Origin of the sequence: Nocardioides coralli, assembly GCF_019880385.1 — a bacterium.
Taxonomy (GTDB): Bacteria; Actinomycetota; Actinomycetes; order Propionibacteriales; family Nocardioidaceae; genus Nocardioides; species Nocardioides coralli.
This window is the reverse complement of sequence record NZ_CP082273.1, coordinates 110,046-166,188: the sequence shown is the minus strand read 5'-3', so window position 1 is coordinate 166,188 and position 56,143 is coordinate 110,046. Positions and strand designations below refer to the sequence as shown.

Annotated in this window: 56 protein-coding genes and 3 tRNA genes (2 of these 59 only partly in view); 28 read left to right on the top strand and 31 right to left on the bottom strand. The window is 73.6% G+C overall.

The annotated features are described in order from the left end of the window. The 3 genes from K6T13_RS00850 to K6T13_RS00840 form a co-directional block, all read right to left on the bottom strand. On the bottom strand, positions 1-2,361 hold the 5' portion of the coding sequence (locus K6T13_RS00850) for a UvrD-helicase domain-containing protein (RefSeq protein WP_222895987.1). The gene continues 945 nt to the left of window position 1, outside the view; only the first 2,361 of its 3,306 coding nucleotides appear in the window; the start codon lies at positions 2,359-2,361; the stop codon falls past the left edge of the window. Further along, on the bottom strand, positions 2,358-5,657 hold the full coding sequence (gene recC, locus K6T13_RS00845) for an exodeoxyribonuclease V subunit gamma (RefSeq protein WP_222895985.1): 3,300 nt from the start codon (positions 5,655-5,657) through the stop codon (positions 2,358-2,360). The genes K6T13_RS00850 and recC overlap by 4 nt, the downstream gene beginning before the upstream one ends. A 78-nt stretch (positions 5,658-5,735) precedes the next feature. Then, positions 5,736-5,879, bottom strand: coding sequence for a GPGG-motif small membrane protein (locus K6T13_RS00840; protein WP_222895982.1), 144 nt, complete (start codon positions 5,877-5,879; stop codon positions 5,736-5,738). Positions 5,880-6,047: 168 nt separating this feature from the next. Here K6T13_RS00840 and K6T13_RS00835 point away from each other — a divergent pair, with 168 nt between their 5' ends. Continuing rightward, a complete protein-coding gene (locus tag K6T13_RS00835; protein ID WP_222895980.1) occupies positions 6,048-7,886 on the top strand; it encodes a phosphoenolpyruvate carboxykinase (GTP) in 1,839 nt (612 codons plus the stop codon). Positions 7,887-8,003: 117 nt separating this feature from the next. Here K6T13_RS00835 and K6T13_RS00830 read toward each other — a convergent pair whose 3' ends face one another. Genes K6T13_RS00830 through K6T13_RS00815 form a run of 4 tightly spaced genes read right to left on the bottom strand, consistent with a single transcriptional unit; the run spans position 8,004 to position 12,217 of the window. Continuing rightward, entirely contained in the window at positions 8,004-9,215 is a 1,212-nt protein-coding gene (locus K6T13_RS00830) for an MFS transporter (RefSeq protein WP_222895978.1), read from the bottom strand. Continuing rightward, complete coding sequence (gene lhgO, locus K6T13_RS00825) at positions 9,208-10,407, bottom strand: L-2-hydroxyglutarate oxidase (protein ID WP_222895976.1); 1,200 nt, start codon at positions 10,405-10,407, stop codon at positions 9,208-9,210. Before lhgO ends, K6T13_RS00830 begins: the two co-directional genes overlap by 8 nt. A gap of 12 nt (positions 10,408-10,419) precedes the next feature. Further along, entirely contained in the window at positions 10,420-11,649 is a 1,230-nt protein-coding gene (locus tag K6T13_RS00820; RefSeq protein ID WP_222895974.1) for an alpha-hydroxy acid oxidase, read from the bottom strand. Between the two features lie 4 nt (positions 11,650-11,653). Then, entirely contained in the window at positions 11,654-12,217 is a 564-nt protein-coding gene (locus tag K6T13_RS00815) for a hypothetical protein (RefSeq protein WP_222895972.1), read from the bottom strand. A 120-nt stretch (positions 12,218-12,337) separates the two neighbouring features. Here K6T13_RS00815 and K6T13_RS00810 point away from each other — a divergent pair, with 120 nt between their 5' ends. Further along, complete coding sequence (locus tag K6T13_RS00810; RefSeq protein ID WP_222895970.1) at positions 12,338-13,234, top strand: sulfite exporter TauE/SafE family protein; 897 nt, start codon at positions 12,338-12,340, stop codon at positions 13,232-13,234. A gap of 73 nt (positions 13,235-13,307) precedes the next feature. On the opposite strand, the gene K6T13_RS00805 is transcribed toward K6T13_RS00810, so the two are convergent. Both K6T13_RS00805 and K6T13_RS00800 read right to left on the bottom strand, forming a co-directional pair. Next, the gene (locus K6T13_RS00805) at positions 13,308-13,754 is read right to left on the bottom strand and encodes a YdeI/OmpD-associated family protein (protein ID WP_222895968.1); all 447 of its coding nucleotides are present in this window, start codon (positions 13,752-13,754) and stop codon (positions 13,308-13,310) included. 10 nt (positions 13,755-13,764) lie between these two features. Continuing rightward, a complete protein-coding gene (locus tag K6T13_RS00800; protein WP_249423875.1) occupies positions 13,765-14,295 on the bottom strand; it encodes a GNAT family N-acetyltransferase in 531 nt (176 codons plus the stop codon). A 125-nt stretch (positions 14,296-14,420) separates the two neighbouring features. On the opposite strand from K6T13_RS00800, the gene egtB reads away from it, so the two are divergent. From egtB to K6T13_RS00780, 4 genes are read left to right on the top strand one after another with little or no spacing between them, the layout of a single operon-like run. Next, complete coding sequence (egtB, locus tag K6T13_RS00795; protein ID WP_222895966.1) at positions 14,421-15,782, top strand: ergothioneine biosynthesis protein EgtB; 1,362 nt, start codon at positions 14,421-14,423, stop codon at positions 15,780-15,782. Continuing rightward, entirely contained in the window at positions 15,779-16,756 is a 978-nt protein-coding gene (gene egtD / locus K6T13_RS00790) for an L-histidine N(alpha)-methyltransferase (RefSeq protein WP_249423874.1), read from the top strand. The genes egtB and egtD overlap by 4 nt, the downstream gene beginning before the upstream one ends. A 46-nt stretch (positions 16,757-16,802) precedes the next feature. Continuing rightward, the gene (locus K6T13_RS00785; RefSeq protein WP_222895964.1) at positions 16,803-17,738 is read left to right on the top strand and encodes a CHAD domain-containing protein; all 936 of its coding nucleotides are present in this window, start codon (positions 16,803-16,805) and stop codon (positions 17,736-17,738) included. A 20-nt stretch (positions 17,739-17,758) separates the two neighbouring features. Beyond that, positions 17,759-18,988 (top strand): patatin-like phospholipase family protein, encoded by a 1,230-nt coding sequence (locus tag K6T13_RS00780; RefSeq protein WP_222895962.1) that lies wholly within the window; start codon positions 17,759-17,761, stop codon positions 18,986-18,988. Between the two features lie 15 nt (positions 18,989-19,003). On the opposite strand, the gene K6T13_RS00775 is transcribed toward K6T13_RS00780, so the two are convergent. The 5 genes from K6T13_RS00775 to K6T13_RS00755 all read right to left on the bottom strand — a co-directional run bounded on the left by K6T13_RS00775 (position 19,004) and on the right by K6T13_RS00755 (position 24,559). Next, on the bottom strand, positions 19,004-21,112 hold the full coding sequence (locus tag K6T13_RS00775; protein WP_222895960.1) for an ATP-binding protein: 2,109 nt from the start codon (positions 21,110-21,112) through the stop codon (positions 19,004-19,006). Between the two features lie 210 nt (positions 21,113-21,322). Further along, positions 21,323-21,395 (bottom strand) — tRNA-Arg (locus K6T13_RS00770). Between the two features lie 67 nt (positions 21,396-21,462). After that, complete coding sequence (locus tag K6T13_RS00765; RefSeq protein WP_222895958.1) at positions 21,463-22,149, bottom strand: glycosyltransferase family 2 protein; 687 nt, start codon at positions 22,147-22,149, stop codon at positions 21,463-21,465. Beyond that, positions 22,146-23,510, bottom strand: a complete 1,365-nt coding sequence (locus K6T13_RS00760; RefSeq protein ID WP_222895956.1) for a PIG-L family deacetylase — start codon at positions 23,508-23,510, stop codon at positions 22,146-22,148. Before K6T13_RS00760 ends, K6T13_RS00765 begins: the two co-directional genes overlap by 4 nt. Further along, positions 23,504-24,559, bottom strand: a complete 1,056-nt coding sequence (locus K6T13_RS00755) for an acyl-CoA dehydrogenase family protein (RefSeq protein ID WP_222895955.1) — start codon at positions 24,557-24,559, stop codon at positions 23,504-23,506. The genes K6T13_RS00760 and K6T13_RS00755 overlap by 7 nt, the downstream gene beginning before the upstream one ends. Before the next feature lie 203 nt (positions 24,560-24,762). On the opposite strand from K6T13_RS00755, the gene K6T13_RS00750 reads away from it, so the two are divergent. From K6T13_RS00750 to K6T13_RS00740, 3 genes are all read left to right on the top strand, one after another. Beyond that, entirely contained in the window at positions 24,763-25,422 is a 660-nt protein-coding gene (locus K6T13_RS00750) for a LuxR C-terminal-related transcriptional regulator (protein WP_222895953.1), read from the top strand. 161 nt (positions 25,423-25,583) lie between these two features. Then, positions 25,584-27,407 carry a phosphoenolpyruvate carboxykinase (GTP) gene (locus tag K6T13_RS00745; protein ID WP_222895951.1) on the top strand — a complete coding sequence of 608 codons (1,824 nt, stop codon included), beginning with the start codon at positions 25,584-25,586 and terminating at the stop codon, positions 27,405-27,407. A gap of 114 nt (positions 27,408-27,521) precedes the next feature. After that, positions 27,522-28,562 (top strand): phospholipase D-like domain-containing protein, encoded by a 1,041-nt coding sequence (locus K6T13_RS00740; RefSeq protein WP_222895949.1) that lies wholly within the window; start codon positions 27,522-27,524, stop codon positions 28,560-28,562. 137 nt (positions 28,563-28,699) lie between these two features. Here K6T13_RS00740 and K6T13_RS17540 read toward each other — a convergent pair whose 3' ends face one another. The 3 genes from K6T13_RS17540 to K6T13_RS00730 all read right to left on the bottom strand — a co-directional run bounded on the left by K6T13_RS17540 (position 28,700) and on the right by K6T13_RS00730 (position 29,635). Beyond that, positions 28,700-28,828, bottom strand: a complete 129-nt coding sequence (locus tag K6T13_RS17540) for a hypothetical protein (RefSeq protein WP_283247938.1) — start codon at positions 28,826-28,828, stop codon at positions 28,700-28,702. A 189-nt stretch (positions 28,829-29,017) separates the two neighbouring features. Beyond that, positions 29,018-29,110: transfer RNA gene (locus K6T13_RS00735), tRNA-Ser, on the bottom strand. Positions 29,111-29,185: 75 nt separating this feature from the next. Beyond that, on the bottom strand, positions 29,186-29,635 hold the full coding sequence (locus tag K6T13_RS00730) for a hypothetical protein (RefSeq protein WP_222895948.1): 450 nt from the start codon (positions 29,633-29,635) through the stop codon (positions 29,186-29,188). 117 nt (positions 29,636-29,752) lie between these two features. Between K6T13_RS00730 and K6T13_RS00725 the strand changes: the two genes are divergently transcribed. Together K6T13_RS00725 and K6T13_RS00720 are read left to right on the top strand one after the other, a co-directional pair. After that, the gene (locus K6T13_RS00725; RefSeq protein ID WP_222895946.1) at positions 29,753-30,103 is read left to right on the top strand and encodes a hypothetical protein; all 351 of its coding nucleotides are present in this window, start codon (positions 29,753-29,755) and stop codon (positions 30,101-30,103) included. Positions 30,104-30,150: 47 nt separating this feature from the next. Further along, positions 30,151-30,239: transfer RNA gene (locus tag K6T13_RS00720), tRNA-Ser, on the top strand. Between the two features lie 160 nt (positions 30,240-30,399). On the opposite strand, the gene K6T13_RS00715 is transcribed toward K6T13_RS00720, so the two are convergent. From K6T13_RS00715 to K6T13_RS00705, 3 genes are all read right to left on the bottom strand, one after another. After that, the gene (locus tag K6T13_RS00715; RefSeq protein ID WP_222895945.1) at positions 30,400-30,630 is read right to left on the bottom strand and encodes a biotin/lipoyl-binding carrier protein; all 231 of its coding nucleotides are present in this window, start codon (positions 30,628-30,630) and stop codon (positions 30,400-30,402) included. A 64-nt stretch (positions 30,631-30,694) separates the two neighbouring features. Continuing rightward, a complete protein-coding gene (locus K6T13_RS00710) occupies positions 30,695-32,008 on the bottom strand; it encodes a hypothetical protein (protein WP_222895944.1) in 1,314 nt (437 codons plus the stop codon). Positions 32,009-32,019: 11 nt separating this feature from the next. After that, positions 32,020-32,787: a carbon-nitrogen hydrolase family protein gene (locus tag K6T13_RS00705; RefSeq protein WP_249423873.1), complete on the bottom strand. Its 768-nt coding sequence runs from the start codon at positions 32,785-32,787 to the stop codon at positions 32,020-32,022. Between the two features lie 53 nt (positions 32,788-32,840). Here K6T13_RS00705 and mobA point away from each other — a divergent pair, with 53 nt between their 5' ends. The 4 genes from mobA to K6T13_RS00685 are packed head-to-tail and all read left to right on the top strand — an operon-like array spanning position 32,841 to position 35,298. Next, positions 32,841-33,392: a molybdenum cofactor guanylyltransferase gene (gene mobA / locus K6T13_RS00700; RefSeq protein ID WP_222895943.1), complete on the top strand. Its 552-nt coding sequence runs from the start codon at positions 32,841-32,843 to the stop codon at positions 33,390-33,392. Next, on the top strand, positions 33,389-33,718 hold the full coding sequence (locus tag K6T13_RS00695; RefSeq protein WP_222895942.1) for a DUF6457 domain-containing protein: 330 nt from the start codon (positions 33,389-33,391) through the stop codon (positions 33,716-33,718). The genes mobA and K6T13_RS00695 overlap by 4 nt, the downstream gene beginning before the upstream one ends. Further along, positions 33,715-34,698: an NAD(P)H-quinone oxidoreductase gene (locus K6T13_RS00690; RefSeq protein ID WP_222895941.1), complete on the top strand. Its 984-nt coding sequence runs from the start codon at positions 33,715-33,717 to the stop codon at positions 34,696-34,698. The genes K6T13_RS00695 and K6T13_RS00690 overlap by 4 nt, the downstream gene beginning before the upstream one ends. 9 nt (positions 34,699-34,707) lie before the next feature. Beyond that, entirely contained in the window at positions 34,708-35,298 is a 591-nt protein-coding gene (locus K6T13_RS00685; protein WP_249423872.1) for a bacterial proteasome activator family protein, read from the top strand. A 92-nt stretch (positions 35,299-35,390) separates the two neighbouring features. Here the strand turns inward: K6T13_RS00685 and K6T13_RS00680 are convergent, their stop codons facing one another. The 5 genes from K6T13_RS00680 to serS are packed head-to-tail and all read right to left on the bottom strand — an operon-like array spanning position 35,391 to position 39,344. After that, positions 35,391-35,972, bottom strand: coding sequence for a hypothetical protein (locus K6T13_RS00680; RefSeq protein WP_222895939.1), 582 nt, complete (start codon positions 35,970-35,972; stop codon positions 35,391-35,393). Positions 35,973-35,989: 17 nt separating this feature from the next. Next, positions 35,990-36,784: an HAD family hydrolase gene (locus tag K6T13_RS00675; RefSeq protein WP_222895936.1), complete on the bottom strand. Its 795-nt coding sequence runs from the start codon at positions 36,782-36,784 to the stop codon at positions 35,990-35,992. Between the two features lies 1 nt (position 36,785). Beyond that, positions 36,786-37,262: a GNAT family N-acetyltransferase gene (locus K6T13_RS00670; protein ID WP_222895933.1), complete on the bottom strand. Its 477-nt coding sequence runs from the start codon at positions 37,260-37,262 to the stop codon at positions 36,786-36,788. After that, entirely contained in the window at positions 37,259-38,086 is an 828-nt protein-coding gene (locus tag K6T13_RS00665) for an HAD family hydrolase (protein ID WP_222895930.1), read from the bottom strand. Before K6T13_RS00665 ends, K6T13_RS00670 begins: the two co-directional genes overlap by 4 nt. Further along, positions 38,079-39,344 (bottom strand): serine--tRNA ligase, encoded by a 1,266-nt coding sequence (gene serS, locus K6T13_RS00660; protein WP_222895929.1) that lies wholly within the window; start codon positions 39,342-39,344, stop codon positions 38,079-38,081. Before serS ends, K6T13_RS00665 begins: the two co-directional genes overlap by 8 nt. A 62-nt stretch (positions 39,345-39,406) precedes the next feature. Between serS and K6T13_RS00655 the strand changes: the two genes are divergently transcribed. Next, a complete protein-coding gene (locus tag K6T13_RS00655) occupies positions 39,407-40,984 on the top strand; it encodes a bifunctional phosphatase PAP2/diacylglycerol kinase family protein (protein ID WP_249423871.1) in 1,578 nt (525 codons plus the stop codon). A gap of 30 nt (positions 40,985-41,014) precedes the next feature. Here K6T13_RS00655 and K6T13_RS00650 read toward each other — a convergent pair whose 3' ends face one another. Beyond that, positions 41,015-41,518 carry a nitroreductase family deazaflavin-dependent oxidoreductase gene (locus K6T13_RS00650; protein ID WP_222895923.1) on the bottom strand — a complete coding sequence of 168 codons (504 nt, stop codon included), beginning with the start codon at positions 41,516-41,518 and terminating at the stop codon, positions 41,015-41,017. Then, positions 41,502-41,900 carry a DUF4446 family protein gene (locus K6T13_RS00645; RefSeq protein WP_249423870.1) on the bottom strand — a complete coding sequence of 133 codons (399 nt, stop codon included), beginning with the start codon at positions 41,898-41,900 and terminating at the stop codon, positions 41,502-41,504. Before K6T13_RS00645 ends, K6T13_RS00650 begins: the two co-directional genes overlap by 17 nt. 69 nt (positions 41,901-41,969) lie before the next feature. On the opposite strand from K6T13_RS00645, the gene K6T13_RS00640 reads away from it, so the two are divergent. The 7 genes from K6T13_RS00640 (at position 41,970) to K6T13_RS00610 (ending at position 48,125) form a co-directional block, all read left to right on the top strand. Beyond that, positions 41,970-42,809, top strand: coding sequence for a prephenate dehydratase (locus K6T13_RS00640; RefSeq protein ID WP_222895920.1), 840 nt, complete (start codon positions 41,970-41,972; stop codon positions 42,807-42,809). Continuing rightward, on the top strand, positions 42,806-43,501 hold the full coding sequence (gene larB / locus K6T13_RS00635; RefSeq protein ID WP_222895917.1) for a nickel pincer cofactor biosynthesis protein LarB: 696 nt from the start codon (positions 42,806-42,808) through the stop codon (positions 43,499-43,501). Before K6T13_RS00640 ends, larB begins: the two co-directional genes overlap by 4 nt. Further along, positions 43,498-44,673 carry a nickel pincer cofactor biosynthesis protein LarC gene (larC, locus tag K6T13_RS00630; RefSeq protein WP_222895913.1) on the top strand — a complete coding sequence of 392 codons (1,176 nt, stop codon included), beginning with the start codon at positions 43,498-43,500 and terminating at the stop codon, positions 44,671-44,673. Before larB ends, larC begins: the two co-directional genes overlap by 4 nt. Beyond that, positions 44,673-45,263: a TMEM165/GDT1 family protein gene (locus K6T13_RS00625; RefSeq protein ID WP_222895910.1), complete on the top strand. Its 591-nt coding sequence runs from the start codon at positions 44,673-44,675 to the stop codon at positions 45,261-45,263. Before larC ends, K6T13_RS00625 begins: the two co-directional genes overlap by 1 nt. A gap of 109 nt (positions 45,264-45,372) precedes the next feature. Then, complete coding sequence (locus K6T13_RS00620; protein ID WP_222895908.1) at positions 45,373-45,738, top strand: cyclic nucleotide-binding domain-containing protein; 366 nt, start codon at positions 45,373-45,375, stop codon at positions 45,736-45,738. A gap of 15 nt (positions 45,739-45,753) precedes the next feature. Beyond that, a complete protein-coding gene (locus K6T13_RS00615) occupies positions 45,754-46,860 on the top strand; it encodes an adenylate/guanylate cyclase domain-containing protein (RefSeq protein ID WP_222895905.1) in 1,107 nt (368 codons plus the stop codon). A gap of 38 nt (positions 46,861-46,898) precedes the next feature. Next, positions 46,899-48,125, top strand: coding sequence for an arginine deiminase (locus tag K6T13_RS00610; protein ID WP_222895902.1), 1,227 nt, complete (start codon positions 46,899-46,901; stop codon positions 48,123-48,125). A 285-nt stretch (positions 48,126-48,410) separates the two neighbouring features. Here the strand turns inward: K6T13_RS00610 and K6T13_RS00605 are convergent, their stop codons facing one another. From K6T13_RS00605 to K6T13_RS00595, 3 genes are read right to left on the bottom strand one after another with little or no spacing between them, the layout of a single operon-like run. Beyond that, entirely contained in the window at positions 48,411-49,346 is a 936-nt protein-coding gene (locus tag K6T13_RS00605; protein WP_222895899.1) for a DUF5926 family protein, read from the bottom strand. A 21-nt stretch (positions 49,347-49,367) separates the two neighbouring features. Beyond that, positions 49,368-50,147, bottom strand: a complete 780-nt coding sequence (locus tag K6T13_RS00600) for a glycerophosphodiester phosphodiesterase family protein (RefSeq protein ID WP_222895895.1) — start codon at positions 50,145-50,147, stop codon at positions 49,368-49,370. Between the two features lie 26 nt (positions 50,148-50,173). Beyond that, a complete protein-coding gene (locus K6T13_RS00595; RefSeq protein ID WP_222895892.1) occupies positions 50,174-50,659 on the bottom strand; it encodes a P-loop nucleotide/nucleoside kinase family protein in 486 nt (161 codons plus the stop codon). A gap of 114 nt (positions 50,660-50,773) precedes the next feature. On the opposite strand from K6T13_RS00595, the gene K6T13_RS00590 reads away from it, so the two are divergent. The 5 genes from K6T13_RS00590 (at position 50,774) to K6T13_RS00570 (ending at position 55,761) form a co-directional block, all read left to right on the top strand. After that, positions 50,774-51,532 (top strand): ABC transporter ATP-binding protein, encoded by a 759-nt coding sequence (locus K6T13_RS00590; protein WP_249423869.1) that lies wholly within the window; start codon positions 50,774-50,776, stop codon positions 51,530-51,532. A 1-nt stretch (position 51,533) separates the two neighbouring features. After that, complete coding sequence (locus K6T13_RS00585; RefSeq protein WP_222895890.1) at positions 51,534-54,089, top strand: ABC transporter permease; 2,556 nt, start codon at positions 51,534-51,536, stop codon at positions 54,087-54,089. Between the two features lie 157 nt (positions 54,090-54,246). Further along, a complete protein-coding gene (locus K6T13_RS00580) occupies positions 54,247-54,462 on the top strand; it encodes a hypothetical protein (RefSeq protein WP_222895889.1) in 216 nt (71 codons plus the stop codon). Beyond that, complete coding sequence (locus tag K6T13_RS00575) at positions 54,459-55,295, top strand: class I SAM-dependent methyltransferase (RefSeq protein ID WP_222895887.1); 837 nt, start codon at positions 54,459-54,461, stop codon at positions 55,293-55,295. The genes K6T13_RS00580 and K6T13_RS00575 overlap by 4 nt, the downstream gene beginning before the upstream one ends. Positions 55,296-55,356: 61 nt before the next feature. After that, positions 55,357-55,761: a hypothetical protein gene (locus tag K6T13_RS00570; protein WP_222895886.1), complete on the top strand. Its 405-nt coding sequence runs from the start codon at positions 55,357-55,359 to the stop codon at positions 55,759-55,761. 64 nt (positions 55,762-55,825) lie between these two features. On the opposite strand, the gene K6T13_RS00565 is transcribed toward K6T13_RS00570, so the two are convergent. Next, a protein-coding gene (locus tag K6T13_RS00565; protein WP_222895885.1) for a GNAT family N-acetyltransferase crosses the window boundary here: on the bottom strand, positions 55,826-56,143 show its 3' portion. The gene runs 168 nt beyond the window's last position; 318 of the gene's 486 nt are visible here — the last part of the coding sequence; its start codon lies beyond the right edge, outside the window — the gene reads right to left on this strand; it ends in the stop codon at positions 55,826-55,828.

Below are 56,143 nucleotides of genomic sequence, written 5' to 3'. Positions count from 1 at the left end.
GACCCGCGTAAGGGCGGAGTAGGAGGTACGGCGCCAGGCGGTGTCGACGGTGCGGTCGAAGCGGCGCACGGCGAGCTCGGCCGGGTGGTCCTGCGGCGGGTCGACGCCGAGGAGCGCCCAGCGGGCAGGCTCGGGGGTGAGCGCGCCGCGGTCGCGCCACCGGGCGAACACGTCGACGACCTGCTGGTCGCTCCACACCGCTGCCTGGTCGGGGACGTCGTCGCCCTCGCCGCGCGCGAGCAGCCGGTGGAGCGCCGAGGTCGCGGTGTTGCGGGCGGTCGGCGCCCACCAGCACACGACCTGCGAGCAGGCGCGGGTGAGCGCGACGTAGAGGAGCCGCAGCGACTCGCCGAGGTCCTCGGCGGCGGCCCGTGCGGCGTGGTCGCCCCACTGGGTCCGACTGCGCCCGACCGCCACGCACCGCTGGCCGTCGTCGTCGTGGAAGAGCGGCATGTCGGGCTCGCGCGCGAAGCGGTCCCACACGGCGGGGAGGTAGACGACGGGGTACTCGAGGCCCTTGCTGGAGTGGATGGTGACCAGCTGGACGGCGGCGGCGTCGGAGTCGAGCCGGCGGGTGCGCTCGCTGGTCCGGTCGGCGCGACCCTCGGCGACCTGCCGGCGGAGCCAGGTGAGCGTGGAGGCCAGCCCCAGGTGATCGGTGAGTCCGACGGTGTGGAGCACCTCACCGACGTGGCGCAGGTCGGTGAGCAGCCGCTCGCCGCCGACCCACCCGAGGACCCGGGCCGAGAGCCCGGCAGCCGTGGCCGCCTCGAGCACGGCAGCGACACCGCGCTCGGCGAAGAGCTCGGCCCACACCCGGACCTGGTCGGCGATCTCCTCGGAGCGGTCGGCCCCTCCCTCGTCGAGCTCGGTGGCGGTGAGCCCGAAGAAGCTGGTCAGGGCGGCGGCGCGGACCTTCGGCATCCGGTGGGGCTGGTCGAGGGCCTCCAGCAGGGTGAGCCACTCGAGGGCGGCCGCCGACCCGAAGACGCTCCCGGCCCCCGCGATCACCGAGGGGATGCCCACCTCGCGCAGCGCCGCCTGGATCGTCGCCAGCGTGCTGTTGGTGTGGGCCAGCACCGCGACGTCGCGGGCGCGCAGCGGCTCGCCGTCGAAGGTGGCTCCCGAGGCCAGCAGCCGGCGGACGTCGAGCGCGAGGTCGCGGGCGACGTGGGGCCGCACCTGGTCGACCTTGGGGGCGCCCCCGGTGACACCGAGGTCGTCGCGGCGCAGCACGCGCATTCGCAGCGGCCGGTCGCTGGGGGCACCCCGGAGCCGGTTCTCGCCGTGGTGGGCGTCGACCGGGTGGACCACGATCTCGGGGTGGCCGAGCTGTGCGCCGCCCAGGAACGCGTCGAAGGCGGCCACCAGGTCGTGGTCGCTGCGCCAGTTGGTGCCGAGGGTGCGCCGCTCGGTGGCGGTCCGGGCCGCCGCCAGGTAGGTCGTGACGTCGCCGCCGCGGAAGGCGTAGATCGCCTGCTTCGGATCACCGATCAGGACCATCGTCGCCACCCCGGTGAACGCCCGGTCGAGGATCGACCACTGCACCGGGTCGGTGTCCTGGAACTCGTCGACCAGCACGACCCGCCACCGGCGCCGCATCCGGTCGCGGGCCGGGCTGTCGGTGTCGGCGAGGGCGTCGGCGAGCTGGTGGAGCAGGTCGTCGTAGGAGAGCACACCCAACCGGCGCTTGCGGCGGTCCGTCTCGCGGCGGACGGCCTCGGCGAAGCGCACCCGCCGGGCGGCCACCCCCTCGGTCTCGCCAGCAGGCTCGAGCCGGGCCTGGGGGTCGTTGACGGCGCAGCGGGCGATCGCGAGCGCCTGGGAGTAGCTGAACGACGGTCCGTCGTCGGTCGTGGCGAACCCCCGGAGGTAGAGGTCGTCGACCACCTCGACCAGGAGGTCGTCGAGGTCCTCGACGAGCCGGGTGTTGCTGTCGGAGTCACCGGCCACCCCCAGCGAGGCGAGGACCAGGTGGCAGAACTGGTGGGTCGTGGCGATGGTGGCCGCGTCGAAGCCGACCAGGGCGTCGACCAGCCGGGCGTGCATCGCCTCGCGGTCGTCGCGCGCCAGCAGCAGCCCGAGCAGCGCCGAGGGCTCGTCCGGCAGCACCGGCTCGGGGGCCAGCGCCCGTTGGGCCTCGACCAGCTGGGCGCGGACCCGCTCGCGCAGCTCCTGGCTCGCCGCGCGCCCGAAGGTGACCACCAGCATCTCGTCGAGACGCACCACCCCCTCGGCCACGAAACGCGTGACCAGGGCGGCGATGGTCCAGGTCTTGCCGGTGCCGGCACTCGCCTCGAGCAGGGTGGTGCCGGTCGGCAGCTGCCCGGTGATGTCGAAGGGCTCGAGCGCGTCGGTCACAGCGTCACCTTCCGCTCGGCCCCGGTCAGCAGTGGCTCCCACACCCGCACCGCCAGGTCGTCGAGCCCGTCGGCCCGCAGCACCTCGAGCGGCGCCCTCTCGCCGTGGACACGGACGTGCCAGGCGTCCTCACGCTCGCCCGGGACGGGGGAGTTGTCGGTGCTGCACCACGCGGTCTCGGGGCTGCGCGCGCCGGGGGTGCCGAGCCGGCGCCCGGCGGCGGCGAGGGCCGTCTCGACCGGCAGCGGGAGGGGCCGCCGCTGTCCCTCGTCGTAGAGCTCCACCAGCGTCCTGAGCCACTCGGCCGCCCGGTGGTCGAGCGGGCCCGAGACGTAGCCGTCGGCACCCTTGTCGCCCTTGCCGACGGCGTGGCCGGTCCAGTGCTCGTCGGGGTAGGCGGCGCTGAGCGCCAGCAGGTCGATCCAGACCGCCAGCCGCTGCCGGCCCTTGAGCGCGGAGTAGCCGACGGAGAGCAGCCGGTGGCCGAACAGCTGGGTGACCGTGCCCGTGAGCAGTCGGCCGTCGCCGAGGTCGACGGCGACGTCTCGGCTGGTGGCGGTCCGGTCCTCGCGCAGCGCGGCCGTCGCGGCGTAGATCGCCGAGCACTCCTGGACCACGGTCTCGAAGGCCGCCTCGCCCAGCCGGAAGGGAGGCAGCGTGCCCCGCAGCAGCTCCGCGGTCATCACGGTGTCGGGCCGGCTCCCGGCCAGCACCTCGCGCAGCAGCCGGTCGCCGATCCGCCACTTGTCGAGGCCGCGCACCTCGATCGGGATCGCGTCCTCGACCTCGGTGGCCTCGAGCGGGGTGGCGAGGTCGAGCCGCCCGCGCAGGAAGGCCCGGACGGGATGGGCGAAGAAGTCGCGCAGGTCGGCCAGGTTGACGTCGTCGCGCGGCGGGGCCGGCAACGGCCCGGGGAGGAACGGCGCAGGTGGGGTGCGCTCGGCGAGGGCGGCCCGCGCGCCGGCGAGGGCGGCCCGGTCGAAGCTGAACGGCCGGTCACCGACGAGGGCACCCGGCTGGAGGTTGCGGGGGTCGTGGGGCTGGAGGGGGTGGCGCACGAGGACCCGGTCGCGGACCGGCGTCGCGACGGTGAGGTCGGCGGCGTCGAGCACCTCGCCGAGGGGTACGGCGGGGGGCCGCTCGGCCCCGGTGTGCTCGTTGGCCCCGGTGTAGGTGACCACGAGGGTCTCGGTGGCGGCCAGGACCGCGTCGAGGAGCAGCTGCCGGTCCTCGCTGCGGGCGTCACGCTCGCCGGTCAACGGCCGCCGCAGCAGCGCGTCGTCCCCGTCGACCGACGCCCCGCGCGGGAAGGCGCCGTCGTCGAGCCCGACCAGGCAGACGACCCGGTGGGGCACCGACCGCATCGGGACCATGGTGCAGACGGTGAGCGTGCCGGTCCGGAAGTTGGCGCGGGTCGGCCGCCCGCCCAACCGCGACCGGAGCAGGGCCCGCACGTCGGCGAGGCGCACCGTGGCCCGACCGCCGTCGGTGGCCGCGTCGAGCGCCTGGGCGAGCTCGCGCTCGAGCTGCGGGCCCTGCCAGGGCTGGCCGGGGTCGGCCTCGGTGAGCGCGCCGACGCCGGAGCGCAGGGCGGTGACCCACTCCTGGAGGGTGTCGGCCCGCCCGAGCTCGGCGACGCAGCGGTCGAGCCGGTCGACGAGCTCGGCGAACCGGCCGAGCAGGTCGAGGTCGCCGCTCCCGACGTCGTCGACGGGGAGGCCCCGACCCACGTGGCGGTGGTCGTCGCCGCTCATCGCCGCGCCAAGCAGCAACCGGTCGAGCCCGGAGCGCCAGGTGTTGTGGGGGAAGCGCTCCATCGCGAACCCCGCGCGCTGCGCCTCGTCGAGCCCCCAGCGGATGCCGGCCTCGCCGACCCAGTCGGTGAGGCGGGCGAGGTCGTCGTCGTCGAGGTCGAAGCGGCGGCGGCACACGTCGGTCGCGGCGAGGTCGAGGACCTCGCTGGCGGTGACCCGGCCACCAGCGAGCTCGACCAGCCGCGCCGCGACGGCGAGCAGCGGGTTGGTGCTGGACAGCGCCCGGTCGGCCAGCCGGACCCGGAGCCGGTGGGCGGGGTGGCCGTCGTCGACCACGCCCTCGAGCCCGAAGCCGGCCGCCACCAGCGGGGCGAAGGCCTCGATGTCGGGGCACATCACGAGGATGTCGCGCGGCTCCAGCGTGGGGTCGTCGGCGAGCAGCCCGACCAGCACCTCGCGCAGGACCTCGACCTGACGGGCAGCGCCGTGGCAGGCGTGGACCTGGAGGCTGCGGTCGTCGGGACGCAGCTCGCGGCCGGCGCGGGTCGCGGGTTCGGGGGCACGGTTGGCGCGGACGTCGGCCTGGAGCCAGCCGAGCAGGGTGTCCGGCGCCGTCGGGTCGGGCACGTGGTCGACCTCGGTCGCCCTCGCCTGCAGGGCGCGGACGAGCTCGCGGCTGTCGCGACCCAGCGACCCGAGCAGCGGGTGGCCGACGCGCGAGGTCGAGTCGTCCTCGTCACGAGGCACCACCCCGTCGAGGTCCTGCAGCGCCTCGGCGAGCGTGATCGAGGGCTGCGGCGTCCAGAGGTGGACGTCGCGCCGCTCCCCGAGGGCGGCGAGCAGCTCGACCTCGGTGACCGGCAGCCGGGTGTGGCCGAAGAGGGAGAGACGGTCGGGGAGGTCGAGCCCGTCGTCACCGGCCCGCAGCCGGACCAGGGTCTCGGCGTGACGGACGTCGGGCGGGGTCTCGCCCACCAGGTCGAGCACGCGCCGCCACAGCTCGGGCTGCCACCTCAGGTCGGCGTCGAGCGGCTGGCCGGTCCCGTCGGTGTCGCGCCCTGCGCGCCAGTCGGCGACCAGGGCGGGCCGCTGGACGGCGTACGACGCCAGGATGCCGGCCAGGCGCCGCGCCACCGACCACCGGCGACTGCGCCGCAGCTCGCCCTCGTCGCCGGCCACCCCGTGACCGAGGTGGCGGGCCAGGGTCTCGGCCCACGGCTCGTCGAGCGCGGCGTCGATCGCCGCGAGCACCGGCCACACCAGCCGGTCGGGGTCCCAGGGGTCGTCACGGTCACGGCCCAGCAGCAGGGAGACCAGCGACCGGGGGCTGAGGAACCGGACCCCCGCACACACGCCGTCGCCGCCCCGGGGGCCCTCGCCGAGACGGTGGGAGAGCCGCTGGGAGAGCCACCGCTCCACCCCGCGGGCCGGAACGGCCACCACCTCGGTGGCGAACGGGTCGGGCAGCGGCGTGGCGAGCAGCCGACCCAGGCCGTCGGCCAGCTGGTCGGCCCGCGGAGCCCGGTGCCAGAAGAGCGTCACCCGAGGTGGCCCCCCTTCCGCAGGACATGGGTCGGCGACGGACCCCAACATAGGGCCCGCCGCCGACACGGAGGATCGTCAGGTGAAGATGCTGACGCCTCCCGCGCCGACCAGCAGCCCGACCACGATCAGGACGATCCCCTGCAGCACCGCTCCCCGGATCAGGGAGACGATGCCCGCGATCACCAGGATCACGGCGAGGATCCACAGCACGAATGCCATCGGTCCCTCCTCCTTCGGGCCGCACGTCCGGCGACCTCGACCCCCCACCCTCGCAGCCACCGCTGCGCCGATGTTCACCCGCACAGGTGAAGGTCGCGGACCAGCGGGCCCGCTTGTACGGTGCGTCTACCAACGCGAGCCGCGTGCCTGCGGCGGAGAGGCGGGACCATGGCCGACGTCGACGCAGTGCTGGATGCTGCCGGGCTGACCAACCAGGCGGTGCGCGACTACGTGCGCCACTGGGCCGAGGTCACCGGCGCCGCGCGGATCGAGGTGGTCAGTGCCGCCGACGACGCGCGGCTGATCCAGGAGTCGCTCGACGCCGGCGAGATCCTGCCCGCGGGCGAGGGCCGCTACTACTCCCGCAGCTACTACAAGGACACCGCCCGCTCCGAGGAACGCACCGTCGTCGCGACCAGCGACCCCGCCGACCGCGGCGTCTACAACAACTGGAAGCCCTCCTCGGAGATGAAGCCGCTGCTCGAGGGCAAGATGCGCGGCCAGCTCGCGGGCAAGACGATGTACGTCATCCCCTACCTGATGGCGCCCCCGGGATCACCGCTGGAGCGCTACGCCGCGGGCGTCGAGCTGACCGACAACCGCACGGTGGTGCTCCACATGATCCGGATGGCGCGCGTCGGCATCTCGCTCATCAACGAGCTCGACGACCCCGACTCGTTCGTCCGCGCGGTCCACGTCACCGGCGACCTGCCCAACCTCGGCCAGGGCACCCCGGAGGACCAGCGCTGGTTCGTGACCGTGGCCGACGAGCGCACCATCCTCCACTTCGGCTCCTCCTACGGCGGCAACGCGCTGCTCGGCAAGATCGCCCACGGCCTGCGGCAGGCGGCCTACGACGGTTGGGCGTCCCGACAGTTCCTCTCCGAGCAGTTCATGCTCATCGGCATCACCGACAAGGAGACGGGGAAGACCTGGCACATCTGCGGCGGCTTCCCGAGCGCGTCGGGCAAGACCAACCTGGCGATGATGCTGCCCCCCGACGGCCTCGGCGACCGCTACCACGTGTCCTTCTACGGCGACGACATCGCCTGGCTCTGGGTCAACCCCGCCGATGGCCGCCTCTACGGCCTGAACCCCGAGTTCGGCGTGTTCGGGGTCGCCAAGGACACCAACGAGAAGACCAACCCGACCGCGGTCGACTCGATCGCCGAGGGCACTCAGGTGCTCTTCACCAACGTCGCCTGGAACGAGGACACCCACGAGGTGTGGTGGGAGGGCAAGACCCCGACACCTCCGGCCGACGTCGCCGGGTGGCACGACTGGAAGGGCGAGAAGATCTCCGACCGGTCGGCCCGCGACGACTCCCCGTGGGCCCACCCCAACAGCCGGTTCACCACGACGCTGGCCAACGTCCCCAACATCGCGCCCGACTTCGAGGACCCGGCCGGCGTCCCGATCGACGGCATCATCTTCGGGGGTCGCACGAGCGACCGCGAGCCTCTGGTTCGCGCCATCACCGACCTCGCCGAGGGCGTCTACGACGGCCTGACGCTCGGAGCGGAGGCGACCTACGCCGCCGAGGGGGTCGAGGGCCAGCTGCGCTACGACCCGATGTCGATGCGGCCCTTCATGTCCTACGCCGAGGGCGAGTACGCCGCGCACTGGCTGCGCATCGTCGGCGCCGCGACCGACCAGCCGATCTTCGCCCACGTCAACTGGTTCCAGAAGGATGCCGAGGACGGCCACTTCCTCTGGCCGGGCTACCGCGAGAACCTCCGGCCGCTGCTGTGGCTGATGCAGCTGCGCGACGGCACCGTGTCGGGCCGGCCGACCCCCGTCGGGGTCCTGCCGACCGAGGAGGAGCTCGACCTGACCGGCCTCGACCTGCCCCGCGAGGACCTCGACCGGATCCTCGACATCGACGTCACGCGCTGGCGCGAGGAGATGGGCTTCCGGCAGCAGCACCTCGAGCAGTTCGACGGCCTCCCGGAGGAGATCTGGGAGGCACACCGGCGGGTGGCGAAGGCCCTCGACGACTGGGCGTAGGGGCGGCCGCGGTTTCCCCGGTCGGCCGCGGTTTCCCCGGTCGGCCGGGGAAACCGACGGTTGTCAGGGAAGACCGAACCCCTTGACCGGCAGTTCTGCCCGACAACCCGGCGAGGGTCAGACCCGTGCCGGCAGCAGCGGGCTGAGCCGCACCATGGCGACCGCCCCGAGCAGGGGACCCGGCGCGAGCAGCGCCACCGCCACCGGCCACGAGGCCGACGCGGCCACCACCGGGACCAGCTGGATCGTGACCACGGTGAGCAGGAAGCCGAGCGCGGTCTGCAGGGTGAGGGCCGTGCCGACGTACCGGCTGTCCACGACGGTGCCCAGGCACGCCGAGAACATCGCGGAGTCGGCGATCACCGAAGCCCCCCACACCATCAGCAGCGGCACCAGCAGCCACAGCGGTCCGCCGAACGCCACCGCCGCGAGCAGGCAGCACGACCCGCTCACCACCATGGCCGCCGTCGCCGCGCGCGCCCGGCCAATCCGGTCACCCAGCCAGCCGGCGAGGAAGCACCCCAGCGCGCCGCAGACGCCCAGCGCGACGAACGCCACCACGCCGACCACCGAGCGCGACACCGTCTCGCCCCGGGCCACCACGCTCGCGGTGAGGTACGCCGGTGCCCAGGCCCACACGGCGTAGAGCTCCCACATGTGACCGAGGTAGCCGAGGTTGGCCAGCCGCGGCGCCCGGTCCCGCCACACGTCGAGCACGACCCGCGGGTGGAACCCCTCGGCCCGCGTCACCAGGGGGCCGACCCGGATCCAGCGCTGCAGCGTCGCGCCGGCCAGCGCCAGGCCCGCCGAGACCAGCAGGGCCGCGCGCCAGGCCGGGCCCAGGGACCCGGCGACCAGCTGCGGCAGGATGCTGCCGAGCGTCAGCGCCCCCACCATGACGCTGACCGCCAGCCCGCGCCGGACCGCGAACCAGCTCACCACGAGCTTCATCCCGACCGGGTAGACCAGCGCCAGCGCCATCCCCGTCACCACCCGCAGCACGACCGCCACCTCGGGACCGTTCGCCACGACGGCCGTCGCGGCGGTGGCGAGCGCGGCGACGAGCGCGCCGAGCGCCATCAGCCGCGGGGGGTGCACCCGGTCGGGCAGGTTCGTGACCGCCGAGGCGAGCGCCCCGGTGACGAAGCCGAGCTGCACGCCGATCGTCAGCAGCGCCTCGCCCACTTGGCCGATCGCCCACTCCGACCGCAGTGCCGGGGCCGCCGCCGACGCCGCGAACCACGTGGTGAGCGCGAGCACCTGCACGACGGAGATGAAGGCCAGCTGCCGGACGGCGGCGGGCCCGTCGGGACGGGGTGCCTCAAGCATGGCTCTCCATCCGCTCGACCACGTGCTCGGCGATCGCGAGGCTCGAGGTGGCCGCCGGCGACGGAGCGTTCCGCACCGTGGTGATGCCGTCCTCGTGGCCGATCCGGAAGTCGTCGACCAGCGAGCCGTCGCGGTCCACCGCCTGCGCCCGGACCCCGGCACCCGCGCGGACCACGTCGGACGGCCCGATCGCGGGGACGTAGCGGCTCGCGGTCCGCATGTAGGCCGCAACCGACAGGCTCCCCCGCAGCTCGGTGAGCCCGGTCCGCCAGTGGGTGCGCGCCATCCGCCAGAACCCCGGCCAGGCCACCAGGTCGCGGACGTCGACCGCGCTGACGTCGCGTCGCTGGTAGCCCTCCCTCCGCAGTGCCAGCACGGCGTTCGGCCCCACCTCGAGCTCGCCGGATACCCGGCGGGTGAAGTGCACGCCGAGGAAGGGGTAGCGCGGGTCGGGCACCGGGTAGACCATGCCGCTCACCTGGTCCCGCTTGGCGGCGGTGACGGTGAGGTACTCGCCGCGGAACGGCACGATCCGCGGCCCGTCCCGGCCGTCGGCCAGCCGGGAGACGCGGTCGGACTGCAGCCCCGCGCAGACCACGAGCCGGTCGAAGCGGTGCGAGCCGGCCGGGGTGGCCACCGAGACCCCTGTCGCCGTACGCCGGATCCCGGTGACCCGCGTCGAGAGCCGCACCTGCCCCCCGGCGGCGACCACGTCGTCGGCGTAGGCCCGGGCGACCGCGACGAAGTCGGTGGTCGCCGTGGCTGGCGAGTGCAGGGCGGCCAGTCCCACGGCATGGGGCTCGACCTCCGCGATGCCGGCGCCAGCCACGCGGCGCAGCCCGGGCACGCCGTTCTCGCGCGCCGTCCGCTCCAGCGCGTCGAGGCGCCCGAGCTCGCCCGGGTCGACGGCCACCACGAGCTTGCCGCACTCGTCGTAGGGGAGGCCGCGCTCGGCACAGTAGTCCCGCAGCAGGGCCCGGCCGCGGGTGCACAGCGCCGCCTTCAGGCTCCCCGGCCGGTAGTAGATGCCCGCGTGGACCACGCCGGAGTTGTGCCCGGTCTGGTGGGCGCCGACACGGCCCTCCTTCTCGAGCACCACCACCTCGGCGTCGGGGTCACGACGGCCGAGCTCGCGGGCGACGGCGAGACCGACGATGCCGCCGCCGATCACCCCGATCCGTCGTGTGCTCACCCGGGGAGCATGTCAGGCCCGCGGCTCCAGCCGGCGCAGCTGCACCACGTGCTCGGGGTTCAGCTCGTCGAGGGTCCGGACGCCGAGCAGCTTCATGGTCCGCTCGACCTGACCGGCCAGGATGTCGATGACCCGGTCGACGCCTTCGCGGCCGCCGGCCATGAGCCCGTAGAGGTAGGCCCGGCCGATCAGCGTGAAGTGGGCGCCGTGGGCGACCGCGGCCACGATGTCCTGGCCGGACATGATGCCGGTGTCGAGGTGGACCTCGACCCGGTCGCCGACCGCCGCGACCACGTCGGGCAGCAGGTGGAACGGCACCGGCGCCCGGTCGAGCTGGCGGCCGCCGTGGTTGGAGAGCAGCAGCGCGTCGACACCCACGTCGGCGCAGCGGCAGGCGTCGTCGACGGTCTGCACGCCCTTCACGACGACCTTGCCGGGCCACTGCTCCTTGATCCAGGCCAGGTCGTCGTAGGTGACGGTCGGGTCGAACATCGTGTCCAGCAGCTCCGCGACGGTGCCCGACCACGAGTCCAGCGAGGCGAAGGCCAGGGGCTCGGTGGTGAGGAAGTTGAACCACCACGCCGGTCGGGGGATCGCGTTGGCGACGGTGCGCGGCGTCAGGGTCGGCGGGATCGTCATCCCGTTGCGGACGTCGCGGAGCCGGGCACCGGCGACCGGCACGTCGACGGTCACCAGCAGGGTGTCGAAGCCCGCCGCGGCGGCCCGGTCGACCAGCGCCATCGAGCGGTCGCGGTCCTTCCACATGTAGAGCTGGAACCAGTGGCGGCCCTCGGGCGCCGCGGCAGCCACGTCCTCGATGGATGTGGTGCCCATGGTCGACAACGCGAACGGGATCCCGGCCGCGGCTGCGGCCGTGGCACCGGCGATCTCGCCCTCGGCCTGCATCATCCGGGTGAAGCCGGTCGGCGCGATCCCGAACGGCAGCGCCACCCGCTCCCCCAGCACCTCGCGGGAGGTGTCGACCTCCGAGACGTCGCGCAGGATCGCCGGCCGGAACTCGACGTCGGCGAACGCCTCGCGGGCCCGCGCCAGCGACACCTCGCCGTCGGCCGCCCCGTCGGTGTAGTCGAAGGCGGCCTTCGGCGTACGCCGCCGCGCGATCCGTCGCAGGTCCTCGACCGTCAGCGCCCTGGCGAGGCGCCGCTCCTTCGCCGACCAGGTCGGCTCCTTGAACCGCAGGAGCGGCGCGAGGTCGTGGCGCTTCGGCAGCTGTCGCTTCACCCGGTCACCGTAGTCGCGGCGGGATCGGGTCGGGCGGTGCGTGCGGGACGACGTCCTCGTGGGCCAGGTTCCGCACCGCCTGCTTGATCTGCACGATGTTGTTGCGGAGCAGGTCGCTGATCAGCTCGTCGGTGCGAGGGTCGTCGAGCATCTCGATGAGCACCCGCAGCGTGGTCTCGGTGACCTCGCCGATCAGCGTGTCGTAGCCCGGCAGCCGACCGATCAGGCGCACGTTCGGGTCCTGCCGCACCTTCTCCGCCACGAGGGCCTTGAGCTCGTCGTGGTTCTCCTTGAGCGCGTCGGAGATGTTGCGGGTGTAGTGGCCGGTCTGGATCACCGCTGCCACCTCGTCGAGCACCACGATCGTCAGCGGCCGCTTGATGGTGTCGAGCAGCCGCTCGGCGAGCCGGGAGGCGCGTTCGACCGTTGCTGGCCGCCGCATCCCCATCCGGACCAGGACGGCGCCGAGGATCGCCGCGGCGACCGACGTACCGACGATCAGTGCCAGCACCAGGAGCAGCACCTGCAGCGTGCTGAGCGACTCCAGCCACTTCGACAGACCTGACATGGGCCTCATCCTGCCCGACACGCCGCCACGGGTCCGCCGAGTTGACGCGCCTGCGCCCGATCTGCATTATCTCTACTGTTTGAGTCGAGTTTGTTGAATAGATCGAGAAAGAAGACCAACATGCGCAAGCTGATCGTCCTCGGCGTGGTGGGCCTGCTGGCCCAGCTCGTCGACGGCTCCCTGGGCATGGCGTACGGCGTCACCTCCTCCACCCTGCTGCTGGCCACCGGCATCGCTCCCGCGGCCGCATCCGCCGCCGTCCACTTCTCCGAGATCGGCACCTCGATGGTGTCCGGCTTCTCCCACCACAAGCTCGGCAACGTCGACTGGAAGACGGTCTCGATCCTCGCCGTCCCGGGCTTCGTCGGCGCCTTCGCCGGCGCCACGTTCCTGGCGAGCATCCCCGGCGACGTCGCCAAGCCCTGGGTCGCGGGTCTGCTGCTGGGCCTCGGTGCCTACGTCATCTACCGCTTCCTGGTGCTGGGCGGCCGCCGCCCCACCTTCAAGGCCCGCCCCGGTGTCCGGTTCCTGGTGCCGATGGGCCTGGTCGGCGGCACCCTCGACTCCATCGGTGGCGGCGGCTGGGGCCCGGTCGGCACCACGACGCTGCTGTCGTCGGGGCGGCTCGAGCCCCGCAAGGTGGTCGGATCGATCGACACCTCGGAGTTCGTGGTCGCGGTCGGCGGCTCGCTGGGCTTCCTCTTCGCCCTCAGCACGGCCGGCATCCCCTGGGACATCGCCCTCGCGCTGCTCGCCGGTGGCGTGATCGCCGCCCCGATCGCGGCGTGGCTGGCCAAGCACCTGCCCGCACGTGTCCTCGGTGTCGCCGCCGGTGGCCTGATCATCCTCACCAACACCCGGACCATCGCGGAGGCCCTGGGCGCCGGCGGGACCACGGTCGCCGTCACCGCCGCCGTGGTCGCGGTGCTGTGGATCTCGGGCATCGCGTGGGCCGTCGCCCAGGAACGCAGGTCGCGCGAGATCCAGCGCCTCGAGGAGGCCTACGCCGCCGCCTGAGCCGACCGGGGTACACCCCCCCATCCCGGTCCCCCGCGACGACCGGCAGGTCCCCCGCCTGCCGGTCGTCGCGTCACCCCACCTCGACGACCAGCTCCGCGATGCGCGAGCGGCGCGTCCGCTCCGTCCCTGCGCTCTCGACCCGGTAGAGCAGCGACCGCCGCCGACCGGCCGGCAGGTCGTCCCAGGCAGGTCGGCACCCCGCCTCCGCCAGCGCGGAGGCGACGTCGTCCGGCAGCTCGACGACGTCGGGGTCGACCGGTCCCAGCTCGGCCCGCACGGGCTCGCCGACCGCGACACCCAGCCGTCGCTGCAACGTCCGTCCGAACCAGACGAAGTGGTCGTCGATCACCGGTGCGGTGGTCAGCGCGAGGTTGACCCGACCGCCCTCGATCGTCCCCGCGACGCGGCGGGTCCCGCGGTCCCGGGCCGCGGACACGAGCTCGGGTGGCACCCGCAGCACGGTGTAGGTGCTGCGCCCCCACTCGAGGGGCTCGACCAGGCCGTCGAAGCCGATCACCGGGCCCACGTCACTCGACCAGGTCGGCCTGGCGGAGTCGGTAGACCTGCAGCGTGCGCTCGTAGTACTTGTCGGTCTCGCCGACCCACTCCATCCCGAGCCGCCGCGCCATCGCGGCCCCCCGGTCGTTGGTGGCGTGGACGACGGCGAAGACCTCGACGGTGCCGGGCACCCTGAACGCCCAGTGCGCCAGGGCGCGGGCCGCTTCCACGGCGTACCCCTGACCGCGCGCGTCGGCGGCGAGCTGCCACGCGAACTCGAGGTCCTGCTCCCACGGCGGGATGACCATCAGCGCCATCCCCCCGACGACGCGGCCGTCGGACTGCCGCTCGACCGCCCAGCGCCCCGCCGGCGGGTCCAGCTCGCCGGCGTCGGCAGCCCAGCCGGCGAGCAGCTCCTCCATCTGCGCGAGGTCGGTGACCCGCTGCATCGCGGGCGCCAACCAGCGCGCCACGTCGCCGTCCCCGTAGACGCGCAGCGCGTCCGTGGCGTCCGCGACCCGCCACGGGCGCAGGAGGAGGCGTTCGGTCCTGATCTCCACGCAGGCGCAACGCCGAGCGCCGTCCCCTGCTTCCCGGGTCGCCGGTTGTTCACCCGGCTGGTGGTCGACAGCGTTTGGCGACCTGCGCAAGGGTGGAGGCGTCGGACCTGAGCGGAGGAGCCGTGATGAGCACTGCCACCCGGCCGGAGCAGCACCTCGACGAGGCTGGCCACGCGCCGTCCGTCCCGGTCACCACCGCGTGGGACGCGGACGGGCTGGTGCGCCGCTTCGACGAGGTGCGCAGCCACACCGAGAGCCTGGCCGCCCCGCTGTCACCCGAGGACCAGACGGTGCAGTCGATGCCCGACGTCTCGCCGACCAAGTGGCACCGCGCTCACGTCACCTGGTTCTTCGAGACCTTCGTGCTGGCCGAGCACGAGCAGGGCTTCGCGCCGTTCCAGGACCAGTACTGGTTCCTCTTCAACAGCTACTACGAGGCCGTCGGCCCGCGCTACAGCCGACCCGACCGCGGCCTGATCTCCCGACCGGGCGCCCACGACGTCGGCGTCTACCGCAGCAACGTCGACGACCGGGTGCGTGACCTCGTGACCACGCTCGACGGCGGCGCCCTCGACCAGCTGACCCCGACCATCGAGCTGGGGTTCCACCATGAGCAGCAGCACCAGGAGCTGCTGCTCATGGACATCAAGCACGTGCTGTCCCGCAACCCCCTCCAGCCCGTGTACGCCGGCTCGCCGCTGGACCGCAGCGAGCCCGACGAGCTCGGGTGGGTCGACGTCGACGGCGGACTGGTCGAGATCGGCCACCGTGGCGGCGGCTTCGGCTTCGACAACGAGCTCCCCCGCCACCAGCAGTGGCTGGAGCCCTACCGGCTCGCCGACCGCCTGGTCACCAACGGCGAGTGGCTCGACTTCATGGCCGACGGTGGCTACGACCGCGCGGAGCTGTGGCTCTCCGACGGGTGGAACCTCGCCCGCGCGGAGGAGTGGGCAGCACCGTTCTACTGGTCCTCCCACGACGGGGTGTGGCTCGAGCACACCCTCCACGGGACCTGGCCGGTCGACCCCGGCCTGCCGGTCAGTCACATCAGCTTCTACGAGGCCGACGCCTTCGCCACCTGGGCCGGGAAGCGGCTGCCGACGGAGGCGGAGTGGGAGCACGCGGTGGTCGCGGACGGCCAGGAGCAGTCGGTCGCCGGCAACCTCGCCGACCGCGAGACCTTCCACCCGCGTCCGGCCGGTCCGGCGCCCACCGGCGCACGGCTGCGGCAGGTCTACGGCGACTGCTGGGAGTGGACCCAGTCGGCCTACCACCCCTACCCCGGCTTCACGCCGCCGACCGGTGCGATCGGGGAGTACAACGGCAAGTTCATGTCCAACCAGCAGGTGCTCCGCGGCGGCTGCGCGCTGACCCCACCCGGCCACGCCCGCGCCACCTACCGCAACTTCTTCCCCCACCGCTCGCGGTGGGCGCTGACGGGGCTCCGGCTGGCCGACGGCGGCGCTCCGGCAGGATCGGTCACGTGAACGCACCCGAGCCCACGGTCAACGTCCTCCTCGACCCCGACTGGGCCTCCGGCTCGCTGGTCGACGACGTACGCCGCGGCCTCGGCAGCCGCCCGCTCCGGCTGCCGCCCAAGTGGCTGTACGACGACCGCGGCTCGGCGCTGTTCGACCAGATCACCCGGCTGCCGGTCTACTACCCGTTCCGGGCCGAGCACACGATCCTCGAGCGGTACGCCGACGACATCGCGGCCGCGTGCGACGCCACCACCCTCGTCGAGCTCGGCAGCGGTACCAGCGAGAAGACCCGGCTGCTGCTCGACGCCCTCGACGCCACCGGCCGGCTGCGCCGGTTCGTGCCGGTCGACGTCTCGGAGGGGACGCTGCGCGAGGCGGCCGCGTCGCTCACCGCCCGCTACCCCGAGCTCGCGGTCGAGGCGGTCGTCGGCGACTTCACGCTCCACCTGCGCCATCTGCCCGGTGGTGACCGCCGGCTGGTGGCCTTCCTCGGCGGCACCATCGGCAACCTCTACGTCGAGGAGCGCGCTGCCTTCCTCGGCGCGCTGGCCGACACCCTCGAGCCCGGGGAGTGGGTGCTCCTCGGCACCGACCTGGTCAAGAGCGTCGACCGGATGGTGGCCGCCTACGACGACCCCGACGGGGTGACGGCCGCCTTCGTCGGCAACTGCCTGACCGTGCTCAACCGCGAGCTCGACGCCGACTTCGACCCCGACTGCTACCGCTACGTCGCCTTCTGGGACCCCCACGAAGAGCGCATGGACCTGCGGCTGCGTGCCGAGGTGCCGCAGCGCGTGACCGTCCCCGGTGCCGACCTGGTCGTGGACGTCGCCGGCGGCGAGGAGATCCAGGTCGAGATCTCCACCAAGTTCCGGCCGGGCCGGATCGCCGAAGAGCTCGCCGAGGCCGGCCTGGAGGTGACCCGGACCTGGACCGACCCCGACGGCGACTTCGCCCTGACGCTGGCCCGCCGGCGCTGACGCGGGCCGCTGGCGTGATGGCACCTCGACGCCCTGGACCGCCGTGATGGCCGGCGAGATCGAGACGGCCGTCGCGCCGGCGCGCGTCCGGCCACCGCGGCGCGACCGCGCGGCCAGCCGCGTCGTCCACGTGCGCATCATCGAGCAGGTGGCCGAGCTCGGCCGCCGCGACGGCGAGGTGCGGCGCGGGTCCCCGGAGGGCCTGCACGAGATGCGGGTCGCCTGCCGGCGGCTGCGCGGGGTGCTGGCGACGTACCGGCCGCTCGTCGACCGTTCGGTGACCGAGCCGCTGCGCGGGGAGCTCCGCTGGCTGGCACGCGGCCTCGGCGAGGCCCGCGACCTCGACGTCGTGCACGACCGGCTCCGGGGCCTGGTGGACGAGGAGCCCGAGGAGCTGGTCCTGGGCCCGGTCCGGCGCCGGATCGACCGCCACTTCGCCGAGCGCCACGAGGATGCGCACGCGCGGGTGCGCGAGGTGCTCGATTCCCCGCGGTACCGCTCCCTCCGGATCGGCCTCGACCAGCTCGCGGACGCACCTCCGTGGACCGAGGTGGCGACCCGCGACGCCCGCGACGTCCTCCCGGCGCGCCTGGCGAAGGAGCTGCAGCGGGTGCGGCGCCGGGTCGACCGGGCGAGCTCCACCGATGACCCGGTCGAGCACGACGCCGGCATCCATGCGGCCCGGCGAGCGACGAAGCGGCTGCGTTACGCCGCGGAGGCACTGGAACCGGCATGGGGCTCCGAGGCGAGCCGTCTCGTGGGGGCCGCCACGCGGATGACCTCGCGCCTCGGCACCCGGCAGGACTCGGTCGTCGCCCGGACCGAGCTGCTGACGCTGGCCCGCGCCGCCGCCGAGGAGGGGGAGAACGCCTTCACCTACGGGGTGCTCCACGCCGAGGAGACGCGCCGGGCCCGGCGCGTCGACGCCGAGGTCGAGGAGCTCCTCAGCCACGTCGAGCTGGCCGCGGAGCGGTTGGTGTGACCGCGTCGGCACCAGGGCCCGTGGCCCTCGCCCTCGACGCGGGCGGAGCGCGGTCGGCCTACCAGGTGGGCGCGCTGCAGGTGCTGCTGCCCGAGCTAGCGGCAGCCGACCAGCGCCCGACCCTGCTCGTCGGGACGAGTGCGGGCGCGCTGCTCACCGGCGCCCTCACCGCCACCGCCCACCTCGACGCCGAGGAGCAGGCGGCGCGCCTGCTCGACGTGCTCGGCCAGGCCACCAAGGACGCCGTGATGCAGCCGTTGTGGCGGCAGGTGCCGGTCGTGGCACTGCGCTACGCCTCCGAGACCCTGGGCGTCTCCCGGTTCCGCCTGCGCGGTCTGTTCGGGACCGGACCACTCGGGCGCACCCTGGGTGAGGCCATCGACTGGGACCAGCTGCACCGCAACGTCGCCGAGGCCAGGGTCGACGTCTCGGCAGTCGTCAGCACCTCGGTCCGCAGTGGTCGCGTCACCGTCTTCGCCGAGCGCTCGCCAGACGCCGCGCCGTTGCCCCGGCCGGCCGCGGGGCACCACCGCCGCTACGTCGACACCCGGCTCGACGTCGAGCACCTCATGGCCTCTGCCGCGATCCCCGCCCTGTTCCCCTCGGTGCGGGTGAGCGAGCCGCCCGAGGCGGCCGGCTGGTACGTCGACGGCGCGACCCGCAGGCGGGTCCCGCTCGCCCCTGCGGTCGAGCTCGGCGGTGCCCGCCTGGTGGCGATCGGCACGGGCAGCCTCCACCCACCGCTCGACGACCCGGAGCGCGACCGGGTCGAGGTCGACCTCGCCGACGGGGCCGCCACCCTGCTCGGCGCCGTCATGGACGACCCGCTGCGCCACGACCTGCGCCGGCTCGGCGAGGTCAACCAGTGGGCGGGCGACTCGGTGCTCGCCAGGCACCTCGACCAGCACCGCAGCGGCTCCGGTCGCGAGCCGCTCCGGGTCATCCCGTACGTCGCCGTCTCACCCAGCCGGAGCGAGGTGCTCGCCGACATCGCGATGGAGGTCTTCCGGTCCAACCACCGCTCGCTGCGCCGCACGCTCGGCGACCCGGACCTGCACCTGGTGCACCGGCTGCTGGGCAGCGACAGCCCGCTCCAGGGCGAGCTGCTGTCCTACCTGCTCTTCGACCCGGACTTCTTCGAGGCGGCCGCCGCGGTGGGGCGGCAGGACGCGGAGGCGTGGGTGGCGTCCCACCCCGACCTGTGGCGGACCGAGCCGCTGGCGAACGACGACGAGGCCGAGGGGGACTGAGCGCCCCCCACCGGCTCAGGCCGGGAGCGAGACCGTGAAGCGGGTGCCGGGTCCGCCGGGGTTGTCGTCGACCTCGAGGGTCCCACCGTGCCGCTCGACGGCGCGGGCGCAGATCGCGAGTCCGAGGCCGGTCCCGGTGAAGCGGGCGTCGCCCGAGTGGGCCCGGTGGAAGGGCTCGAAGATCCGGTCCCGGGAAGCAGCCGGGATGCCGACGCCGTTGTCGGTCACGGTCAGCCGCACGTGGCCGTTGGTGCGCTGTGCCCCCACGTCCACCCGTGGCTCGCGGCCGGGCGGGGTGTACTTCACGGCGTTCCCGATGAGGTTGGCGAAGAGCTGGCGCATCAGCACCGGGTCCGCCGTCACCGACCCGAGGTCGCGGTGGCTGATCCGGGTGCCGCGCTCGGGGTCGGCGGACGTCATCGTCTCCGCGAGCTGCTCCACGAGCCGGTCGAGGTCGACCGGTGCCGGGTTGATGTCCGAGGTCCGCGCCACGGAGTAGTCGAGGAGGTCACCGATGAGCTGGGTCCCGCGCCGGGTCGCCCGCTGGACGTGGCTGAGCGCCTTCCGGGTACCGGCCCGGTCCTCCGGGTCGAGGTCGTCCAGCGCGTCGGCGAGCACGTGCGTCCAGCCCTCGATGGCGGTGATGGGGTTCTGCAGGTCGTGGGCGACGACACCCGCGAAGTTCTCCAGCTGGGTGGTGCGCTCGTGCTCGTCGGTGACGTCGCGGAACAGCACGACGGCGCGGTCGTGGGTGCGACCGTCCGGGCCGAGCAGCGGCACGGCGGTGAACGACCACACCCGGTCCTCGCCGGAGCGCGGGTCGTCCATGAGCAGGCGCAGGTCGCGGACCGTACGACCCGCGAGGGCCTGGGCCGCCGGCCGGTCCTCCGCGGGGACGGGTTCCCCGTCGAGCCGTCGCAGGTGCACCTCCCGGAGGTTGTCGAAGTAGCGCCCCACGTCCTCGCCCAGCATCTGCTGGGCGGCGCGGTTGGCCCGGACGGGGCGTCCGTCCGCCCGCATCACGACCAGACCCTCGGGGATGGTGTCGGTGATGGTCTCCAGGTCCACCGCCCGCTCCCGGGCGTGCCGCTCCGAGGCGGTCAGCCGCGCGGAGAGCGCGTCCCGCTCGGCGATGACGAGCGCCACCAGCAGGGCCAGCGCCACCGTCAGCACCATGAAGGACTGCAGGGTGAAGGCCTGTCGTCCCGGGTCGACGATCTCGCCGATGGGGCCCCCGTCCGTGACCAGGACCAGCACGAGGGTGGCCACCGCCAGCATGGAGCCGTGGAGCCCGGCGAGCAGTGGCGGGAAGCGGAGCCCCGCCCACGCCACCAGGGCGAAGGGCAGGAAGGTCAGGGGCAGCCCCCCACCGGGACCGAAGACCCACCACTCGACTGCGACGGTGAGCACGAGCAGGGTGGCCAGCTCGGCCCGACGGCTCGTCCAGAGCCACTGTGCGAGCTCGCGCTGGCTGCCGCCCTCGCCCATGAAGACCGGGCAGGCGAGCAGCGGGAAGGCGATGACGACCGCGGCCGCACCGTTGCGCGTGATCCAGCTCAGCCAGGCGACCCAGCCGGGCTCGCCCCCGAGCAGGGCGACGCCCACCATGCCGACCGCCCCGGAGGCCATCGAACCCGCGGCCACGGCCAGCAGCAGCTGCACCAGCGAGCCGGCGGAGTTCAGGCGCGACCACGGCGGCAGGTGCCACCGTCGCCGCCACGGGGCGTCGGGCAGTCGCAGCAGGAGCCGGGGCAGCAGCACCATCACGACGTTGGCCACGCCGAGAACGGTTCCCGGGAGCCACGCGGTCCCGGTGACGGAGTTGCCGACCGTCGCGATGACGAAGATCGCGACGAGGCACGCGACGAGATCGGCGCGGCTACGGCAGATCAGGGCCCAGAGGAGGCCGACGCCGGCCGCCGGCCAGAAGAAGGCGAGACCGGTCTCGGGCTGCAGCGAGAGCCGGCCGAGCGCGATGCAGCCGGCGTAGAGCACCGCGTAGGTCGCCAGCTGGCGCACGTCGAGGGTGCGCAGGTCGAGGTGGCGCCGGACAGGGGCACGACGTCCGGGCGGCACGTCGCTGTCGCGGTCTCCGACCTCGCGCGCAGCCGTCGCGTCCAGCACCGAGCTGCTCCTGTCTTCCGCATCCGGGGGGTGTCGGTCCATCACACGAGCAGCGGTGCACCGACTCTTGCGTCCGACCATTCTCGCACCGATTCACGCTCGATTCACGCGCAGTGAAGGAACATCCCTGATGCGTCGGCCCCGCGACCGACCCGGTCCGGAGAGTCGAGAGGACCGCAGCCACCTGACGGTGCCTGCGGTCCTGTCCTGCGCGCCTGTAGGGATTCGAACCCCAAACCTTCTGATCCGTAGTCAGATGCTCTATCCGTTGAGCTACAGGCGCCCGCCGCCCGGACCCGCCGGACGACTGGACGAGGATAGCCGACCGCGAGGAGCGAGCCGAATCCGCGTCACGCAGGTTCGCGGGCGGCGACGAGGGTGCGGAGGTAGCCGGCGAAGCCGTCGGGCGCCCGGCCCTGGACCCGCCCCGAGGTGACCACGGGGTGGCCGCCCCCGGCGACCGCGACGCCGAGGGAGCGGAGGTCGGCCACCAGCGCCACGTCCTCCCCCGTGGGGATCGGGCGGAACCCGCCCACGGCCCGGTACGCCGAGAGCCGGACGCCGAGGTTGGCGCCGTGGACGTGGTGCCCGACGCGGGTGTGGGCGGCCAGCCACGCGCCGAGCACCTCGTCGGGCAGGTCCGCCGGGTCCGGCCGGACCCCACCCACCAGCACGTCGTGGGCCAGTGAGGCCGCCAGGTGGTCCAGGAGCCAGCCTCGCGGCACGACGCTGTCGGCGTCCGTCGTGGCCAGCCAGGTGGCGGCCGGATCGGCCCCCGCCCCGGCGGCCTCCACCCCGACCGCCCGTGCCACGCCCACGTTGCGCGCCGCGCACTCCACCACCGTGACCCCGGCGCGTGCCGCCACGGCCGCACTACTGTCGCCGCACGCGTCGAGCACCACCACGACCCTGACGTCGGGGCCTTGCGGGCCGAGCGCGTCGACGGCCGCCCGGACGTGGGTCAGGCACCGACCCAGCAGCACGGCCTCGTCGTGGGCGGGGACCACCACGTTGATCCTGTCGATGCCGCGCGTCACGAGGTCGGCTCCGGCATCCGCGACGACGGTCCGAGCAGCAGGATCTCCACGTCGTCGTCCCGGTACGCCGCCAGCCGCGGCCACCCCACGCCCGCCTCGAACGCGGCGTGGACGTCGCCACCGTCGAGGAGCCATCCCGCCACCGGGTGGCGCCAGTGGCACAGCACGACGACGCCGTCGTCGGCCAGGCAGGCGTCGACCTCGACGACCAGCCGCTCGAGGTCGCGCGGGCTCAGGAAGTAGCCGACCTCGCTGACCACGACGAGGTCGAACCGACCCGGTGGCCACTCCCGGGGGAGTGCGCGCAGCTCCACGTCGACGTGGGCCAGTCCCTCCAGGCGGGCACGCGCGGTCCGGACCGCGGCGGGGCTGCTGTCGACCGCGAGGACGTGGGAGCAGCGGTCGGCGAGGGCCTCGGTCAGCACGCCGGTCGAGCACCCGATGTCGAGCGCCCGCCCGTGCTCGCGGTCGGGGAGCATCGCCAGCACCAGCTGCCGCTTGCGCTCCTCGTACCAGCGGGTGGGCGCACCCCAGGGCTCCGGACGCTCCCGGTGGAGCCGGTCCAGGGCGGCGTCGACGCCCGGCTCCTCGACGAAGAGCTCCTGCGGGCACAGGAAGTGGGCGAGCAGGTCGGGCCCGAGAAGGGGCTCGTCACCCTCCTGCACCGACAGACCGCGGACCTGGCTGCGGTGCGAGGCGATCGCCCGGTCCTTCGCGGCCAGCGCGTCGGGCGGGAGGGACACCCGGCGCATGGTCGACCACGGCGCGTCGTCCGGCCGACCCCAGTGCCAGAACCACACGGGGTACTCCAGCAGCCGTGCCCCGGTCCGCGCCGCGGCCGCCGCCGCGGCCCGCCCGGCTGCTTCGTGGTCCGGGTGCCCGTCGCGGCGCCACGGCGCGAGCAGGAGCACCCCGCGGCCGTCGCCCACGAGGCGGCAGAGGTCGGCGACGCAGCGGTCCTCGGCCGCCGCGACCTCGCCGTCGGGCAGTCCCCGGCGGACCAGGGCGATCTCGGCGCCCAGCCGGTCGAGGGCCTCCCGGCACTCCGCGAGCCGCACCTCGGCCAGGGCGGAAGGGGCGTGCGTGGGCGAGGCGGGGTGACTGGCCTCGCCGTCGGTGAGCAGCACGACCGACAGGCGGGGCCGCACGTCCTCCGGCATCACCGCCAGCTGCGCCAGCAGCCCACCGGCGCCCATGGTCTCGTCATCGGGGTGGGCGGCGACGACGACGACGTGCCGAAGCCGCCCCCCGTCGGCGTCGACGAGGTCCAGCTCGGCCACCCGGCCGCGGTCGGGGTGGTGCCACCAACGCTGGGCGGGGGTGCCGGGGGCGTCGTGACGGAAGGCCGGTGCGGTCACCACGGCGCCCGGCCCTCCTCCAGCTCGCGACCGAGCGCCGCCAGGTCCCGCTCGGCGTGGTGCTGACGCAAGTAGAGCCGCAGGTCCGCCAGCCGGGCGGCGTACTCGGGCTCGGAGACCTGCGGCCCCGGTCCGAGCTCGTGCTCGGCTGCGGCCAGCACGGCCTCGCACGTGTCCGCGACGACGGCACGCACACGCAAGGCCAGGACTGCCCCCGCCGCACCGGAGGCCCGCCCCGCGTCGACGTCGCCCGCTGCCGAGGCCAGGACGGCGGCACCGGCCGCGAGGTGCCGGTCGATCTCACCGAGGTGGAGGTGCGACAGCTGGTCGCGCGGCCGGCGCCGCGGCGCGGCCACCCGTCGGGCGAGCCCGACCGCGCCGCCGTACCAGACGGCGGCCACGCCGATGCCGCCCCAGGCGAAGCCGTCGCGCGTGAGGTACCACCCGGGGGGCCCGACGGGCTGCGCGGGCACGTCGTCGAGGGCGACCGGGAGGCTGACCACCTCAGGCAGCCCGCGCGCACACCAGGCGTCATCACCGTCGACCCGCACCCCCGGGGCGTGCAGGTCGACCGCGAAGAGACCGCGGCGCTCCTCGTCGACCCAGGCCGTCACCAGGGCCCGGTCGAGCCTGCCCGCCAGCGAGCACCACGGCTTGGTGCCCGAGAGCCGCCAGCCACCGTCGTGGGCGCTGGCCTCCAGCCGCACCCCGGGGCCCTCCGCGGCGAAGACACCCCAGCGCGATCCGCCGGGGCCCGGGACGTCGTGGCCGGCGCCCGCCGCCTCGACGAGGATGTTGCGAGCGTCGAGGTGCGGCTCCACCGCCCGCGCCAGCTGCAGGTCCGCCGCACCCAGGGAGGCCAGCACCTCCCAGAGCACCGCGGTCGCGCCCTCGCCGGGGGTCGGGCAGAGCTCGGCGATGCGCGGCGCGAGCTCGAGTCCCTGCTCGACGGGACCCGGGGTCCCGGCCGCGGCAGTCGCGACGAGGTCGACGACGTGAGGGGGCGTCGGGTCACCGGTGGCCGGCCACAGCGTCACGGCGCTCGAGGGCACGCGACCCTCCTCCTCGTCGTCGTCAGCTCGTCCTCATGAAGCAGGGCGCCCCACCGAGTCGGGACTGCGTGAGCCCCGGGGACGCCCTGCTCGACGGTCACAGACCGCCAACCTCCACTCCAACAGGCTTGCCGGCTCCGCACCACACCCGAAGGTGTGTTCCACCGGGCGCGCGTGTTGCGACGCTGCCTATGCTCCGGCCCATGGGTGAGGGACCCGTGCGGGTGGCGGTCGTCAACGACTACGAGATCGTGGTCGTGGGCATCGCCGGCGTGCTCGCGCCGTACGCCGAGCGGGTGGCCGTCGTCGAGCTCGACAGCGGCCTGCCCGTCGCCACCGAGGTCGACCTCGTCCTCTACGACTCCTTCGGCCAACCGCAGGGCGAGGCCCTCGACGTCAGGTCGATCCTCGGCAGCTCGGGTGCGCGACTCGTCGTCTTCAGCTGGAACACCCAGCCGGAGCTGGTGGAGCAGTCGATGCGGGCCGGCGCCTCCGGCTACGTCTCCAAGGGCGTCTCGGGTGCCGAGCTCGTGGCGGCCCTCGAGCGGGTGCACGCAGGGGAGACGGTGACACCACAGGCAGAGGCGGACAGCGACGGAGCGTTCGGCCACTGGCCGGGTGACGCCGAAGGTCTCAGCCCCCGCGAGGCGGAGGTGCTCGCCCTGCTGTGCCAGGGCCTGAGCAACCAGGAGATCGGGGAGCGGGCGTTCCTCGGGCTCAACACCGTGAAGAGCTACCTGCGGACGCTCTACCGCAAGATCGACGCCGACAGCCGTACCCGAGCGGTGCTGTGGGGCATCGACCACGGGTTCCGGCCCGACCGGGTCCGCCATCGCGTGGAGCGGGACCGACCGGAGCACTGAGACCTGGGTCACAGCGCGTAGATCGATCCAATATGCGGACCCCGCGGGCGCGGTTAGCCTCCCGGCATCCCGTTGGCCCGACGACGACGCCGGCCGACGCCACCTGCGCCCGCGGGTCTCCCGGCCCGCTGCGCCTCGCACCTCGACCACGGAGGTCCGGTATGACCACGACCGCTGACACCTCGCTCGCCGACGCGCCCACCACGCACCAGGGCATCCTCGACTTCGTCGCCGAGGTGGCCGAGCTCACCCAGCCCGACCGGCTCCACTGGTGCACGGGCTCCGACGAGGAGTGGGACGAGCTCACCCGTGCGCTCGAGGCCACCGGCACCTTCACACGTCTCGACCCCACGCGGAAGCCCAACAGCTTCCACGCAGCCTCCGACCCCACCGACGTCGCGCGGGTCGAGGACCGCACCTACATCTGCTCGGTCGACGAGAAGGACTGCGGGCCCACCAACAACTGGATGGACCCCGAGCAGATGAAGGACATCATGCGCGGGCTCTACGCCGGCTGCATGCGGGGACGCACCATGTACGTCATCCCCTTCGTGATGGGCCACCTCGAGGCGGAGCGGCCGATGTTCGGCGTCGAGGTCACCGACTCGGCCTACGTCACCGTCAGCATGCGCGTCATGGCCCGGATGGGCACGCACGTCCTGGAGCGGATGACCGAGCTCGACGCGGACTTCGTGCCGGCGATCCACTCGGTCGGCATGCCGCTCGAGGAGGGCCAGGCCGACGTCGCGTGGCCCTGCAACGACACCAAGTACATCGTGCAGTTCCCCGAGGAGCGCGCGATCTGGTCCTTCGGCTCGGGCTACGGCGGCAACGCCCTGCTCGGTAAGAAGTGCTACGCGCTGCGCATCGCCAGCGTCATGGCCCGCGACGAGGGCTGGCTCGCCGAGCACATGCTGATCCTCAAGCTCACCTCGCCCGAGGGCGTCGTGAAGTACGTCGCCGCCGCCTTCCCGTCCGCGTGCGGCAAGACCAACCTCGCGATGCTCCAGCCGACCATCCCCGGCTGGAAGGTCGAGACGCTCGGCGACGACATCGCCTGGATGCGGATCGGTGAGGACGGGCGACTGTGGGCGGTCAACCCGGAGTACGGCTTCTTCGGCGTCGCCCCCGGCACCAACGAGCACACCAACCCCAACGCCATGCGGACCATCAACAAGGGCAACTCGGTCTTCACCAACGTGGCGCTGACCGAGGACGGCGACGTGTGGTGGGAGGGGCTGGAGAACCCGCCGGCGCGCGCCACCAGCTGGAAGGGCCAGCCCTGGACGCCCGACAGCGAGGAGCTCTCCAGCCACCCCAACAGCCGCTACTGCACGCCGATCACGCAGTGCGACATCCTCGCGCCGGAGTACGACGACCCGCGCGGTGTCCCGATCGACGCGATCCTCTTCGGCGGCCGCCGCAAGACCACGGTGCCGCTGGTCTTCGAGGCCCGCGACTGGACCCACGGCACCTTCCTCGGCGCGACCCTCTCGAGCGAGACCACCGCGGCGGCCGTCGGCCAGGTCGGGGTCGTCCGCCGCGACCCGATGGCGATGCTGCCCTTCATCGGCTACCACGCCGGCGATTACTTCAACCACTGGATCACCATGGGCAAGGAGAACGACGCCGCCAAGCTGCCGCGGATCTTCTACGTCAACTGGTTCCGGCGCGACGACGACGGCGGGTTCCTGTGGCCCGGCTTCGGTGAGAACAGCCGCGTCCTCAAGTGGGTCGTGGAGCGGATCGACGGCCAGGCCGCCGCGGTCGAGACCCCCGTCGGCCACGTGCCGGCTCCCGGCGCCCTCGACACCGAGGGGCTCGACCTCGACGCGGACCGGCTGGCCCGTGCGCTCCAGGTCGACGTCGAGGAGTGGCGTGCCGAGGTGCCCCAGATCCAGGAGTGGTTCGAGACCTTCGGCGAGCAGCTGCCCGCGGTGCTCTGGACCGAGCTCGACGGCCTCAAGGCGCGCCTGGGCCTCTGATCTGACCCCGACCAGCGGCCCCGTCCCCCGAGGACGGGGCCGCTGGCGTCTCGCCATGTGGGAGTCTGAGCCGGCAGAGGGGGCCCGGCAGAGGGGGAGGGAGAGAGGCAGGACGTGCGTCAGCTGGAACCAGAGGACCGCGCGCTGTTCGAGTCGGCGGCGACGGCTCTCTACGAGGACATCGTCGCCGCGGGCGGGATCGAGTCCCACGACCCACGGCTCGCGGAGGGGTCGAAGGAGCGCGCGGCGTTCGACCTGCTCCTGGAGATCGGCCTGCTGACGCAGCAGCCAGACCAGGAGCGGTACGTCGCGATCGACCCGGCCTCGGTCCAGTCGCGGATCGTCTCGCCCCTCACCCAGCAGGGCACCCGGCTGCTGCAGGAGTCCTCCGGCTGGGCCGCGGCGTTCGGCCCGCTCGCCCAGGCGTGGCGCAGGGCCCCGACCGAGACGCAGGGCCCCTTCACGATGCTGCACGGGAGTGCCATCGACCCCTTCATCGCCGGCCTCGTGGCCGAGTGCGAGGAGGAGATGCTCACCGCCCAGCCGCAGGCGGGCCGTGACGCGCCGACCCTGGCGGCGGCCGCCGAGCGCGACACCGCGATGCTCGAGCGCGGGACCCGGATGCGCACGCTCTACCAGCACAGCGCGCGACGCAGCTCGATCACCCACAAGTACGTCGCCGCGGTGACGGCCCGGGGTGCCGAGGTCCGCACGCTCGACGAGTTCTTCAACCGGATGATCGCCATCGACCACCGGGTGGTGGTGATCCCCGGCAAGGCCGAGGACCTGACGACCGCCATCGTGATCCGGGAGCCCTCGATCGTCGATTACCTCGTGGACGTCTTCGAGCGGGCGTGGGAGCGCGGCCGCCCGTTCACGAACCGCGAGGAAGGCATGCTCAAGGACATCGCTGCCGAGCAGCGGGCGATGACGATCCGGATGCTCATCGAGGGGCACGCCGACCCGGTGAGCGCCAAGCGGCTCGGCGTCAGTCCCCGCACGTACGCCGGCTACGTCGCCGACCTCAAGCGGGAGTACGAGGCCGAGACGCGCTTCCAGCTCGGCTACACGATGGGTCGGCGCGGCATCAGCGGCGGGAAGGACGACCCGGCCCCGCCGCACGGCTCGTCGGGGGGCTCGTCGGAGGGCTCCTAGGAGATGCAGACACAGCACGAGGGCAGTGACCAGGTCACTGCCCTCGTGCTGTGGTGAGACGGCCGAGGGGGGTTCGGCACCGGGATCGCGGCTGGGGGGCTACGCGTTCCCCGTCTCAGGTCGGGTTGCCGGGGTCGTCAGTCGATGGCGATGGCGCAGCCGCCGCACCCCCAGCTGCTGTCACGTGCGGTGGCGGGGCCCCCGAGAAGACCCACACCCAGCACAGCCGTCGTCAGGACAATGGCGAGCTTCTTGGCGATCTTCATGTCTCCGTCTCCACCTACGTCGTCGAACAGTCGTCGGAAGTTCCAACGAGGCAAGTCTGGTGGGAGGTACGGGTGGCGCGACAGCGGTTGCCTGGCTCAGAAACGTGCAGTGCACGAACCTGCAGTCGGCCACCCGCCGGAAGAACGTCGGTCCCCTCCCGCAGAGACCGGAAGGGGACCGACGAAGACTGGCGGAGGCGGCGGGATTTGAACCCGCGAGAGGGGTTTGCCCTCAACCCGCTTAGCAGGCGGGCGCCATAGACCGGACTAGGCGACGCCTCCACACGGCACGACGGAGCGCGACCGCGGGGTCAGGCTACTAGGCGCTGCCGGGAGGGGCCGAATCGGGCGATCGGCTCACAGCGGGCGCAGGCCCTCGGCGTCCTTGAGGCGTTGTCGCACCTCGGCCACGAAGGCGTTGCGGTCAGCGGCCAGGACCGCGACGGGGATGCTGGTGGCGCGCCCGTCCTTGAGCCGCAGCACCACGCAGTCGACCCCGCGGACGTCCGCGGTCACCGCGTCGCCCACCTCCAGCCACGCGGCGTCCCTCACACCCGCACCCCGGACCATCCGGACCCGGTATCCCCGCTCGTCGAGCACCACGACCCGGAGGCCCCGCAGCAACCACCACGCGGCCACCAGACCCAGCGCCACGCCGCCGATCGCGGCCACGAGGATCACCGCCGGTGGCCACGCGAGTGCGCTCGCGAGCACGGTGAGGGCCACGACCGCCGCGGCGAGCACGACCAGGAGCAGTCCCAGCAACCGGGCAGCCACCGCGGGGGCGAGGCGGTATCCGGACGACATGGTCCGATTGTCCCGAATCACCGAAACCGCCGGACCCCCGGGTCTTGTCGCCGACCTCGCCGCGGGGCGACACTCGAACCCCTGCCGGAAACCCTGCCGGAACCGCCGGAGGTCGCCATGCCCGCGACGCTGCAGCAGCTCCAGAGCCGCCTCTCGGACGCACGCAACCCTGCCGCTTGGCGGTGGCAGGCCCGACGCACGCTCGGGGACGTCCGCGACCTCCTGACCGCAGAGTCGCAGGCCTCCGACGACGGCTGGCTGGCCGCCCGCGGAGCGGGGATGCTCCGCGAGCGCGACGCCCTCCTCGAGCGGCTGGCCGCGCTGGGTCCCCGGGTGTTCCGCGAGCCCGGTCTCGAGGGCGTGCGTGCCGACGTACGCCGGTTGCTGGTGGACGTCGAGCACCACCTGCAGCGGCGCCGCGACCTGGTCTGGGACGAGGTGGAGCTGGAGCTCGGCGGGTCGGAGTAGCACCCGACCCCGCCCGTACACTCCTGCGTGTCGCCTGCGGGCGGCTCGGAGGGGTGCCGGAGTGGCCTATCGGAACCGCCTTGAAAGCGGTCGCTGGCAGTGATGTCAGCCGCGGGTTCGAATCCCGCCCCCTCTGCTCGAGCGCCGGGACCGAGCCTGCGAGGTCCCGCAGCGCGAGAGGGTTGAGGAGCGCCGAGTGGCACCCGAGCGCAGCGAGGGAGGCAGTAGCGCGTCTCGAAACACCAGAGCGCCGCGGCAGCGCCTGCGAGGCCGCGACCCGCTGCTCGACGCCGGACTCAGGTCGTGACGGTGACCAGGGCGTCGCCCTCCTGGACGACGTCGCCGGGGCTGACCCAGACGCCGCTGATGGTGCCGCCGCGCTCGAGGATGACGGGGATCTCCATCTTCATCGACTCGAGCAGCACGACGGTGTCGCCCGGGGCGACGCTGTCGCCGGTGGCGACGTCGACGCTCATCACGTTCGCCACCATCTCCGCGACGATCTCGATCTCCTGGGAGCGGGCCATGGTGGCGACCGTATCCGTTACCCGTCCGTACGCCGCATCGACCCCGACGGGCGTGGGGAACCGGTCAGAGCAGGGCCTCGACGCGCGAGGGTTCAGGGCGTACGGCCGAGGACGACTCGGCCCGCCGGCCCCGGCGCCCGCGGTTGCCGGTGAGCGCGAGGTCGACCAGCACCAGCACCGCTCCCAGCACCAGGCCGACCACGACGCCGTAGCCCAGGCCGAGTGCCGCGGCCGCCCGCGACGGCTCGGGGTCGAGCAACGCCTGCGCGACCGGGACGGTCGCCCCGACCCCGAAGGCGCACACCCACCAGCCCTGGCGGCGCCGGGCGCGCATGTGGGTGCCCCACACCAGGGCGGGAACGCCCAGCAGCGCCACGATGGGTCGCGGCGAGGCACCGATCAGGGCGCGTACCCGGTCGACGCCGTCGAAGAGCCACTCGACGAGCACCGGTGTCCCGTAACGGCGCAGGAGCTCGGCGTACGCGAGGGTGAGGGCGAGGACGACCGCGCCGAAGACGACGATGACCACCCCGCGGCGGCCGAGGCCGTGGAGGCCCGCCCCGAGCCGGTAGATCAGGCCGAAGGCCCCGAGGAGCGCGAGGCCCAGGGTCGTGTACTGGAAGCGCAGCGGGTCGACGTCGGGCGCCAGCCCCACCGTCGCGAGGCCGCCGACGGCGGCGATCAGGGTCGCCACCACCACCTCACGCACCGTGTGGCGCAGTCCTACGGCGGGCACGGTCGCGACCACCGCCAGCACGGCCGCGACCACGCACGTCATGACGGCCGCCCCGTTGCGGAGCAACCCGTTGTCGAGGACCAGCACCGCGACCGCGACGCCCAGGGTGAGCAGGCCGAAGACGGCCGGGCGGCCACCGGTCCGCGCTGCCAGCGCCCACACGTACGTCGTGGCCACAGCCACCGCGCCGAGCTGGGGCACCCACGGTGCGTCGAGGTCGAGCACCAGTCCTGCGGCGAGGTCGACCTCAGTGCGAGGCAGCACGTCGAAGAGCCCGACGACCAGCAGGCCGGTCCCGAGCAGGGTGATCAGCAGCCACAGAGCCGCCAGCAGGCGCAGCACCACGCGCGACCGCGCGGGAACCACGGCGGGCTCGGGGGCGGTGCTGGGCGGGACCAGCAGTGCGGTGTCAGCGGTCTCCTCGACCGGCTCGGCCCGCAGCGCCGGTGCGGGTGGCGGCGGGGCCTCCGCGCGCTGCGTCCCCCGCTGCGGGGACCGGTCAGGCGGCGGCGTGACCGGCGCGGACGCAGAGCCGGCCCGGCCGTCGACCCCGACCTGGCGCCGGGCCCCGGGTTGCTGCTCCCGGCGGCGCGACCACGGACGCGCCGGTTCGGCGCGTCGGCGGGGCGTTGTCCGGGCCACGGGGTCGAAGGCTACCGCCGCCGGTTGGCGAGCGAGGGGTTGGTCCGGCGGGCCTCGACGAGCACCTCGCGCTCGAGGGTCGCGGTCAGGACCGCCGGCTCCTCGCCCGCCTCCGCGATCACGTCACCGAGCGGGTCCACGACCATCGAGTGGCCGGTGTAGCGCGGCGCGGGCTGACCGACGGCGACGACGTAGACCGTGTTCTCGATGGCCCGCGCCCGCACCAGGGTGCGCCAGTGGTCGACCTTCCGCTCCCCGGCGACCCAGGCGGCGGGGATCACGAGCACCTCAGCGCCGGCGTCGACCAGGGCCCGGGACTGCTCGGGGAACCGCAGGTCGTAGCAGGTCATCAGGCCGACGGCCAGACCCCCGAGCTCGACCACCGGCGCAGAGATCGGGCCGGCGGTCAGCCGGTCGGACTCGCGGTAGCCGAAGGAGTCGTAGAGGTGGACCTTGCGGTAGTCGGCGCGCGCGCGGCCACGGAGGACGAGGGTGTTGAAGGGCCGCTGGAGGTCCTCGGAGGTCTCGAAGAGCCCTGCCAGCAGGGTGGCGTCCCGCGCCTGCGCCACCCGCTCCAGCTCGGTCGCGAACGGCCCGTCGAGCGGCTCCGCGAACCCGCTCACGTCGGAGCCGGGCTTGCCGAAGTCGCGGGCGAACGCTTCCGGGAACACCGTCAGGTCGACCCCCTCCGGGGTGAGCTCCTCCAGCAGGTCGCGGTTGTCGGCCGGCTCCAGCCCGGAGGCGTGCTGGACCAGGGCCACGCGCAGTCGTCCGTCCACGCCCCCAGCCTGCCACCCGCGGATCCGCCGTCGATGGCTGGGAGACTGCACGCGTGGACCTCGCGGCAGTGATCCTCGCCGGCGGCACCGCCGCGCGCCTCGACGGAGCCGACAAGGCGTCCATCGAGTACGCCGGCACGACGTTCCTCGAGCGGGCGCTGGCGGCGACCGGCGCTGCCGGCGAGGTCGTGGTCGTCGGGGCGCCGGTGCCGACCAGCCGACCGGCGACGTTCGTGCGTGAGGACCCGCCGCTGGGCGGTCCGGTGGCGGGTCTCGCGGCCGGCCGCGCCGCCCTCGCCCACGACCCCGGTCTCCTGCTGGTGCTTGCGGTCGACATGCCGCGGGTCACGGCGGCGACCTTCGACCGGCTGCTGGCGGCCCTGCCCGGGCACGACGGCGCCGTGCTCTGCGACGCGGACGGCCGCCGCCAGCTCGCCCTCGCGCTGGCGGCAGGTGGGCTGGACCGGGCGCTGCCGCAGGACCCCCACGGCTTCCCGCTCCACCGGCTGCTGTCGGAGCTGGACCTCGTCGACGTACCGGCACGGAACGCGGAGGCGCAGGACGTGGACACCTGGCAGGATCTTGCGCGAATGTTGGATCCGTGAACCTGCACGACTGGATCGACGAGCTGTGCGACGCGCTCGACGTCGAGGCTGAGGTCGACGAGGCCCTGGTGCTCGACCTGGCACGGTCGGCAGCCCACAACGTGACCAAGGTGGCCGCGCCCATCACGACCTACCTGCTCGGCTACGCCGCCGGCCTGCAAGGAGCTGACCCGGAGGACGTCGAGGACCTCGCGGCCCGCGCCCAGGTGCTGGCCGACGGGTGGGACCGGCCCGCTGATGCCCCCGACCCCGACGACATCGACGACGAGGTCCCCGACGACAGCGCGGTCGACCACAGCCACGACTCCTTCGACGAGGAAGAGTGAGGGCGGTCGTCACGTCCGGGTCCGGGGGCCCGGAGGTCCTCGCGCTCGCCGACGTGCCCGACCTCGAGCCCGGCGCCGGCGAGGTGCTGCTCGAGGTCGCTGCCACCGCGGTCAACCGCGCTGACCTGCTGCAGCGGCAGGGTCACTACCCGCCGCCGCCCGGGGCGTCGGAGACGATCGGCCTCGAGTGCAGCGGCACGGTGGCCGCCCTGGGCGAGGACGTCGAGGGCTGGCAGGTCGGCGACGCCGCCTGCGCCCTGCTCGCCGGGGGTGGGTACGCCGAGCAGGTGGTCGTCCCCGCCGGCCAGCTGATGCCGGTGCCGGCCGGGATCGACCTGGTCACGGCGGCCGCCCTCCCGGAGGTCGCGTGCACCGTCTGGTCCAACGTGTTCATGGTGGCCGGCCTCCGGCCCGGTGAGCAGTTCCTCGTCCACGGCGGAGCCGGCGGGATCGGAACCCTCGCGATCCAGCTCGCTTCCGCAGTCGGTGCGCGGGTGCTCACCACCGCCGGGTCGCCGGAGAAGCTCGAGCGCTGCGCCGAGCTCGGCGCCGACGTGCTGATCAACTACCGCGAGGACGACTTCGTCGACGTCGTACGACGCGAGACCGACGGTCACGGCGCCGACGTGGTCCTCGACAACATGGGCGCGAAGTACCTCGGCCGCAACCTCGACGCCCTCGCCACCGAGGGTCGGCTCGTGATCATCGGCATGCAGGGCGGCACGAAGGGCGAGCTCGACATCGCGAAGCTGCTGCGCAAGCGAGGCGCCGTCATCGCCACGTCGCTGCGCCCCCGGCCGCCGGCGGACAAGGCCGCCATCTGCGCCGCCGTCGTCGAGCACGTCTGGCCGCTGGTCGCCGAGGGCCGGGTCCGGCCGGTCGTCCACGCCACCCTGCCGCTGGAGGAGGTCACCCGCGCGCACGAGCTGATGGAGGCCGGCGACAACGTGGGCAAGATCCTGCTCTCGGTCCGACCGTAGGGTGGGGGCATGAGCCAGTCCTCCGAGAACGAGCAGCACGTCGTCGTCGTCGGTCCTGACGGGCAACCGGTCGGGTCGGTGCCGGCCAGCATGGTCGCCGCGGCCGCGGCCGGCGCCGCCGGCGGCGGCGAGGGCGACGACGAGGGTGAACGAGGCGTCGCCGACCTCGTGGAGCAGCCGGCCAAGGTGATGCGGATCGGCAGCATGATCCGCCAGCTGCTCGACGAGGTGAAGGCCGCCCCGCTCGACGAGGCGAGCCGCAACCGGCTCAAGGAGATCCACCGTTCCTCGATCAAGGAGCTCGAGAGCGGGCTGGCCCCCGAGCTGGTCGAGGAGCTCGAGCGACTCTCCCTGCCGTTCACCGAGGACGGCACGCCGTCGGAGGGCGAGCTGCGGATCGCCCAGGCGCAGCTGGTCGGGTGGCTCGAGGGGCTCTTCCACGGCATCCAGACCGCGATCTACGCCCAGCAGGTCGCCGCGCGCGCCCAGCTGGAGCAGATGCGTCGCCAGCTGCCCCCCGGCGTCAGCGCCGGCACCCCCGGCGAGGAGGGCGAGGGGCCCGACGGTCCCAAGCCGGGCCAGTCCGGCATGTACCTCTGAGGCTGGTTGTCAGGGAATGCTGCAGGTTGTCGGGCGTTGCAACGCCTGACAACGTGCGGTTTCCCCGGCCGACCGGGGAAACCGCAGCCCCGTCAGCGGCGCCGGCCGAAGACGAGCAGCCCCAGCAGCCCGGCCAGCACCAGCGCGGCGCCGGGGGCGGCGAGCCGGGTGAGGTCGGGCGGGGCGGTGTCGTCGACGCCCGTGAACTCCACCTCCGGCGGCTCGCCCGGCGGGGGCGTCTCCCGCGGCAGCGGGTTGCCCTCGCCGAGCACGCCCTCGACCTGCTGGACGTAGGGGGGCGTCGCCCGACCGGTGCCGTCACAGCTGTCGGTGACCAGGGTGGTGCGGCTCTCGCGGCCGAACACCAGGTAGGACCGGTCGGCCTGCAGCGCACCGAGCCCGCAGTCGGCGGCCTGGCGCGGGCTCTCGACCACCACCGGGGTCTCGGCCACCCGGCCGCGGTAGATCCGGCTCACGTCGAAGGAGTAGCGGCGCGTCTGCCCGGAGACCGACTGCTGCTCCAGCGTGCCGCGGAAGACCACGTCGGCACGGTTGGCGGCCTCGCGGACGCTGGCGTCCTGGCAGGTGCAGGCAGCCGACGCCGGGGACGGCACCAGCACCGGCGCGGTGCAGGCGAGCAGCACGGCAGGCAGCAGTCGTGGGAGGCGCGACACGCGCACATCGTCACAGATCACGGTTCGTAGAGGCCAGCCAGCACCCGTGCGACCCCGTCCTCGTCGTGGTCGGGAGCCACGTGGTCGGCGGCGGCGAGGACGGACGGGTGGGCGTTCGCCATCGCGTACGCCGTGCCGGCCCACTCCAGCATCGGTAGGTCGTTCGGCATGTCGCCGAAGGCCACCACGTCGAGGCGGTCGACCCCGAGCCGGTCGCAGACCTGGGCCAGCGTCGAGGCCTTGGTGACGCCGGGGGCGCTCATCTCCAGCAGCGACCCGGTCGAGGACCAGGTGACCACGAGCCGGTCGCCGACGGCCTCCTGCGCGGCGTCCCAGAACTCCTGGGGTCCCAGCCGCTCGTGCCGGGCGAGCAGCTTCAGCGCCGGCGCGTCGAAGATGTCGGCCAGCGGGCCGCGCGGGCTGCCCTCGGGCAGCCGGTGGCGCTCGAGGAACCCCGGCTCCAGGGCGATCCCGGCGAGGGTTTCCACGGCGAAGGACGTGTCAGGGATGGCGCTCCGGATCAGCTCGCAGGCCGCCACCCCGTCGTCGACGGCGATGCTGCGGGTGAGGTCGACCCGGTCGCGCGCCACGTCCCAGACGAGCGCGCCGTTGCTGATCACGGCCAGCCCGTGGTGGCCCACGTAGTCGAAGACCTCCTCGGCCCACCGCAGCGGGCGTCCGGTGACGAAGACGACCGGCACGCCACGGGCGTCGAGCTCGGCGATGACGTCATGGGTGTAGGCCGACACGGTGCCGTCGGACCGGACCAGGGTGCCGTCGAGGTCGGTGGCGACCAGCCGGGGCAGCCGCACCTCAGCCACCGTCGGGCAGCGGGCGTGCCATCACGAGCTCGCCCTCCGGGGTGCCCGGCCGCAGCTGGGTGAAGCCGCAGCCCGCCAGCAGCCGCAGCGCGGCCGTGTTGGTGGGCGCGACGGTCGCCCGGAGCCGCACCCCGAGCGCGTCGGTCGCGGCGGCCAGGCCGCGCAGCGCCTCGCTCGCGACACCCTGCCGGCGCACGGGTTCCACGAGCCCGAGGCCGACCTCGACCTCGCCGTCCTCCGGCGGCCCGAAGCAGCCGATGGTGCCGACCGCCTCGTGGCCGAGCACGACGTGCCGCGGGCCCCACGGGTCGTCGGCGCGGACCAGCGTGGCGGCGTCGACGTCGTCGGTGCGGGGGTACGCCGGGTGCCACCGGTCCTGGCGGCGGCCCGCGCGCATGTCGGCGGCGTCCTGCGGGGTGACGAGCACGAGGCGCAGCCGCGCGGTGGCGATGCGCTCCGGGAGGGTCATCGGAAGTGCCGGTCGAGCTCGGTGGCGAGCCCGTCGTCGTAGACGGTGCCGGTGACGGCGTCGGCGGCCGCCTGGACCTCCTCCACGGCCTGGCCCATGGCCACGCCGCGGCCGGCCCACCGGAGCATCTCGATGTCGTTGCGCCCGTCGCCGACCGCGAGCACCTCGGACCGGTCCACACCGAGCTCGCGCGCGACGTGCTCCAGCCCGGAGGCCTTGGACACCCCCACGGGCGAGAGGTCCAGCCACGCGGTCCAGCCCACGACGTAGTCGGTGCCGTGGAGCCCGAGCCGGGCTGCCAGCTCGACGAAGTCCTCGGCCGTCGCGTCGGGGTCGCGGATGATGACGCGGCTGACCTCCTGGGCCACCAGCTCCTCGACCTTCGTGAGGATCATCCGGCCGGAGAGCTCGCCGTCGGGGAAGTGACGGTTGACCCGGTAGCCCACCCCGCGCTCCTCCACGGCGACGAGCGCGCCGGGGTGCTCGCGCAGCACCGCCTCGACCGCGGGCCGCGCGTCGAAGGTGTCCTCGTGGACGACCTCGACCGGTGGGTAGCGGAAGACCACGGCGCCGTTGGAGGCCACCACCCACAACGGGTCGAGGCCGTCGGTGTGGAGGCCGAGGAGGTCCGCGATCCGCGTCATGCCGTGGGGCGACCGGCCGCTCGCGAGCACGACGTGGGCGCCGGCGGCCTGGGCGCGGCGTACGGCGTCGTAGGTCACCTCGGGGATCTGCTCGTAGGTCGCGCCGGCACCCTCGACCCACTTGAGGAGGGTGCCGTCGATGTCCAGCGCGACCAGGCGCGGCTGCCAGCGCTCAGACAACGGGCTTCAGCACCTCCACACCGCCGAGGTAGGGCCGCAGGGCCTGCGGGACCGTCACGGAGCCGTCCTCGTTCTGGTGGGTCTCGAGCACGGCGACGATCGCGCGCGGGATCGCCGTCAGCGTGCCGTTGAGGGTCGCGACGGGGACCGTCTGGCCGTCGGCCCGGGTCCGGATGTCGAGCCGCCGCGACTGGAAGTCGGTGCAGTTCGACGTCGACGTCAGCTCGCGGTAGCGGCCCTGGGTGGGGATCCAGGCCTCGCAGTCGAACTTGCGCTGGGCCGACAGGCCCAGGTCGCCGGCCGCGGTGTCGATGACGCGGTAGGACAGCTCGAGCTTGTCGAGGAACTCCTTCTCCCAGGCCAGCAGCCGCTGGTGCTCGGCGAAGGACTCCTCGAGCGTGGTGTAGACGAACATCTCGACCTTGTCGAACCAGTGCACGCGGATGATCCCGCGGGTGTCCTTGCCGTGGGACCCCGCCTCCTTGCGGAAGCAGGGGCTGAAGGCGGCGTAGCGCAGCGGGAAGCGGTCGGCGTCGAGGATCTCGTCGGAGTGGTAGGCGGCCATCGCGACCTCGGAGGTCCCGACGAGGTACATGTCCTCGCCCTCGATCCGGTAGACGTCGTCGGCGGCCTGGCCGAGGAAGCCGGTGCCCTCCATGGCCCGCGGCTTGACCAGTGACGGTGCCACGACCTGGGTGAACCCGGCGTCGCGCGCCTGGTCGAGGGCGAGGTTGACCAGCGCGAACTCCAGCTGGGCGCCGACACCGGTGAGGAAGTAGAAACGGGAACCCGAGACCTTCGCGCCGCGCTCGAGGTCGATCGCGCCGAGCAGCCGCCCGAGCTCGACGTGGTCGCGGGGCTCGAAGTCGAACTCGCGGGGCTCGCCGACGTGCTCGAGCACCACGTAGTCGTCCTCGCCCCCGGCCGGCGCCTCGTCCGCGGCCAGGTTGGGGATGCTCATCACGGCCTCGCGCCACGCGGCCTCGGCCCGGCCCTGGGCGGCCTCGGCGTCCTTGACGGCCCCCGCGAGCTCCTTGACCTCCGCGAGCAGCCGTTGCTTCTCCTCACCCTGGGCCTGGGCCACCTGCTTGCCCATCTGCTTCTGCTCGGCCCGCCTGGACTCGAACTCCGCGATCGCCTGCCGCCGCGCCACGTCGGCCGCGAGCGCCTGGTCGACGACGTCCGCGGAGAGGCCGCGCTTGGCCTGGGCGGCGCGCACGCGGTCGGGTTCCTCGCGCAGGATGCGGGGGTCGATCATGGCGTGAAGGGTACGCGGAGGCGATGCCGGTCCGCGCGCCGGTTGCGGCCATACTGTCCCGCGTGATCGAGCGCTCCCGACCCCGCCTGCTGGCGTGGAGCGGTGCGCTCCTGGGCCTGTTCGCGGTGCTGGCGCTGCTGGTCACCCGCGACCGCTCCCCCCTGGACGGCTTCGACCAGCTCGGTCGGCAGGCCGAGAACTGGGCCGACGACCACGACTGGATCATCACGGTGCTCCGCTGGACCGAGGTCCTCACCGCCACCGTGGCGATGACGGTCGCGACCATCCTCGTCGCCGGTGTGCTGCTGCTGCGTCGTCAGGTCCGGGCGGGCCTCTACGCGGGCGTGGTGATGGGGCTGACTGCTGCGGTCACGACCGCCGTCAAGCTGGGGCTCAGCCGGGACCGACCCGAGTGGCAGAACGCCCTCGAGGCGCTGACCACCAAGTCGTTCCCGTCAGGTCACACCTCCTCGGTCACGGCGTTCGCCGGCGTCCTCGTGGTCCTCGCGTGGATCTTCGTACGCCGGGCGTCCATGCGGCGCGCCGTGCTGGTCTCCATGACCGCGCTGTGGCTGGTCGTTGCCCTCGACCGGGTGCTGCTGGGACGCCACTTCCCGACCGACGTCGTGGGCGGGACGCTGCTCGGGGTCGGCACCGTCCTGCTCGTGCTGGCCTTCCTTCCTCCCGAGCCGCCCGGCCACGCCGTCAAGGCCGACCCCCTGCCGGACGTGATCACCACCGGACGCCGGGTCGCGGTGATCCTCAACCCCTCCAAGGTCGAGGACGTCGGACAGTTCCGCGCCCTGGTCTCCGGGATGGCCGCCGAGTCCGGCTGGTCACCCCCCACGTGGCACTTCACCACCGTCGAGGACTCCGGCACCGGCATGGCCGAGGCGGCCGCGATCAGTGGGGCCGACCTGGTCCTGGTGTGCGGCGGCGACGGGACCGTGCGCGAGGTCTGCGCGGAGCTCGCCGGCACCGGCATCCCCGTGGGCGTCGTCCCGGCCGGGACCGGCAACCTGCTGGCCCGCAACCTCGACATCCCGCTCTACCTGCGCTCGGCCGTCGACGTCGCGCTCAACGGCCAGGACCGGGCGATCGACCTCGTCCGCGTCGAGGGCGACGGCATCGAGGCCGGCACCCACTTCATGGTGATGGCGGGGATGGGCTTCGACGCGGCGATCATGGAGGGCGTCAACGAGGACATCAAGAAGAAGGTGGGGTGGATCGCCTACGTCTTCTCCGCGCTCAAGGCGCTGATGTTCCCGGCGGTGCGCGTCGACGTCTCCGTCGACGGCGGGGAGTTCACGCGCCACCGAGCCCGGACCGTCGTGGTCGGCAACGTCGGCTTCCTCCAGGCCGGCATGCCGCTGCTCCCCGACGCAGCCATCGACGACGGCCTCCTCGACGTCGTGATCCTCCATCCCAAGCGGTTCCTGTCGTGGGTGCCGCTGGCGTTCCGCGTGCTGGCCAAGCGGTCGCGCACCGACGAGACCATCAACCGGATGACCGGCCGGACCGTCGAGATCCGTGCCCACTCCGACACCCCGCGCCAGCTCGACGGCGACGCCGTCGGACCCGGCCGGACGCTGCGGATGGAGTGCCTGCACGGGCGACTGCTGGTGCGGGTCCCCCGCTGACCCGCTGACCCGCTGACCTGAGCGCTCCGTTCAGGGCGCGGGCTCGAGGAAGAAGACGTCGAGCTCCCGAGCGGTGCGCGCCGCGTCGGACTCGAAGGGTGGCCAGGCGTCGACCAGCCGCCGCCAGGCCCCGGCACGCTCCTCCCCGCACAGCAGGCGGGGGACGACGGTCGTGTGGTGCCCACGGTGCTCGACGGTGGCGCGTCCGGCCGCGACGAGGTCGCCCGCCCAGGCCGGTGGCTCGTCGCGGCCCCAGTTGGAGTCGACCACCAGCCAGCCGCCGTTGCTGCGCACCCCGAGCAGCGCCCGTGTGCGCGGCGTCCCAGACCCCCGGCCGGGCACGGTCAGGTAGATCTCGGGAAGCCCGGCGAGGGCGAGCAGCGTCACCCGTCCGCCGGAGACCCGGCGCACGGCCCGGTCGACCCGGACCAGCCGGTCGGCATGGTCACGCAGTCGGTCCGTGGCCCCGACCCGGGTCGCCGTACGTCGCAGCGGATTCATGTCGGGCGGGCCGGCCTCACCCGGGACGGGCATGGGTGATGGCCTCCTCCTCCTCCGGCGACAGCTGCTGCTCGCACGCCCAGCCGGAGATGTTCTTGGCGTAGGTACGGGCCTCGCTGCGGCCGTGGATGGAGGTGACCACGACGCCGTGCCCGCCGTCGTCGAGGAGCGCCAGCGACCAGGACAGGTGGCCCCCCATGTCGCCGAACGCGTCGTAGCGCACGACCGCCAGGTGGCGCAGTGCGTCACCGGCCTCCCGCTTGAGTGCGGCGACCTCCTGCCGCAGCCCGTGCACGTCGTCCGGGAGGGCGTCCGCCCCCGCGCCGCGACCGCGCTGGGTACGCCGGAGCGCCACGACGGTCAGCAGCAGAGCCAGCGACGCGACGACGAGTGCGAGCACCGACACGATCTCCACGAGGCAGACCCTAGGGCCGAGAGCCGGTCGGCCGGTGGAAGCGCGAGCACCGCGTGGGAAACTGCCCCGGTGACCGCTCCACGCATCGCCTACCAGGGCGAGCCCGGCGCCAACTCGCACCTGGTGTGCCGGCAGCACTACCCCGACCACGACGCACTCGCCTGTGCGTCGTTCGAGGACGTCTTCGCCGCCGTCGAGACGGGCGAGGCTGCCCTGGCGATGATCCCGATCGACAACTCGATCGCGGGCCGCGTCGCCGACATCCACCACTTCCTGCCCGGCTCGACCCTGCACATCGTCGCCGAGCACTTCCTGCGCATCCAGTTCGTGCTGCTCGGCGTCCCCGGCTCCACGCTCGACTCGGTGAAGACCGTCCACAGTCACGTGCACGCGCTCGGCCAGTGCCGCAAGGCGATCCGGGAGCTGGGCCTCTCGGCCGTGGTGTCCGGCGACACCGCCGGCGCCGCCCGCGAGGTCGCCGAGATGGGTGACCCGAGCCAGGCCGCGATCTCCCCGCCGCTCGCCGCCGAGATCTACGGCCTCGAGGTGCTGCGCGAGGACGTCGAGGACGAGGACCACAACACGACCCGGTTCGTGGTGCTCTCGCGCGAGCTGGTCGAGGCCCCCGCGGGCAACGGTCCGGTCGTGACGTCGTTCGTCTTCAACGTGCGCAACATCCCCGCCGCGCTCTACAAGGCGCTGGGCGGGTTCGCGACCAACGGGGTCAACATGACCAAGCTCGAGAGCTACATGGTCGGCGGCCACTTCGCCGCCACCCAGTTCCTCGCCGAGGTCGACGGCCACCCGAGCGACCCTCCCCTGGCGCGGGCCCTGGAGGAGCTGCGCTTCTTCACCGACGACGTGAAGATCCTCGGGGTCTACCCCGCCGCCCGGGAGCGCGGCGAGTGAGCCCCGACCACCGCGACCCCCGCCCGGACCCCCGTGTCGAGGACCTCGGGTTCGCGCGCGTCGACGTCGACCGCGCGGCCCGCACCGGCGACGCCGAGGTCGTCTACGGCGCCGGCAAGACCCCCGAGCAGGTGGTCGCGATCCTGCAGACCCTGCACGAGCACCACCCCGACCGCGCCGTGCTCGCGACCCGGCTCTCCGACGAGGCGCTCCACGCCGTCGAACGGGCCGGCGCCACCGTCGACCGGCTCGCCCGGGCGGCGACGCTCGGCCCGCTGCCGACCGCCCGCGGCACGGTCGCCGTCGTCAGTGCCGGCACCTCCGACGGGCCCGTGGCTGCCGAGGTGGCGCTCACGGCGCGCGTCCACGGGGCCGCGGTCGACCAGGTCACCGACGTCGGCGTCGCCGGGCTCCACCGGATCCTCGGCGTGCGCGACCGGCTCGAACGGGCCGACTGCCTCGTGGTCGTCGCCGGCATGGAGGGCGCCCTGCCCTCCGTGGTCGGCGGCCTGGTCGGCGTACCCCTCGTGGCGGTGCCGACCAGCATCGGCTACGGCGCCTCCCTCGGCGGGATCGCCGCCCTGCTCGGCATGCTCAACTCCTGCGCGCCGGGCGTCACGGTCGTCAACATCGACAACGGCTACGGCGCCGGCGTCTTCGCGGCCCGGGTGGCCCGGCAGGCGGCCCGGTGAGGGCCTGGATCGACGCCTCCTCGGGAGCCAGCGGCGACATGCTGCTCGGCGCGCTGCTCGGCGCGGGGACACCCCTGGAGGTGCTGCAGGCCGCGGTCGACGCGGTCAGCCCCGAGCCGGTCACGCTGCGGGTGGAGCAGGTGGACCGCAACGGCTTCGCCGCCACCCGCTGCCACGTCGAGGTCGCCGACTCGGTCCACCACCGGACGTGGCGCGACATCCGGCAGCTGCTCGACGACGCCGACCTCGACGAATCCGTCCGGCGGCGCGCCACGGCCGTCTTCGAGCGGCTCGCCGCCGCCGAGGGCGCGGTCCACGGCAGCGACCCGCTCGAGGTCGCCTTCCACGAGGTGGGGGCGCTGGACTCGATCGCCGACGTGGTGGGGGTGTGTGCCGGGCTCGCGTGGGTGGGCGCGGACGACGTGGTCGTCTCACCGGTGGCGGTCGGGTCAGGCTCGGTCCAGGGCGCCCACGGGACCCTGCCGGTGCCGCCGCCTGCGGTGGTGGAGCTGCTCCGCGGCGTCCCGTCGTACGCCGGGCCGGCGGGTGCGCCCGCCACCGAGCTGTGCACCCCCACCGGTGCGGCACTGCTGACCGGCCTCGCCACCGGTTGGGGCCCCCAGCCCGCGATGGTCGTCGACAGGGTCGGCACCGGCGCCGGCGGCCGCGACCCGGAGGGCCACGCCAACGTGCTCCGCCTCCTCCTCGGCGAGCCCGCCGACCGGCCCGCCGACGCACCCCTGCTCCTCGAGGCCAACGTCGACGACCTAGACCCGCGGGTGTGGCCGCAGGTGATCGCGGCGCTGCTGGCGGCGGGCGCCAGCGACGCGTGGCTGACCCCCATCCTCATGAAGAAGGGCCGCCCCGCCCACACGCTCTCGGTGCTGGTCGACGCGGCCCGCGCCGAGGCGGTCCGGGCCACGTTCTTCCGCCACACCTCGACCATCGGGCTGCGGGAGACGGTGCTGCGCAAGCACGCGCTCGACCGCGAGACCACGCACGTCGTCGTGGCGGGCCACACGATCTCGGTGAAGCTCGCCCGCCAGGGCGGCGAGGTCGTCAACGCGATGCCGGAGTACGACGAGGTGGTCCGCGCAGCGGTCGCGCTCGACCGGCCCGTCGCGGACGTCCTCGCCGAGGCCGTGGCCGCGAGCCGTCGGTTCCTCGGCTGATGGACCTGGTCGTCGCGGCGGTCGCGCTCGGCACCGTCTTCGTCGTCGAGCTGCCCGACAAGACGTTCATCGCCACCCTCGTGCTGTCGACACGGCTCCGGCCGGTGCTCGTGTGGGTGGGTGTCGCGCTCGCCTTCACGGTGCAGACAGCGGTCGCCGTCGGGCTCGGGACGGCGGTCTCGCTGCTGCCGACCACGGCGGTCCGGGGGCTGGCGCTGCTGCTGTTCCTGGGCGGGGCGGTCCTGCTCTTCCGTGAGGGACGCAGCCGACACGTGGCCTCGCAGGAGGATTTCGAGGTGCGGGCGACCCCGGCAACCGGTCTGCGCGCCGTCGGGGTGAGCTTCCTCGTGCTGTTCGCCGCCGAGTGGGGCGACCTGTCACAGCTGCTCACCCTGACCCTGGTCGCCCGCTACGACGACCCGCTGAGCGTGTTCGCGGGCGCGCTCACGGCCCTGCTCGCCGTCAGCGGGCTCGCCGTGCTGGTCGGGCGGGCGCTGCTCCGCGTCGTGCCGTTGCACACCCTCCACTACGCCGGTGCCGCGGTCTGCCTGCTGCTGGCCGGCCTGACGGCGTACGAGCTCCTCGGCTGAGGTGGTGTAACCCGGAGTTACACGTCACACCGGGATCGCTGGACAGCGTCCGCCGGCTTCGGGAGTATCGGCTGCAGCGGGAGGGCACGACGAGGAGGCACCGCAGGACATGGCGATCTTCGAAGGCTTCACCGACCGTGAGGTCGACCAGATCAAGAACACCGGCACCCACGTGACGCTCCCCGCCGACTGGTCCCCCATCTGGGAGAAGACCCCGGCGGACAAGGCCTACATCATCCTCAGCGGCGAGGCGTCGGTCCGCCGCGAGGGTGAGGAGATCGCCCGGCTCGGCGCCGGCGACATCTTCGGCGAGGGAGCGATCGTCGCCAACAAGCTCCGCAACGCCTCGATCGTGACGCTGACCAAGGTCGAGCTGATCCACTTCACGCGCGACCAGGTCAACCAGCTGCGCGACGAGGTCCCGGCGTTCGCCGAGGCGCTGGACCGGACGGCGAAGGAACGGCTGGGGCAGTGACGCCGGTGGCCCGCCGTGGGCACTGAGGACGAGCAGCCGGAGGCCGACGGCCTCGACCCGGGCGACCTCGAGCACCACCTGCTCGGGGCACGGCGCACCCTGACCCGGGTCCAGGTCGCCGACAAGGCCGGCGTCCCCCTGGAGCTGGCCGAGGAGCTCTGGGGCCAGCTCGGGTTCCCCCACACCGACGACGACGACGTGGCGTTCACCCGTCACGACGTCAAGGCGCTCAAGCGGACCGCCGAGCTGGTCTCGCTGGGCATCCTCGAGCCCGACTCGCAGGCAGCCCTCGTCCGCACCTGGGGTCGCAGCTTCGCCCGGCTCGCGGAGTGGCAGGTCAGCCTGCTCGCCGGGATCGCGCTGTCCGACGACGAGCCGGAGCAGCGCCTCGACGAGCTGCTCGGCAGCGTGCTCCCCAACGTCGGCAAGCTGCAGGACTACGTGTGGCGCCGCCACCTCGTCAGCGCCGCGCAGCGCCTGCTGCCGCAGGCCGACGGGGCGACGCAGAGCCGGCAGGCCGTCTGCTTCACCGACATCGTCGGATACACCAGCCAGAGCAAGAACCTCACCGAGTCGGAGCTGGTCGACCTGGTCGAACGCTTCGAGGACGAGGTGACGCGCCGCGTCGTCGACGTCGGCGGTCGGGTGATCAAGACCATCGGCGACGAGGTCCTCTTCGTGACCGACGAGCCCCGCGCCACCGTCGACGTGGCGCTGTCGCTCACCGAGCGGGGCGAGGACGGCGACGACGACTTCCCGCGGGTGCGCGCCGGCGTCGCCTTCGGCGACGTCACGAGCCGGCTGGGTGACGTCTTCGGACCGACCGTCAACATCGCCTCGCGGCTGACCTCGATCGCGCGACCAGGTGCGGTGCTGGTGGACCGCGGCGCCTTCGACGCGCTGACCGGCCACGACGAGCCTCCCGACACCGCCCCCGACGGCACCCCGCTCGCACGCCTCATCGACCGGGCCGCCGACGAGCTCGCCGAGCTCTCGCCGTACGCCGAGCGTGGCGACCTGAAGTTCCGGCGGCTGCGACGCCAGTCGGTGAAGGGTTACCGGCACCTCGAGCCCTGGCTGGTGCGCCGCCGCCAGTGGCAGGAGGGCGACCGGCCGGAGTGACGGGCCGGCGTCGTGGGGGGGCAACTAGAGTGCGACCCATGACCCACCTGCCCCACGGTGCCGACAGCGAGGTCGGGCGGCTGCAGACCGTGATGCTGCACCGCCCCGGCGACGAGCTCAAGCGGTTGACGCCCCGCAACAACGACCGGCTGCTGTTCGACGGCATCCCCTGGGTGGCGCGCGCCCAGGAGGAGCACGACGCCTTCGCCGACGCGCTGCGGTCCCGCGACGTCGAGGTCCTCTACCTCACCGAGCTGCTCACCGAGACCCTGGAGCAGGAGCACGCCCGCAACCACGCGATCACCACCGCCCTCTCCGGGCTGCACCTCGGCGACACGTTGCGCGCCTACCTCGCACACGCGCTCCGCGACGCCAGCCCGGCCGAGCTCACGTCCTACCTCACCGCGGGCATCCGCAACGACGAGGTGCGCGGCGGTCACGGTCTGGTCACCTCGCTGCTGGACCCGCACGACTTCCTCATCGACCCGCTCCCCAACCTGCTGTTCACCCGCGACTCCAGCGTGTGGGTGCGCGACCGGGTGGCCGTGACGTCGCTGGCGATGCCGGCCCGGACCCGCGAGACCCAGCTCACCGAGCTGATCTACACCGAGCACCCACGCTTCGTCGGCACCCGCAAGATCCACGGCTGGCACCACGAGCACGTCGAGGGCGGTGACGTGCTGCTGCTCGCGCCCGGCGTGATCGCGGTCGGGGTCGGCGAGCGGACCACGCCCGCCGGCGTGGAGCGGTTTGCCCGGCAGGTCTTCCACGCCCGGCTGGCCCACACCGTGCTCGCGGTGCCGATCGCGCAGGAGCGGGCGACCATGCACCTCGACACCGTCTGCACGATGGTCGACGTCGACAAGATCGTCATGTACCCGAACGTCGCCGACTCGCTGCAGGCCCACGCGGTCACGGCGCCCGACCCCGACGAGTCCGAGGACACCCTCACGCTGCAGGTGGCCGACGCCGAGCCGTTCCTGGTCGCGGCCGCCAAGGCGATGGAGATCGACACCCTCCACCAGATCGACACCGGGCTCGACCCCGTCACCGCGGAGCGGGAGCAGTGGGACGACGGCAACAACACCCTCGCCCTCGGGCCGCGGATCGCGGTCGCCTACGAGCGCAACGACGGCACCAACGACCGGCTCGAGGCGGCCGGGATCGAGGTGGTCCGGATCGCCGGCTCGGAGCTGGGCTCGGGCCGCGGCGGGCCGAGGTGCATGAGCTGCCCCGTGTCGCGGGAGCCGCTGCCGGTCGACTGAGGCTGCTGGGGCTGTTGGGGCGGGTGGGTCATCCGCTTCGACGGCTGGGGTTTCGAGACGCGTCGCTCTGGCCGTCGCGGGCTCCGGCCCGAGCCGAGCGCTCCTCAACCCCTCGCGGATCGGCGCTTCGCGAGCTCAGCGCCGCGCTCGGGCATAGAACGACCCGGCCGTTGCCGACGGGGGAGACAACAACGACCGGGTCGAGACCAACGCTACCTGCCACCCAAGGGACCGCACAACTGCGAGTTCTGTGTGTCCTACGTCGCATTTCGACTGGTCTGGACCTCAGCGGATCGTGACCTGGCGGTTGGCCAGCCCGTTGCGGGCCGAGCGCTGCTCGGCCGTGAGGTCCGCAGGCTCCGCGAGGGCCTCGGCGAGGTCCTTCGCGAACCGCTCCGCGGGCTCCTCCAGCGCCTCTGCGCCGGTCCCGACGGGCAGGTCCCAGACCGGCGCGAGCAGCCCGTGCGCCCGGAACATGCCGACGAGGCGGGAGTCCGGGACCAGCCGGTCGCGGTCGGCCTCGTGGAGGCGCGCGAGGGCGTCCAGCAGCTGCCCCTCGGGCTCCGGCATCACCCAGCGCAGGTGTTCCTTGCTCCCGACGTTGGTCCAGTACGCCGCCTCCACCGAGGTCAACCGGTCGGTGGGGTCCACCTGGTCGTTGGCCTGCTCCAGGGCGGCGGCCAGCTCGGAGGAGTCCGGCAGGTCGGCCACCCAGTAGTCGAAGCCGTCGTGGACCGTGATCCGCAGCGGCTCGTCGGCGACCAGGTCCTGCAGCCGCGGACCCTCGCCGGGGTCGCTGCCCAGGCCGACCGGTCCCGCCTCCGACTGCCCCAGGGCCTCCAGCAGCACCGCCGCGAGGTCGCGCGAGGGGTCACCGAAGTTGTGCACCACCTGCAGGCCCAGCCACACCTCCCCGCTCTCGCGCACCATCGCCGGCGCAGCGCCGGGGAGCAACGTGCACAGCTGCACCGACCGGTCGGCGTGCTCCCCCGTGAGCGGGAGAGGCGCGGTCGCCGCCGGCACCAGCTCGCGCAGTGCCACCAGGTCGCACTCCGACGGCATCCCCTCGAGGGGCCGCTGCACGAAGACCGGGGCGGCACCGCCGGGCGCCCCGTGGCAGTGCTTGTAGCGGCGGCCCGAGCCGCAGGGGCACGGCTGCCGCGGCCCGACCTCCCCGTCGGCTGCCTGCTCCCGGCTCCTGGTGCGTGAACGCTTTCCCATGCCCCGGAGGCTAGGCCATGGTCAGCGACCCAGCTGCTCCAGGAGGTACGCCGGGCGGTCGGTGATGAGGGTGGTCACGCCCAGGTCGAGGCAGAGCTGCAGCTGGGCGTCGTCGTTGACCGTCCACACGTTCAGCCGGCGGCCGCTGCGCTGCATCCGCCGCGCGAACTGGGGGTGGCGGGTCAGCTGGTCGATGCCGGGGCCGAGCTCCCACGTCCGGCCCAGCACGGGCTTGAGCACCGGCCAGTGGCGGGCGCGGTCGATCAGCATCACCAGCCGCAGGCCGGGTGCCAGCCGTTCGACGCGCTGCAGCGCGACGTAGGAGAAGCTCATGACCCGCACGGGGCTGTCGGGACGGTCCCAGCCGAAGCGGCGCAGCTCCTCCACCAGGCGCCGCTCGACCAGGCCCGCGTAGCGCGTGGGGTGCTTGGTCTCGATCGCCAGCTCGACCCGGCGACCGCAGTCAGCGACGGTCTCCAGGAGCTTGCGCAGCGTCAGCATCCGGTCCAGCTGGGTGTCGCGGACCGGTGCCTCGTCGTCGAGGTCGGCCCAGGGGTTCTTCCACGACGCGAACTCGAGCTGGTCGAGGTCGGCGAGGTCCATCGTCGACAGCACGCTGCGGGTGCTGCCGGTCCGCCACAGGCTCCGGTCGTGGTAGCAGACCAGATGGCCGTCGGCGGTCAGCCGCACGTCGCACTCGAGGCCGTCGGCGCCGACGTCGAGGGCCTCGAGGTAGGCACCCAGGGTGTGCTCGGCGACCCCGTGGCTCGCCCCGCGATGCGCCACGACGAGCGGAGCCATGCCTCCATTGTGCCCACACGAGGTGGTCAGAAGTCGCGATGCCACTCCACGAGGTCGTATCCGGACAGCTCCTCGTCCGTGGGTCGCTCCCAGTGGGCGGCCCACGTCTCGAGCTGGTCGCGGGTGATCACGACCGCTCCCGGCTCGTGGTTGCGGGCCTCGATGCGGCGCCACCTCTCCTCCAGCGGCACGTCGACCAGGTGCAGGTCCACGGCGGCACCGACCTCCCGGGCACCGGCCAGGGTCGCGTCGCGCCGGGACCGCACCCACAGACCCGACTCGAGGATCACGGCCGCCCCGAGACGCAGCAGGTCCCGGGTGTGGTCCCACATCAGCGCCTCGAGCCGTCCCCGGCGTGGCAGGTCGTGGGGATCGAGGCCGAGCCCGACCAGCCACGCGTCGGGGTCGAGGCGCACCGCCCCGAGGTCCGGCGCCAGCCGCCGCGCCAGCGTGGTCTTGCCCGACCCCGGCATCCCGACGACGAGGACCAGCCTGCCCTGCTGCTCCGTCATGGCCCGGATCGTAGGCGTGGGGCCACGTCGGGGGCCGGGTCAGGGTTCGACTCAGGGTCGGCCTCCGGTCGACACCCGATTGCCGCCGCTTGCGCGCCGCGGGAGGCTTTCCCCATGACGACGATGAGGGAGGGGACCCGCACGGTCGCCGCCAGTGCGCAGGATCTGGTGAAGATCTACGGGCGCGACGAGGCGGAGGTGCGGGCGCTCGACGGGGTCTCGATCGAGCTGTACGCCGGGGAGTTCACCGCCGTGATGGGCCCCTCCGGGTCGGGGAAGTCGACGCTCATGCACTGCCTGGCGGCCCTGGACACCCCGACCAGCGGGGAGGCGTACGTCGACGGCACCCCGCTCGGACAGCTCAAGGACAAGGCCCTCACCACGCTGCGGCGCGAGCAGATCGGCTTCGTCTTCCAGGCCTTCAACCTCGTGCCGACGCTGACCGCCGAGGAGAACATCACGCTGCCGCTGGCGCTAGCCGGCCGGAAGCCGGACCCGGAGTGGTTCGACCGCGTGGTCGACGCCGTCGGGCTGCGTGACCGGCTGCACCACAAGCCGAGCGAGATGTCGGGTGGGCAGCAGCAGCGGGCGGCGTGCGCCCGTGCGCTGGTGAGCCAGCCCTCGATCGTCTTCGCCGACGAGCCGACCGGCAACCTCGACAGCACCAGCGGCGCCGAGGTGCTCGGCTTCCTGCGGCGCAGCGTCGACGACTTCGGCCAGACGATCGTGATGGTCACCCACGACCCGGTGGCCGCGGCGTGGACCGACCGCGTCGTCTTCCTGGCCGACGGCCGGATCGTCGAGGAGCTCCACGACCCCGACCGCGACGGGATCCTGGAGAAGATGGCCCGGCTGACCCCGCAGGCCGGCTGAGGTGCTCCGCCTGACGCTGCGGAACCTGCTGGCCCGCAAGGTCCGGCTGTTCATGAGCACGCTCGCGATCGTGCTCGGCATGGGGTTCCTGACCGGTGTCCTCACCTTCAGCAACGGCCTCGGGGCGACCTTCGACGGGATCATCGAGGGCTCGACCCCCGATGCCCTCGTCCGTCCCACCGGCACCGAGTCCTTCGAGTCGATCGGCATCGGCAACACCTCCGTCCTCGAACCGGCGGTGATCGAGGAGCTCGCCGCCCTGCCGGAGGTGGACCGAGCCGACGGACAGGTCGACGGGCTCGGCATGTACCTGCTCGACACCGACGACAAGCTGGTCGGCGGCCAAGGGGCCCCCACCATCGCGTTCAACTACAACGACACCCCCAACCTGCTCGGGGAGCCATCGCTGGTCCTCGTGGAGGGCGAGTGGCCGACGAGCCCCACGGACGTCGTGCTCGACACCGGCGCCGCGGAGGCCTCCGGCTACGAGGTGGGTGACGAGGTCAGGGTGATCGCCCCGGCGGGGGACTCCATCGACACGGTCCGCAAGACCCTGCGGATGACCGGCACCGCGGAGTTCAACGGCGGCGGCACGGCGGGGGCGGTGCTGCTGATCTTCTCCGAGGACGGGGCGCAGGAGCTGTTCCTCGGTGGTCGCGACGTGTTCACGAGCGCAGCGCTCACGGCCGGCCCCGGCGTCAGCCAGGCCGAGCTCGTCGACGCCGCCGAGGCGGTGCTGCCGCGCGAGTACGACGCGGTGGAGGGCGACACCGTGGCGAAGGAGTCGCAGGAGACCGTCGGCCAGTTCCTCGACGTCATCTCCACGTTCCTGGTGGCCTTCGCGGTGATCGCGATCCTGGTCGGCGGGTTCATCATCGCCAACACCTTCAACATCCTCGTGGCCCAGCGCGTGCGCGAGCTGGCGCTGCTCCGCGCCCTCGGGGCGGCCGCCGCCCAGGTCCGCCGCTCGGTGCTGCTCGAGGCTGCCCTGATGGCGTTGATCGGCGCCTCCGTCGGCATCGGGCTCGGGCTGCTGCTCGCGCGCGGGCTGGCGCAGCTGTTCCGGGCGGTGGGGCTCGACATCAACGGCGACGTGCTCGGGCTGACTCCCACGACCGTCGCCCTCGCGTACGCCGTCGCCCTGGCCGTGACCCTCACCTCGGCGTACCTCCCCGCCCGTCGGGCCTCGCGCACCGCCCCGGTGGCCGCGATGCGCGACGAGGTGGCCGCCCCGGCCGAGGGGTCGCTGCGCCGCCGCGCGCTCATCGGGCTCGGGGTCGCGCTGCTCGGCGGGATCCTGGCCGCCATCGGGCTGATGGAGCCGCCCGGCCCCGACGCCGCGTGGATCGGTGCCGCCGCGGTGCTGTGGATCCTCACCGCCGCGGCCCTGAGCCCGGTCATCGGCCACCCCCTGCTCGTCGCGTGCCGCAGCCTGTTCGGCCGGGTCTTCGGGACCACGGGCCGACTGGCCGGCGAGAACGCGCTGCGCAACCCGCGGCGTACCGGCGCCACCGCGTCGGCGCTGATGATCGGACTCGCCCTGGTCTCGGCGGTCGGCACCCTGGCGGCGTCGATGAGCAAGACGACCGACCAGCTGGTCGAGGACCAGTTCGCCGCCGACTTCCTCGTGCAGTCCGCGAACTTCCAGAGCTTCCCGACCGGCATCGGCGACGACATGGCGGGGGTCGACGGCGTGGGTGCGATCTCGCGCGACCAGTGGACGCCGGCCCTGATCAACGAGGAGCCACAGCTGCTCGTCGGCCTGTCCGAGGGCTACGACGAGATCTACGAGCTGGAGATGGTGGCCGGCGCCCAGGCGCTGGCCGGCGAGGAGGCGCTGCTCACCGTCGACGCCGCCAACGACTACGGGGTCTGGGTGGGAGACACGCTGGACCTGGCGTTCCCCGGCGGCAGGGCCACCAGCGTCGAGGTCATCGGCATCACCGAGCGCACCCCGGTCATCGGACCGGTCAACGTGCCCCTGACGGTGCTCGCCGACGTCGGGGTGAAGCGCACCGACACCAGCGTCAGCATCACCCTCGCATCGGGGGCGGACCCGGCGACGGTGCAGGCGGAGCTCGACGAGGTCGTGGCCGACGTGCCGATCGTCACCGTCCTCGACAAGGAGCAGTTCGCCGAGAGCATCAAGGACCAGATCAACCTGCTGCTCAACATGATCTACGGGCTGCTGGCCCTGGCGATCGTGATCGCGGTGATCGGCATCATCAACACGCTGAGCCTCAGCGTCATCGAGCGCACCCGGGAGATCGGCCTGCTCCGCGCCGTCGGCCTCTCGCGGCCGCGGCTGCGGCGGATGGTGACCCTGGAGTCGGTGACCATCGCCGTGCTCGGCTCGGTCCTCGGCATGGCCGTGGGCCTGCTGATCGGCGTGCTGCTGCGGCAGTCGCTCTCCGACGACCTGACCGAGCTCGCCCTGCCGCTGCAGAACCTCGTGGTGTTCCTGCTGATCGCAGTGCTGTTCGGGGTGCTGGCGGCGATCGTGCCGGCCGTCCGCGCCTCGCGGATGAAGGTGCTCGAGGCGATCGCCACCGAGTAGGGCCACGCACCCGGGGTGCCGGCAGGTGGCGGTCGAGCCGACGACCGTCCGGTGCCGGGTTCCCGTGACGCTGGCCCGAGCGGGCCATCCCCCGCCGCGCCGAAATGGCCGGTTCGAGCGAAGTCCACGACCCCTGCCGGTTCCTAGCGTCTCGGTCATGAACCACCTCACCGACCCGCTGGTCGTCCGGGCCCACATGACCCGGCGCCTGGAGGAGGCCGAGGCCCGTCGGCGTACGGCCGGCGCCAGGCCCTCCCGGCACGCACCCCGCGGGCTCGGCGCTGTCCACCAGCTCCTCCGTGGGCGGCGGCGTACCGGGAACCGGTACGCCGCCGTCGACACCGCACTCGCTACCGGAAGGAACCCGTCATGAGCACCACCGTCGTCACCCGGCCCGAGGTCCTCGCCGACCCGCTGAAGGCCAAGCACGAGGCCGTCTGGGCGTCCGGCGACTACGCCTCCGTCGCCCGCGAGGTCATCCCCTCCCTGGGCCCGGCCCTCGTCGAGGCCCTCGGGGTCGAGCCGGGCGAGCGGGTCCTCGACGTCGCCGCCGGCAGCGGCAACGCCGCCATCCCGGCTGCCCGGCGTGGGGCGGACGTCGTGGCCAGCGACCTGGTCCCGCGGCTGCTCGAGCAGGGGCAGGCCGAGGCCACCCGGGCGGGGGTCGCGCTCCGCTGGGAGCAGGGCGACGCCGAGGCCCTTCCCTACGCCGACGCGTCCTTCGACGTCGCGATGTCCTGCGTGGGGGTCATGTTCGCCCCGCACCACCAGGTCGCTGCGGACGAGCTGGTCCGGGTCACCAGGCCCGGCGGCCGGATCGGACTGCTCAGCTGGACGCCCACCGGCTTCATCGGCCAGATGTTCGCGACCATGCGCCCCTTCGTCCCGGCACCGCCGGCAGGGGCCCAGCCGCCGCCGTTGTGGGGCGACCCCGACCACGTGCTGGCACTGCTGGGCGACCGGGTCACCGACGTGGCCTGGGAGCGCCGGCAGCTCGCCGACCACCACTTCACCGACGCCGAGGGCTTCCTGGAGTTCTTCAAGGCCAGCTACGGCCCGACGATCGCGGCCTACGCCCACCTGGCCGACGATCCCGGGCGCACCGCGGAGCTGGACCACGCCCTGCTGGAGCTCGGCCGGCGCCACGAGCGGGACGGCCACGTCACGGGGTGGGAGTACCTGCTCCTGACCGCCCGGCGCGGCTGACCACGCTCGCCGACCCACCCAGACACCACACACCAGACACCAGTACCTGAAGGAGATCACCATGAGCACCACATCCGAACCCGGACGCGCCAGACCGAGCGCCTCCCGCTCCGCGCTGCTGCTCACGACCGCGGCCATGGCGGTCGTCGCGGCGGCCGCCGGCGCAGGGTTCGTCCAGGACCACGACGATGCCCGACGCGGGATCGACCCCGCGGCGAACCTGCCCATCGCGGCCGGCGACCCGGCGGACTACAGCGTCGCCGAGCGCGTCGTCCACGACGGAGTCGCCCAGCCATGGGTCGTCGACTGTCCCGCCGGCGAGGAGGTCGTCAGTGACACCGACACCGGGGTCCGCCTCCTCGAGTCCTTCCCCCTCGACGACGGGGTCGGCGAGGTGGTCCGCCTCGACACCGCCCTCGACGGGACCATCACCGTCTACGGCTGGGCGGTCTGCGACGACCGCTGACCGACGAGACCTCCGACCGGAGGGGGCCGAGCGGCGGCTCCGCCCCGGTCGGAGGGGTCCTGGCCTAGGCGTCCGCCGACAGCACCATCCAGCGGTACGCCGTCGGCTGTCCGGCGTTCCAGGCCTGCTCGGTCTCGGCGTCGACGAAGGCGAAACCCGCCGCGAGGTAGGCGCGGTGCCCGGCGACGTTGTCGGGCAGCACCCGCAGGCAGACGGTGGCCAGCGCCGGGTGCGCCTCGCGGGCGCGCTCGGCGAGCAGCCGGGTCAGCCGGCGGCCGAGGCCCCTCCCCCGCCCGGCGGGGTCGACCAGCAGTCGGGCGAGCTCCACCTCACCCTCCTCCTCGTCGAGCCACAGCTCGCCGTAGGCCGCAGGGGTGCCGTC

Coding starts and splice junctions, on each gene's coding strand:
- K6T13_RS17540 (WP_283247938.1), bottom strand. CDS start 28,828: ATGAAGATCGCCAAGAAGCTCGCCATTGTCCTGACGACGGCTGTGCTG.
- K6T13_RS00715 (WP_222895945.1), bottom strand. CDS start 30,630: ATGGCCCGCTCCCAGGAGATCGAGATCGTCGCGGAGATGGTGGCGAAC.
- K6T13_RS00670 (WP_222895933.1), bottom strand. CDS start 37,262: ATGACCCTCCCGGAGCGCATCGCCACCGCGCGGCTGCGCCTCGTGCTC.
- K6T13_RS00605 (WP_222895899.1), bottom strand. CDS start 49,346: ATGGGAAAGCGTTCACGCACCAGGAGCCGGGAGCAGGCAGCCGACGGG.
- K6T13_RS00810 (WP_222895970.1), top strand. CDS start 12,338: ATGCGCAAGCTGATCGTCCTCGGCGTGGTGGGCCTGCTGGCCCAGCTC.
- K6T13_RS00840 (WP_222895982.1), bottom strand. CDS start 5,879: ATGGCATTCGTGCTGTGGATCCTCGCCGTGATCCTGGTGATCGCGGGC.
- K6T13_RS00575 (WP_222895887.1), top strand. CDS start 54,459: ATGAGCACCACCGTCGTCACCCGGCCCGAGGTCCTCGCCGACCCGCTG.
- K6T13_RS00830 (WP_222895978.1), bottom strand. CDS start 9,215: ATGCTTGAGGCACCCCGTCCCGACGGGCCCGCCGCCGTCCGGCAGCTG.
- K6T13_RS00750 (WP_222895953.1), top strand. CDS start 24,763: ATGGGTGAGGGACCCGTGCGGGTGGCGGTCGTCAACGACTACGAGATC.
- K6T13_RS00595 (WP_222895892.1), bottom strand. CDS start 50,659: ATGACGGAGCAGCAGGGCAGGCTGGTCCTCGTCGTCGGGATGCCGGGG.
- K6T13_RS00610 (WP_222895902.1), top strand. CDS start 46,899: ATGACCCACCTGCCCCACGGTGCCGACAGCGAGGTCGGGCGGCTGCAG.
- K6T13_RS00745 (WP_222895951.1), top strand. CDS start 25,584: ATGACCACGACCGCTGACACCTCGCTCGCCGACGCGCCCACCACGCAC.
- K6T13_RS00650 (WP_222895923.1), bottom strand. CDS start 41,518: ATGCCCGTCCCGGGTGAGGCCGGCCCGCCCGACATGAATCCGCTGCGA.
- K6T13_RS00625 (WP_222895910.1), top strand. CDS start 44,673: ATGGACCTGGTCGTCGCGGCGGTCGCGCTCGGCACCGTCTTCGTCGTC.
- K6T13_RS00590 (WP_249423869.1), top strand. CDS start 50,774: ATGACGACGATGAGGGAGGGGACCCGCACGGTCGCCGCCAGTGCGCAG.
- K6T13_RS00685 (WP_249423872.1), top strand. CDS start 34,708: ATGAGCCAGTCCTCCGAGAACGAGCAGCACGTCGTCGTCGTCGGTCCT.
- K6T13_RS00785 (WP_222895964.1), top strand. CDS start 16,803: ATGGCCGGCGAGATCGAGACGGCCGTCGCGCCGGCGCGCGTCCGGCCA.
- K6T13_RS00725 (WP_222895946.1), top strand. CDS start 29,753: ATGCCCGCGACGCTGCAGCAGCTCCAGAGCCGCCTCTCGGACGCACGC.
- serS (WP_222895929.1), bottom strand. CDS start 39,344: ATGATCGACCCCCGCATCCTGCGCGAGGAACCCGACCGCGTGCGCGCC.
- K6T13_RS00730 (WP_222895948.1), bottom strand. CDS start 29,635: ATGTCGTCCGGATACCGCCTCGCCCCCGCGGTGGCTGCCCGGTTGCTG.
- K6T13_RS00600 (WP_222895895.1), bottom strand. CDS start 50,147: ATGGCTCCGCTCGTCGTGGCGCATCGCGGGGCGAGCCACGGGGTCGCC.
- K6T13_RS00815 (WP_222895972.1), bottom strand. CDS start 12,217: ATGTCAGGTCTGTCGAAGTGGCTGGAGTCGCTCAGCACGCTGCAGGTG.
- K6T13_RS00835 (WP_222895980.1), top strand. CDS start 6,048: ATGGCCGACGTCGACGCAGTGCTGGATGCTGCCGGGCTGACCAACCAG.
- K6T13_RS00620 (WP_222895908.1), top strand. CDS start 45,373: ATGGCGATCTTCGAAGGCTTCACCGACCGTGAGGTCGACCAGATCAAG.
- K6T13_RS00580 (WP_222895889.1), top strand. CDS start 54,247: ATGAACCACCTCACCGACCCGCTGGTCGTCCGGGCCCACATGACCCGG.
- K6T13_RS00570 (WP_222895886.1), top strand. CDS start 55,357: ATGAGCACCACATCCGAACCCGGACGCGCCAGACCGAGCGCCTCCCGC.
- egtB (WP_222895966.1), top strand. CDS start 14,421: ATGAGCACTGCCACCCGGCCGGAGCAGCACCTCGACGAGGCTGGCCAC.